Origin of the sequence: Parasedimentitalea maritima (genome assembly GCF_005771405.1) — a bacterium.
In the GTDB taxonomy this organism is placed as follows: Bacteria; Pseudomonadota; Alphaproteobacteria; order Rhodobacterales; family Rhodobacteraceae; genus Parasedimentitalea; species Parasedimentitalea maritima.
This window is the reverse complement of record NZ_VAUA01000005.1, coordinates 342,477-400,147: the sequence shown is the minus strand read 5'-3', so window position 1 is coordinate 400,147 and position 57,671 is coordinate 342,477. Positions and strand designations below refer to the sequence as shown.

Sequence of the window (57,671 nt, the reverse complement as noted above, 5' to 3'; positions counted from 1 at the left end):
TCCGCGTGATCTAAAAAATCTTCAAGACTCTGAATGGCGAACGCAGATGGCAAGGGGTATCTTAAATGGCCTTGTGGCATGGCGAGAACAGGACGCTGCGCGCCGCGCACTGGTACGACAGTAGCACGGTTGCAAATCATGGTGTAGACTTGGGGCACAGCCCCAAACCCTGGGATATTTGTGGCTAGATGAAGATCTCGGCGGATTAGCGGATCAGATGGCACGTTTTTGCCATCTGTGGTTTTGACCATTGCTGCTGGCGTCCCTATATAGACGCTATGTGCACAGGAAGGCAGAACAGTGCTTAGGTTTATTCTCTCATTCTTTGGCTCCATTTTTAGTACCATCACACTTGGTATTGCGATGGTTGCTTTAACTATTGGCGCCGTGTTCTGGATCTATGGGCAAGACCTGCCCAGCCATGAATCGCTGGCCCAGTATCAACCGCCTACTATCAGTCGGATTTATTCCGGTGAGGGGCAGTTGATTGATGAGTTTGCCAAAGAACGCCGCCTGTTTGCGCCTTCGGATGAAATTCCAGACCTTGTAAAACAGGCGTTCATATCTGCTGAGGATAAGAATTTTTATAGCCACAAGGGCTATGACATGCGCGGTATTGCGGCAGCGGCGATTGAAGCGGTACGCTCGCGCGGGTCAAATGTGCGCGGCGCATCGACCATCACCCAGCAGGTTATGAAGAACTTCCTGCTATCAGGGGATCGAAAAGCTGAACGTAAAATCAAAGAGATTATTCTGGCTGCCCGATTGGAGGAGACGCTGAACAAAGAGCAGATCCTTGAGCTCTATATGAATGAAATCTTCCTGGGGCAAAACTCTTATGGGGTGGCAGCGGCATCGCAAACTTACTTCAATAAGACGCTAGGCGAACTGGCACCACATGAGGCGGCCTTTCTGGCGTCTCTGCCTAAGGCACCCGGCAAGTTTCACCCTGTACGTGGTAAGGAACGTTTGACGGAACGGCGCGATTACGTGCTGCGGGAGATGTTCCAGAACGGTTATATTTCTGAAGCCGTTTATAAAGTTGAGGTCGAACAGCCGCTGCGGTCGGTTCAAAATGGTGACTTTGAGAGCTTCCGTACAGCATTGCCGCCACGGGACTATTTTACTGATGAAATCCGCCGACAGCTGTCGGTGGACTTTGGTGAAGGCGAGTTCTTCACTGGTGGTTTCACTGTGCGCGCCACGATTGATGAAGAAATGCAAACGGTTGCAGCTTTGTCCTTGCGAACAGCCCTTGAGAAGTATGACCGCTCGCGCGGCGTGTGGCGCGGAACTGAACTGACAATTCCAGCGGACCTGCTGAATGACGACACCGCATGGCGTGAGGCATTGGCTGAGCTGGACGTTTCACGTGATGTGACACTGGGCGGCGACTGGTTACCCGCTGTTGTTCTGGGGATTGGTGACAAGGAACTGCAAGTTGGCATTGAAGGTGTCGATGAAACTGGCGTTGTTCCGCGCTCCGACATCAAGTGGATGAAGGGGAGCTTCAATGACAATCTCACCGTTAGTGACGTTGTTCATGTGGTTGCTGTGACCAAGGATGATGCGTTTCAACACTGGTCTTTGCGTCAGGTCCCCGAAGTGCAGGGCGGCTTTGTTGCTATGGACGTGAATACAGGCCGGGTTTTGGCGATGCAGGGCGGGTTTTCGTATCAGCATTCGGTGTTTAACCGTGCGACGCAGGCACAACGCCAGCCTGGATCTAGTTTCAAGCCTTTTGTTTATGCGGCGGCGCTGGATAGCGGGTACAGCCCGGCAACCATCGTTGTTGATGCGCCGATCGAAGTGAACACACCGCAGGGATTGTGGCGGCCGCGAAACTCATCGAACAAATTCTATGGCCCGACGCCCCTGCGCACCGGGATCGAACGCTCGCGGAACCTGATGACCATTCGTCTGGCGCAAGAAGTCGGGATGCCGGTGGTTGCCGGCTATGCCGAGCGCTTTGGTGTCTATGACGAGATGGGCCCCTATCTGGCCAACTCGCTGGGGTCTGAAGAAACCACGCTGTATAAGATGGTTACCGCCTATGCGATGTTCGCCAATGGTGGCGAGCGCCTTGCGCCCACTCTGGTCGACCGTATTCAGGACCGCGAAGGCCAGACAATTTATCGTCATGATGACCGTGACTGCGTGGATTGCTCGTCAGCGCTGCTGCCTGAAGGCGCGGCGCCACGTATCGTCACAGATCGAGATCAGGTGATGGATCCGATTACGGCCTACCAGCTAACGTCAATGATGCGTGGTGTGGTTGAGCGCGGCACAGCAGCGGGCAATGTTAATCTCGGCGTGCCCACCGCCGGTAAAACCGGTACCACCAACGAGGCACGCGATGTCTGGTTTGTTGGGTTTACATCGAACATTGTGGCAGGCTGCTACATTGGTCACGATCGGCCACGACCCCTGGGGCGCGGCACCTATGGCGGGAATACCTGTGGTCCGGTGTTCCAGCAGTTTATGACAGAAGCGACAGCCAAATACGGTGGCGGTCCTTTTGACGTCCCGCCGGGAGGGCATTTCATCAAAATCGACCGCTTCACGGGGGCTCGCTTGCCGGACAATGCCGGTGGCGACTATGTAGTGGCTGAATATTTCCGAGACGGCGCCGAACCGATCTTTGGTCTGAGCTATGATGGTGGTTTTGCGATGGGGTCGAATTTGCCGCTGTTTGAAGAGGTTAATACATCCGGTCGTCAGGTCACCACCTCTAGCGGAGGCACGGCTGTTCTTGGGCCCAAGGCAACATTTGGTACGGTCAGTTCAGGCGGACTCTATTGAAGCAGGGGGGCTACTGTGGACATGCGCTGATCTGAAGTTCAGCACTCTGTAGCAAGAGCCTGTTCCACGAGTAGCGAAAGCAAATCGGCCTCATCATCTTGTATCAACAGCCCATTTGCCCTCCAGCAGATTGAGAGCGCGCATTTGGCTGCGGCCCATTGCGCCAATCGGTGACACGGCACGCCAAGCGCCTGTGCGAACAATTGGGTCGTCTGCGTGATGCGTTTGTGATCTTTGACATGAGCGGGAAGGCCTTTGGGATGACGCAGTGCATTTGCCAGCTCAAATGCTGGGTCCCCTGTATAGCCCTTTGCATCAAATGCCTTTGGCCCAGTAACAGTCAGAATGACATTGTCATGATGCAGGTCACCATGCAGCGGTACCGGGCTGGGTTGAGTGGCAAGCAAATGATTTGCCATCGCTGTGGCGCGTAACATGTTCTTGCGCAGCGGCGTGGGGCAGTTGGTGCAATAGGTCAACTGAGGCAGGAGAGAAAACGCATCGCCCAGCGAGCGCAGCGGAGCGCGCATAGAGATCGGGTGTTGTTGAAGGCTTTGTGCTGTTTCGCAGAGCAATTGATCCGCCTGTTTCGCGTCTCCGGAACGGGCGATGTCACCAAGGCTGGGCCCGTCTAGCCACTGCATCAGCATTGCCGCGCCGTCATTCTCGAGTATTTCTACAACTGCCCTGCCAGACCATGCGGTTAGTAGTTTAGCCCCGGCTGACTCGTTTCCCCGTGTGGCGTTTTTGTACAGCTTCAAAACCGCGCTTGTTCCGTCTGCCCGGCGCACCCGCCATAGCTGCGCGATGGCAGTCTGAGATAGGTGTTCTGCCTGGGTGAGCTGCCACCGGGCGAGTACAGTATTGAGATCATCTGTCATTACATTTCTGCTCATCTTGTGGTGCCCCTCAGGTCTTGGTATCACGCAGGCCTTAGACAGCAAGTTGGGACCAAACCATGCGCGCCGAAATCCAGAACTATGTGACGCAGATTGAAAAGTCTCTGGAGCTGCTAGCCCAGCGGATGGACAAGGAAACTGCGCCGCATCGGCTCGAAGAATTCGACGCGCGAGTCGAAGACCCGAACCTTTGGGACAACGCTGAAGCCGCGCAAAAATTGATGCGCGAACGGCAAATGCTGGTTGATGCGATGGAGACTTACAACGGTATCAATCAGGATATGGCTGACAACATCGAGCTTATTGAAATGGGCGAGATGGAAGATGACGCTGAGGTCGTAGCTGAAGCCGAAGAATCACTTAGCGCGCTGGCAGACAAAGCCGCCAAGAAAGAGTTAGAGGCGCTGTTAGACGGTGAAGCGGACAGCAACGACACTTTTCTTGAAATCAATTCTGGTGCAGGTGGAACTGAAAGCTGTGACTGGGCCTCGATGCTGGCACGGATGTATATCCGCTGGGCCGAGAAAAAGGGCTATAAGGTTGAGCTGCAATCAGAAAGTGCTGGCGAAGAAGCTGGTATTAAATCTGCTGCCTATAAAATCACCGGTCACAATGCATATGGCTGGCTGAAATCCGAATCGGGCGTGCACCGCCTGGTCCGGATTTCGCCGTTTGACTCGGCTGCAAAACGCCACACCTCTTTTACTTCGGTCAAGGTCTACCCAGTTGTCGATGACAACATCGAAATTGAAGTGAACCCGGCTGATATTCGCATTGATACCTACCGATCATCGGGCGCAGGCGGGCAGCACGTGAATACCACCGACTCGGCCGTGCGCATTACCCACCATCCCACCGGAATTGTTGTAACCAGTTCTGAAAAATCCCAGCACCAAAACCGTGATATTGCGATGAAAGCGCTGAAATCACGTCTCTACCAAATGGAGCTGGATAAGCGGAGCGCATTGGTCAACGAAGCGCATGAAAACGCTGGCGATGCGGGCTGGGGGAACCAGATCCGGTCTTACGTTTTACAGCCTTATCAGATGGTCAAGGATCTTCGCACGAGCCACGAAACCTCTGATACCAAGGGTGTGCTGGACGGCGACCTGGACGGATTCATGGCAGCAACACTTGCGCTGGACGTGTCTGGTAAAAGCCGCGCTGAGGCTCAGGGTAACTAAATAACGTACAATTTTTCAGCGGGCCATGTCTGAACTTGCCTCTGCAAGTTTGACCTTCTGATCGTTTGACTGTCCCTATGTCGGCTTATAATTTGAGCAAGTTAGGGCCGTAGATTTGTGGCTTCAAAATTTAAAAGATCTATGTGAGCTGTGGGTTTTATTGTGAGTTTCCAAACGCTAGGCTAAAAATTAGTTTTGGCCACAACTTTGGAACCTCATGCCCTCTTCCTTTCAAACTGCCACAGAATTGCTTGCTGAACTCCGGTCTGGATCTCTCTCTGCTATAGAGCTGATGCAAAACACCTTAGACCGGATTGCTGAAGTGAACCCGGAACTGAATGCCATTGTTTCGTTGCGTGATCGTGATGCGCTGATGGCAGAGGCCAAGGCGGCTGATCTGGCAAAGACGCGGGGCGCGCTGCATGGCTTGCCTATGGCCGTCAAGGATCTCTCTAATGTTGCTGGGATTCGAACCACACATGGGTCGCCAATGATGGCGGATTTCATTCCCCAAACGGATGACTTGATGGTGGCGCGGATGCGTCAGGCAGGGGCTATTTTCATTGGCAAAACCAATACACCCGAATTTGGGCTGGGGTCACACACGTTCAATCCGGTGCATGGGGCAACGTGTAATCCCTATGATCTGACCAAAAGCTGCGGTGGATCATCCGGTGGTGCTGCGGTTGCTTTGGCGTCAGGGATGCTGGCCCTTGCGGATGGCTCTGACATGATGGGCAGCCTGCGAAACCCGGCGGGATGGACCAATACATATGGGTTTCGGCCCAGCTGGGGCAGGGTGCCAGCTGAACCCTCCGGCGACCTGTACCTGCACCGGTTGTCGACCTGCGGGCCAATGGCGCGTTGTCCCGAAGATATCGCATTGCTGTTGGACGTGATGGCCGGGCCTGATCCACGTATACCACTGGCGCGCACTGCAGAAACTATGATGCCGTTACCGGAAGCACGCCCCAAACGGATTGGCTGGCTTGGGGACTGGGGGGGCGCAATGCCCATGGAATCAGGGATACTTCAGCAATGTGAAACAGCGCTAAAGGTCTTCGAGGAACTCGGTCACGTGGTCGAACCCGTTGCTCCGCCATTCTCGGCTGAGCGGATCTGGGAGTCCTGGGTAACCCTGCGATCATTTGCCGTCGCCGCCGGGTTAAAGGCGCACGAAGACACCAAGCACGCGCTGAAAGACACAGCCATCTGGGAGTTGGAACGTGGCCAGGCTATGAGTGGCACGCAAATTCAGCTGGCTTCGGAGGCGCGATCGGACTGGCACCGGGCAGCGGTTCAGTTGTTTGAGACCTATGACGCGCTGATACTCCCGACTGCTCAATGCTGGCCGTTTGATGTTGGTTTGGATTATCCACGACAAATTTCGGGCGTAGAAATGGACACCTATCACCGTTGGATGCAGGTTGTGCTGCCGGTCAGCCTGTTGGGGCTTCCCAGTCTTGCGGCCCCAGCTGGGTTTGGAGAGAACGGATTGCCGATAGGCATCCAGATCTTTGGAGCCCTTGGCCAGGATCGTGAAATTCTGTCCCTTGGAAACGCCTATCATGGGGCGACTGGCTGGCCAGATAGAAAGCCACCCACCCTGTAAGCAGGCTAGGAAGGCGTCTTTGGGAGGAGACATTAATGACTACAACGAAGACATTTGGCGTACCGCGGTTGCGGATGATGACCCCTGCAATCTTACGCCAGGCGTTGCGTCTTGGGTGGGCCGACTATCGGAGCAGGCCAGAACTTGGTCTAATGTTTTCAGCGCTTTATGTTTTGGCGGGTTGGGTCATGGTTTGGATTACGCAAGTTACAGGCACGACCTACTGGTTGGTGCTTGCGGCTATCGGTTTCCCGCTGATCGGCCCGTTTGCTGCTGTTGGGCTGTACGAGGTTTCGCATCGCTTAGAACAGGGTCAGTCCAAAGATATCAAAGCCGTCTTTCGCGCTGTTCTGCAGCAAGGCAGTCGCCAGTTGCCATCGGTATGTGCCATTATCGTTGTGGTCTTTTTGTTCTGGTTTTTCTTAGGGCATATGATTTTTGCTCTGTTTTTGGGCCTGTCACCAATGACCAATGTGTCGTCTTCGCTGGACGTGTTCCTGACGACCAATGGGTTGGTGATGCTGGCCGTGGGCAGCGTAGTGGGAGCGCTGTTTGCTCTGCTTTTGTTTATGATCACGGTGCTGTCTCTGCCGCTGTTGCTCGATCGTGAAGTGGATTTTGTCACCGCCATGATCACAAGTTTCCAATATGTCAGTCAGAACTTTGTTCTGATGATCGGCTGGGCGATTTTTATCGCGCTAACCACTTTTACCGCAATGCTGCCAGGTTTTGTCGGGCTGCTTCTGGTTATTCCACTTTTGGGGCACGCCAGTTGGCATGTTTATAGACTGATTGTCATTGTTGATGAGGAATAACCGGGGGCTGTTCATTCCTCCCGTCCGAGCTTGACCAGCCTATTGCGAAGATGTTCCGAGTTGCGGTGGCCGAGGTCCAGTGCATAAATGTAAGCTTGGGTCAGGTAGAACGCTGACGCATCTTGGTGTGAGGCCGCGTTGGCGGCCTCGGTGTAGAGATCGACCAGAGATGAAGTGTCATTCTTATCATGGGCGGCCAGGAGTCTTGTCTCTAGGGTGATCATTCGGAAAGCTTGGTCTGTGTCCGGTGGATTTGTACCTGTTCTGCGACCCAGCTATGGAACAGATGTGTTGGTCCATCCATGGCAGGGGAGAAACGTCCTCCGTCAAACCCTGGGGCGTTGCGCCCGCGTTGCATGCCCTCAACCACAAACACATCTTCTGCAAACACCTCTTTCCACTGCGCTGTATTGCGGGCGCGGAGAGCCGCGTCGCTTTGGTCAGCTGCATAATAGATGTGGATATTCTCGATTGTTTTGGCGGGTCCATCCGGGAGCAGGACAATTACAAAGGCGTGGTCGCGGTGTACTCCCATCAAGACATTTGGGTAAACTGCTATGTATTCGGCTGCCTTGTCCCAGGCATCATTTAAGCCAACAAAATCGGGAAACCTCGTGCCATCGCTGGCCTGAATCTGACGATAGACCAACGTACCCTGGCCCGAGAACGATCCGGGGTGCTCGATGTGGTAGTGATCCTCTAATCGGGAGTAGCTGTTGAGCCCGGGGTGAACCCAAGGCAGGTGATAACTTTCACAGTAGTTTTCGACAGCCAGTTTCCAGTTGCAATCCAGTTTCAACTGAAACCGGCTATCCTCACCTCCATGAAACAGGGGAACGTCAAATTCAGCCCAACGGGAAATCACGTCTTTCATAGCCGCATCAAAAGGTGGAGCATCACCGGAGATGTTGATCCAGACAACATCACGCCAGATATGGCTGCGCACTTCGATCAGGCCCAGCAAGGCGCGGTCAATCCCATCATGAGTGTTCTGTCCCGGCCCACCAACATGTGGGGTGCTGACCAATTTACCTTCGGTGGAATAACACCAGCTGTGATATGGGCATCGGATTGCACCCTCAATCTTGCGGGGAGCCTCGACCAAAATCATTCCCCGATGGCGGCAGGTGTTTTGAAACACCCGAACTGTGCCCTGACGATCCCGGATCAGCAACAGAGGGATGTCCATAAACGTGACGGGCACTGCATCACCTGGTTCTGCCACATCAGCAGCAACCGCAAGACCGCTCCATTGGGTCAATAGCAAGGCCTGCTTTTCTTCGGTAAAGACGGCAGCATCGTTATAGTGGGCATTCGGCAGACCCTGAGCCTGTTGGATAGGCAGGTTCACGGGCGACAGATCAGTAACGGGCATTGAGGTTCCTCGCTCTTGCTATCATTCCCTGATAGTGAGCTGGAGATCTTTGTCCGTCTGTTTCGCGACCAGACTTTTCTCAAGGCGACATGCTGTACCGATTGGCGGTGTCGTCAGCTGAACGGGTCACCGACTTGCAACAAACGACGATGGAATGGCGTCAAATTGGATTCTTCAATAAATCCTGAGCTACGGGCAGCAGTTAGGATCTCCGACCACTTGTGTCCCAGATGTTCGTAAATCATTCGGGTTGCTCTGGTCCCATTCGGCCCTTCGCGAACTGTACGTGTAACATAGCCAACCCAGAAGTTATTTTCGAGCGAAGCGACCCGGGCCAGATAGTTGAATGAGCATGTAAGAGCCCCCCGGCGCGCGATGATCAAGGCAACACCATCGTCCTGGCGGGTTGCATAGCCCCTAAACTCGCGGGTTTTGGCGTCAGTGGATAACCCCTGGTGGTGCATGGCATCCTTGGCTTCAAACCCTTTGACATATGTAACGCCGTCCTCACGAAATACATATGACAAGCCGATCAGGTATCGGCTTTCCCTAACAAAACTTCGTCGCAAAAACCGGTAAATACCTGAAGGAAAATTGTCTTCCGTCAGCGTGCTGACACCCTGGCCCAAAAATTCATTTAGGACTGAGCCGTTTAGGATCTGCCCTTTGGTATTGATAGTGTTGACTGGGTCTAACAAGATACGGGCGTCCACATCGAAAAATGAACATATCCGATCAAGTACATCTGGTCTCGGAAAGCTCTCGCCTGAAAGATATCGATTGAATTGGGTCCTGTTGATGCCCAGTCGTCTCGAGAGTTCTGATATCGATGGATAGGCTTTGGCCAAGTGGCGAAGATTAGCACCAAACATATTGCGTAACTCTGCCGGGGTACGGGTTTCCTTTGTCATGAGATGCGGACCTTGGGTTTGTTCAGTTCAATAGTCGGCTGCTATTTGAAGTCGCCATAAGGAATTTAGAATAAAATCGATATACGTGACGCGAATTGGCATCACTGCTGACGCCATGAAGTATCAAAATGCTACTGTGTCCGACACAAATTGCAAGGCCCAGACGCGGAATTAACCATGTTTGAACGCTTCGAATTGGCTCAGAATTAGAGAGTGGTCAGAAAAGAGGTATGACATGAATGGTGTGGTACTGTGGAGCGATGTTCGGCAACATAAAGCCGTCATCTGGTGTGAGGATCAAGGTGACCTTGCTTTCTACTCTCAAAAACAACCTTGGTCTTCGATGGATCTGCATGAAGGGGATTTGGTCTGTTTTGACCTAACCTTGCAGCACAAGACACGTTTAGCGGTAAACCCCCAAGTTCTGGAAGAAGCCGCCTGCGCTGGATTGGCGCAGCGTCTGACTGTGGCTGGGCCTATCAAACCAAACCGTGAACAGCCTGCGTCTGACCTACCTGTAAGTGCGCAGGTGATTCCTTTTGAAGGAAGTCGACGCAGAAACGGCGCGAATGCATGTCGCGCCGTCAGAGAGCGTAGTGGCGGTTAACTTAGTCGCCGCGCAGGAGGGCAGCAACGCCAGTCCGGGCGACCTCAACTAAGCCCAACGGGCGCATCAGATCGGCAAAGGCATCAATTTTGTCAGGTGCGCCTGTGATTTCGAAAATGAAGCTGTTCAAGGTGCTGTCTACGACGTTGGCCCGGAAGATGTCAGCCAATCGCAGTGCTTCGACCCGCTTCTCGCCCTCACCAGCCACTTTGAAGATAGCCAGTTCGCGTTCAACGGCCGGGCCTTCGACTGTTAGATCATGTACGTCGTGAACCGGAATGATCCGACCCAGCTGTGCCTTTATCTGTTCTATTACCTGGGGCGTACCTTTGGTGACAATGGTGATGCGGGACAGATGTCCAGTGTGGTCGACTTCGGCGACGGTCAGGCTTTCGATGTTGTATCCACGACCCGAGAACAACCCGATGACACGGGCTAGAACACCAGGTTCATTCTCGACGAGCACAGCCAGTGTGTGCCGCTCCTGAACGTCCGAAAATGTTGGACGTAGGTTATAGGCAGAATGGCGGGTCGAGCCTTTTTTGATATGTAGGGCAGACATTTAAAGTCCCTTTCGGTTCCGGTTGACCTGGTTAGCTAAAGCAACCAGGCCATGTTCTTGAATGAGAGCGAATTGTTCAGACCAGCACTGCGCCGCCGGCTTGAATTGCACCTTCGGTGTCGGCTTCGCCCAGCAGCATTTCATTGTGCGCCTTGCCTGATGGTATCATCGGGAAACAGTTTTCATGTTTGGTGACCAGGCAGTCGAAGACAACCGGTCCGTCATGCTCAATCATTTCCATGATCGCATCATCCAGATCAGCAGGATCGGAGCAGATGATGCCTTTTGCACCAAAGGCCTCTGCCAGTTTTACAAAGTCTGGCAATGCTTCGGACCAGGACTGCGAGTAGCGCGATCCATGCAGCAGTTCCTGCCACTGACGGACCATTCCCAGACGTTCATTGTTCAGGATGAACTGTTTCACGGGCAGTTTGTATTGTGCAGCCGTTCCCAGTTCCTGCATGTTCATCAGCCAGCTGGCTTCGCCGGCGACATTGACCACCAGAGCATCCGGATGTGCCATCTGAACCCCGATTGAGGCTGGGAAACCATAGCCCATGGTGCCAAGGCCACCGGATGTCATCCAGCGGTTCGGATCTTCAAAATTTAGGAACTGTGCCGCCCACATCTGGTGTTGGCCGACCTCAGTGGTGATGTAGCGATCGTACTTCTTGGTCAATGCTTCGAGACGGGAAAGTGCGTACTGAGGTTTGATGACCTTTTTGTCGTCAGCAAATTTCAAGCAATCTACCTTGCGCCATTCATTGATTTGCCGAGTCCAGGATACCAGAGCCTCGGCATTGGTTTTGCGGCCACGCGACTTCCAGATTTTCAACATGTCTTCAAGGACATGACCAACGTCACCTACGATAGGGATGTCTACGCGGATGACCTTGTTGATCGAAGATGGATCAATGTCGATATGCGCCTTGGTTGAATTGGGCGAGAAGGACGAAAGCACCCCGGTGATCCGGTCATCAAACCGGGCACCGACGTTGATCATCAGATCACAGCCATGCATCGCCATGTTGGCCTCGTACAAACCATGCATGCCAAGCATTCCGAGCCAATGCTTGCCCGATGCCGGATATGCGCCAAGTCCCATCAGAGTTGATGTGATTGGGATGCCGGTGGCATCGACCAATTCGCGCAGCAATTGGCTGGCCGCAGGACCAGAGTTGATGACCCCTCCGCCGGTGTAAAATACAGGGCGCTCGGCTTTCTCCAGAGCTGCAACCAGTTCGGTAATCGATTCCAAGTCACCTTTGACAGGTGGTTGGTAATGCGACGCAGATGGTTTGGGTATGGTATAGGAACCTGTTGCGAATTGAACATCTTTTGGAATGTCAACGAGAACGGGACCGGGACGGCCCGAGGTCGCAACGTGGAATGCCTCATGCAGCACTCCGGACAGTTCATCAGTGTCCTTCACCAGCCAGTTGTGTTTGGTACAGGGCCGGGTGATGCCAACGGTATCTGCTTCCTGAAAGGCATCAGAGCCAATCATGAACGTTGGCACCTGACCGGTGAGAACAATGATCGGAATTGAATCAAGCAGCGCATCGGTCAATCCGGTCACTGCGTTGGTTGCACCAGGTCCCGATGTCACCAAGACAACACCGGGCTTGCCGGTCGAACGGGCATAGCCTTCGGCCGCATGTACGGCGCCTTGCTCGTGGCGGACCAGAATGTGCTGAATATCATTTTGCTGAAAAATAGCGTCATAGATTGGTAGGACGGCACCACCAGGATATCCAAATACTGTGTCTACACCCTGATCTTTAAGGGTCTGAATAACCATATCTGCGCCGGTCATCTCACGTGTCATCTGCTTTGCTCCATTGGCGACATTCGTCTTGTGCATAAAAAAAGCCCCCGATTTTTTGTCGGAGGCGCATGGGTTCGAATATGGTTTACCGTTACCGGCCCATGCGCTTGGTTCCTAAAATGACGACTAGGGTGGTCATGCCACTTGCTCCATTATGCGTTCTAGCGGACATTATGTGGGGCGAGCGAGGTCGTCAACAGGCAATCGGGTCGTTATTAGGGTGAATTTTGACATTTTATTGCGCGCAGAGGTTTGCTTGCGAAATAAATGCCAAAACAACCAGGGCTTCAGAGGCAAAGACAACGTATTTGCGCAATTCAGAGAGTCTAAAGCTGTGAGCTATGCGTTGATCTTACATCCCAGCGCCGGTGCCCTGCAGGACACCGTGTTCAAGCGCATAGCGCGTTAGTCCAGCAGTTGAGCTAATCCCGAGCTTGCGTTTGATGTTCTTGCGATGGGTTTCGACAGTGCGGACAGATATATCGAGCACATGAGCAACTTCTTTGTTGGACTTACCCTGTGCAAGCTCCAACAGGATGGTTTGTTCACGCGTGGTTAGCGCTTCGCGGGTGCTCCCACCTTTGGGTTCCAGGGAACCTTTGGCGCCGGTGCACAGGTATTTGCTTCCCATCATAACGGAATCGATCGCCAGCTTGATTTCATCCGTAGGGACGTCTTTTAGAATGTACCCCATGGCACCATGGCTAAGCGCGCTGGAAATATACTCTGGGCTGTCATGCATCGTCAGGATCACAATGCGGGTGGCGGGTGCCCGTTCCAAAAGGATCTCTGTGGCACTGAGGCCGCCAAGGTCCGGCATGTTCAGATCCATTAGAATCACGTCGGGCGCCAGATCTGCAGCTCGTTCTACCGCTTCACGACCGTTGTTCAGTGTTCCAACGACCTCGATATCATCATAGCTTTCAAGAATGGATTGGATGCCCTCGGCGACCATAGGATGGTCATCAACAATCAGCACACGGATTAATCTGGTCATTAGCTTCCCCAAAAGCAAACGGCGCGGTTCTGGCACCCATGGCTCAGGTGCTAGTACACCTGCTTAGCCTCGGCCTTACCGTCAGGTGGCAGCAGGTGACTCAAGGGCAGGCGGGCTTCAATCACCGTTCCGCCTTGGGTGCCACGTGATGACAGAATGCGTAGGGTGCCGTCAAGTTGTTCGATCCGCTCCTGCATGTTGCGCAATCCAATTCCAGATCCCGCCCGGTCCTGGCGTGTCGGTAAACCACAGCCATTGTCGGTAACGCGGAGCGTGGCGCCCTTGGCGTGGCCGCGCAAATCGACCGAAACATGGTTGGCGCCAGAATGTCGTTCAATATTGGTCAGGGCTTCCTGAGCAATGCGATACAGCGCAATTTTGCTGTCTTGATCCAGCCGGTTCCGAAACACGACTGTGTTGAATTCGGTGTCGATGCCGGTGCGAACTGCAAAGTCATCTGTCAGTGCCTTGAGGGCAGGGCCAAGACCAAGGTCGTCGAGAACGCCGGGACGGAGATCGCGACTTATCCTGCGAACTTCTGAGATGGCGGTGCCCAGATTGCTCAATCCCTTATCCAACGGGGCCTGTGCTTTGTCATGGTCGCCGCGGGCCATGCGACGACGGGCATTGTCTAGCGCGAAGCGGACACCAACAAGTATCTGGCTAATGCCGTCATGTAGTTCACGTGCCACCCGGCCACGTTCTTCTTCCTGTGCGTCAAAAACCCGTTGGGTCAACTCTTTCAACTTGGCATCCGCCAAACGCCGTTCACGAATATTCAGCAACATACCTGAAGCAAAGACCACTAGTAGAGATGTTAACGCAATGGCACCGATATAGACAAATGTACGCTGGACCCGCGCCTCAACTTCAGCTCGGGCTGTAGCGACGGAGGCCAAAACGTCATCAATAAACACGCCAGTTCCAACCGCCCAACCCCAGTCTTGCAACCCTACAACATAGGCCACCATCTGAGCGGTCTCGCCGGTTGAAGGTTTTTGCCACATGAAGCTATGCCAGCCGGCGCCTTTGCGGGCCAAGCGAATGAATTCGTCAACAACCGGTATTCCGTTACTGTCTTTTAGTCCTGACCAGTTCTGATTGATGAATTCAGTCTGGCGCGGGCTTACCAGATTGGTGCCGTCATAATCATAGACAAAGAAAAAACCATCAGTTCCATAGATCATCGACGACAGGATTTGCGCGACTTGAGTCTTCGCGGCTTCATCATTTGGTTGGGCCCGACCGTAGATAAAGGAAAAGCCGTTGCGCGCCTGAGTAACATAATTGCGGAGTTCAGCTTTCTTGGCCTCGAGCAGTTGATGCTCAAGCGCCTGTATTTCGCGTTCGGCCAGAGCTCGCGACTGAAACGCCACCAAAACCGCAATGGCAGTCAGCGCCAGGATCAATGGCAATGTGGCCAACAGCGACAGCTTTTGTGCGTAATTCGGACGGAAAATTGGGCGTAATAGGCGCATGAGACGAATCGATAAGCAATTAGGACCGAAATTCAAAGCCCTCTGATGCTCTTGCGTGTGAAATCTACTCAGTGCGCAGGAGGGAGGACAGAAAATTGCGCGAAAACCGGTGAAATCCATCGAAAAACACTCGGGTCTACGCAGTACTAGGTATTCACATCCACTTCGCCGGGGCTAGTCTATCGCCACTTGTATCGATCCGTCCGGCCTTTGGGCCAGGACAATCCGAATTTCTGGGAGGAATAACACTATGGATCGTCGTTCATTTCTAAGAACATCCGCGCTTGGCGGAACCGCAGCTGCCGCCACTACATTGGCTGCGCCAGCCTATGCAACAGGCAAGCGCACCCTGACTATGGTTACATCTTGGGGCCGTGGTCTGGCTGGCGTTTTTGACGCCGCTCAGCACGTGGCAGACAACATCACTACCATGTCCGATGGCGAATTGACCGTCGACATCAAAGCAGCCGGCGAGCTGGTTGGTGCATTCGAAGTCTTCGACGCCGTTTCCTCGGGTCAGGCTGACATGTATCACGCTGCTGACTACTATTTCACTGGCCAGCACCCTGGTTACCAGTATTTCACAGCAGCTCCATTCGGTATGACACCGCAGGAACTGGTGAACTGGTACTATCACGGCGAAGGCATGGGCCTGCACGATGAACTGGGTCAGATCTTTGGTCTGAAATCCTTCATCGCAGGTAACACCGGCCCACAGGCTGGCGGCTGGTTCCATAAGGAAATCAACGGTCCAGAAGACTTTAACGGTCTGAAGTTCCGTATGCCTGGTCTGGGCGGCAAAGCCCTGGGTAAACTGGGCGCGTCGGTTCAGAACATTCCAGGTTCCGAAGTGTACCAGGCTCTGTCCTCGGGTGCGATCGACGGAACTGAGTGGATTGGTCCATGGGCTGATGAAAAAGCTGGTTTCCAGGAAATCACCAAGACCTATTACACGTCTGGCTTCCACGAGCCAGGTGCGGCCCTGTCACTGGCAACCAACCGTGACGTGTTCGACAGCCTGTCACCTGCGCACCAGAAGATCATCGAAGTTGCGTCCGGCGACACACACCAGTGGAACCTGGCACAGTTCATGAACAACAACGGTGCGGCGTTGCAGCGTCTGCAGTCCGGTGGTGTGAAGACACTGGAATTCCCTGACTCTGTTTGGGATGCGTTTGGTAAAGCTTCCAAGGACACTCTGGACGAGTTCATGGATGACGAATTGTTCGCCAAGATCCGCAACAGCGTCGAAACTTCTATGAAGTCTTCCTCGAGCTGGCTGACCAAGTCGGAAGGCGCATATCGTGCGCAGCGCGACCGCGTATTGGGCTAATTCGCCTGATTGAAACCACTAGGATCCTCCGCCGTCGCGGGGGATCCTTTTACTAATTGCAGTAGACAGATCGGCCTGCCGGCCTGATCATCGCTGGCAATCATCCGGGGGCAATATGCAAGAAGAGAGTAGCATCTCCTTGGCAGAGATATTTGGGGGGCTCTTCGACGGGCTCTGGTGGCTTGTGCAGAACATCGGCATGGCCTTTTACAACTTGGGCTATGCGATCAGCCATCCACAACTTTGGCTGGACTGGGTGTTCTGGACCGGGACAACCGAAGAAAAACAATCCGTCATGCGCTTTGTTTACTATGGCGGTTCGGTCGAGCTCTTCTTTGTGGCTTTTGCGGCCTTTTTGGTGCTGACCGCGATTGGGTTGTACTACCGCAACTTCATGTGGGGCATGGTGCGCGGGTTAGAAGGGTTCGCCAATACGCTGGGGCGCTTCTTCGCCTGGGCCGGTTTGCTGATGGTTCTTCAGCAGATCATCATTGTGTTCATGCAACGTGTGTTTACGCGGCCAGACATGAGCTTTGGCTTTGGCATTCCACTGCAAATGGACATCAGCTGGTTTGCTGAGGAGCTGAAGCTGTACAACGCCATGGTTGTTTGCCTTTGCGCGACTTACACCTTTGTTCAGGGCGGACATGTGCGTGTTGATCTGATCTACGCTGGTGTTAGTTTCCGGACCAAGAAGGTGATCGACATGATTGGTTCGATGATCTTCATGATGCCTACGGCCGTGCTGATCTGGATGTATGGCTGGTTCTTTATGTGGCGGCACCTGATCGTACCAAAGCCATCGGCCAGTGATGCGCTGGATCGGTTGATCATGAAATCTCGTGCACTGAGATGGAACGTTGAAACCATCGGGTTTAGCCCAAACGGGTTTAACGGGTATTTCCTGTTTAAAATCTTGTTGGTGGCTTTTGCCGGCATGCTGTTCCTGCACGCGATCGCCTTTTTCTACCGCTCTTTCCTTGAGTTCGTAGAAGGTCAAGGCAGCGAAAATAAATACCTCGACAAGGACAGCCTTGGTGAGGGTGAAGAAGCCTATGAAGGCGCTCATTAACTTAAAGGACATCGGATATGGGATTCGGTCTTGATGGCGTCGAAGTCGGCTTGCTCATCGTGTTTTTCTGCCTCTTCGGAGGCATCTTGTCTGGTTTCCCGGTGGCCTTTGCCATTGCGGGGGCTGGTATCATTTCATTCGGTATTATTGCCTCGCTCGATTCAGCTGGATTGCTGATCCATCAGGCGATTGATACCTCATCTCAAGCCTATACCGACCTGATCAATTCGGGTGTTCGGGCTGACGTGGTCTCGGTATTTCGATACCCAGACCTGCCGCGCATAGGCGAGTCCGTCTTTCCCAACGGTTGGGAATTTGCGATGGACCGCAATATTTCGTTCATCGTTAACCGTATGAATGAACGGGTGCTGGCGGGGGCTTCGATCGAGACGTTGCTGGCGGTGTTGATGTTTGTTCTGATGGGGATCACCCTGGAGCGTTCTAAGATTGCCAACGATCTGCTGACCACAATGGCACGGGTATTTGGCCCTCTGCCTGGCGGTTTGGCAGTGTCGATTGTGGTTGTGGGGGCTTTCCTTGCCGCTTCAACCGGCATCGTAGGGGCCACGGTGGTTACTATGGGCCTGCTTGCGCTTCCAACTATGCTGAAGAACAATTATTCGCCAGAACTTGCGACAGGTGTGATTGCTGCCTCGGGCACACTGGGACAGATTATCCCACCGTCGATTGTGATTGTTTTGCTGGGTACACTGGCTGGAGACCTTTATTCCACAGCGCAAGAAACGCGCGCGATGGAAGCCGGGTGTTCGGATGCGCTGACCTATCTGGGTGAACCGGCTGTTGTTTCAGTTGGTACGCTGTTCCAGGCAGCGCTGTTGCCGGGCATCATGTTGGCACTGCTCTATGCGCTTTACGCGTTTGGCTATGCGATGCTGAACCCGGACAAGGCACCAGCGGTGGCGATGTCTGACAGCAGCAATGAGCCAATTACGCGGGCTGAAGGATTGACATGGTTCTTAGCGGCACCAATCGGTCTCATCGGTGGCGCGGTCCTACTTGGTTCAGTTGGGCTGATTGGTAGCCAGGATATCACGGTTTCGTCGTTTTCAGATATTGGCAAAACAGCATCATTGCGTACCAGTGTTGGTGCGGAGTGCCAGGCATCTATGATCGAACTGCACGGGCAGGAGACTTGGAACCTTGCAGTATCCGAACAGGCGGCAATCGATGAAGCCGGTGGCGTTACTGAAAGCACCCGTTTGAGCGACGAAGATTTGGCGGCGGCCAAGGCAGCTAAGATTGCTGCGGCAGCGCCCATCGGCACTGGTCTGACCGTTCTGATGGTGCTGATGGCACTGATCTTGGTTATTGGTCGCGGTGTGTCTCCGTCGAGCGATCCCAAACCGCTGATCTTGGGTGCCATTGGTGTGTTGCTGATCGCGCTGGTGGATGCTGTGAGAATTGCGCCCACAACCTCGCCAGGTTGGACCGTTATCATGATTGCAGGTCCAGCATTGCTGGCTCTGTATGGATGCCGAGAAGCAGCAGCCCGTTGTGCTCGCAACGATCTGATCCGGGTGGTTTTCCCACCGCTGGTTCTGATCGTGGCAGTGCTGGGCTCGATCCTCGGTGGTATTACCAACCCAACGCCCGCTGCGGCACTGGGTGCAGGTGGTGCCATTATGCTGGCGGCCTATCGCAAGCTGCAGGACGAAGGTCGTTCGGGCAAGATTATCATCTGGTCAACATTCGCAGTGATGATCAGTATCCTGATCGGGGTAAATTTTGACCTGCGGATCAATCAGTCCAATGTCAGCTTTGAGACCTGGGTGGCCTTTGCTTTCGCATATGCAGCTTATCTCTATGCGTTGTTCGGGTTGTTGTTTGGCTGTTGGGTCCTGTTCAAAGGCGGGGTGCTGTCACCGATCGTACGGGAAACCGCCAAGGTGACCTCGATGGTGTTCACCATCCTGATCGGCTCGCAGCTGTTGAACCTGGTGGTGATCTCTTTTGGGGGTGAGCACTATATCCAGCAGTTCCTGAAGAGTTTCGACAATGAGCTGACGGTCTTCCTGATCGTGATGCTGGTCCTGTTCTTCCTTGGGTTTGTGCTGGATTTCCTCGAGATCATTTACATCGTGATCCCAATTGTAGGTCCAATTATCTATGGCGGATCATTTGATCCCAAATGGGTAACTATCATGATTGCGGTGAACCTGCAGACCTCGTTCCTGACACCGCCATTTGGCTTTGCGCTGTTCTATTTGCGTGGCGTGGCGCCTAAGGAAGTCACCACAGGGCACATCTACCGCGGCGTGATCCCGTTTGTATTGATCCAGGTGGCCGGGCTTGCACTGTTGTGGTTCGTCCCATCAATCGTGACCATTGTTCCGGCGTTGATCGGCAACTGAATGGTCTGAGATCAGATGTTTCCATATAGATTTGCAAGGGGCCCTTCGGGGCCCCTTTCTGTTTAAGGGCTTTAGTGTAGGGGCGCTGCCCCCGTCGCGGCGAGCCGCGACTCCCCCGGGATATTTTGTGCTAGATGAAGTGAACGGGGGGCGGCAAGCAAGCTGTCTTGCCCAGTACAGATAGGTCAGGAAATAGGTGGTTATGCCAGTTGGAGAAGATCCCAGCGGTTGCCAAATGGGTCCTGCCAGACCGCCACAGTGCCGTAGGGCTCGTGGCGGGGAGATTCTTCGAAGTGGACGCCCTTTGCCAGCATTGCAGCGTGGTCCTGAGTAAAATTTTTGGTGTGGAGGAACAGGCCAACCCGACCGCCAAACTGATTGCCTATCGCGGCTATTTGTTGTTCGTTACTTGCACGAGCTAGAATTATGCTGCCCTGACGTGCCCCTGGTGGCAGAATTCTGACCCAGCGTTTGCGGCCCTGATCTATATCTTCAGCCAATTGAAATCCAAGTGTTCCGCAATAGAACTCTATCGCAACGTCATAATCGGGTACCAGTAAAGAAAAAGCGTAGAGGTTTTGCATCAGCTGCTATGTGCGCGCCGGTCGGGAAGATTGATGTTGGACACTTGTTCGGCAATAGGGTCAGTCGACAGAGGGTGCAGGTTGGCTTCAAAAGATGCGGCATCCTGCATTGGCTGCCAACTGCCGCCGCTATAGACCTCAAGCCCGGTAAAGCTGGCTTTGTAGCTCATCTTGGGGCTGCCTGGGACCCAATACCCCAAGTAAACATAGGGCAGGCCAGCTTCGCGGGCAATTTCTATGTGATCCAGGATCATGTAGGTGCCAAGCGAATTTCTGGGCAGATCGGGGGTGTAGAAGGAATACACCATACTTAGCCCGTCTTCGAGCACATCAGTGAGGGAAACGGCTGTCAGTTCATCCTGTGTGGTGTCACTATATTCCACAACACGGCTACGGATCGGGGTTTCCTCTACCATCGCGGCAAATTCAAACACATCCATGTCGGCCATACCGCCATCAGCATGGCGACTGTCGAGATAGCGCCGAAACAAGGCATATTGATCTTCGGTTGCCCAGGGTGAAGTGGCACGCCGTTTGAGGTGAGTATTGCGCTTCAGAGTGCGCTTTTGGCTGCGGGTTAATGTGAAATCTGAAATATTGATCCGCGCAGACAAGCAGGCCGAACATTCAGCACAGGATGGCCGGTACAAAACATTTTGGGAGCGCCGGAACCCTTGTTGTGACAGGCTGTTGTTCAGCTGCTCAGCATCATCTCCCTGCAACGCAGTGAACAATTTCCGCTCCATCCTGTCCGCCAAATAGGGGCAGGGCTGCGGAGCAGTTACGTAAAACTGCGGTGCAATAGGAAGCGTGTGGCGCATAAGGGTCCGGGGATGGTTTCACTATCTGTATCGGAATGATAACAACCCTCTGCCCAGCCGCCAAGTGGGCATGTGAGATAAGGTTTCAGACTCGTTTATTCAAAGCCACGGTGCCCAGAAACGCATCAGTAAGACCTTGCCCACGTGAGGATGTCAGCATCATCACAATCGAGATCACCTGCAGAAGTGGCATCATCAGTGAAATCGAGTAGCCGGAGGTGTGGAAAACAGCCAGACGTAGATCAAAACGGTGGCCGGACAGATCGCGCAATTCAATCCCAGAAAAGCGCATGCCCCATGTCGCGGAATCATTGGCGAGCGTTACCACCCGGTATGCAAAGCCGAGAACCAGGAACAAGATAGGCCAGAAGAAGAAACCAACAAATACCGTTGCAAGAGACACGCCGAAACACAGCAAAGTGATGATAATGCTGTCTATAACCCAGGCCAACAGGCGTTTACTAGCCACCGCTTGATAGAATTGCGGTTGATAATCGGGATCGGGTAAGGCGGTCATGGTTTGAAAATCCTATGTTGGAAATTCCCCCGCCCAATTAGGGCAGGGGAGAGGTGCTGGCAATCAAGTGTCTTTTGAAGAGTTCACTGGGTCAGTTTCGGTCCCAGCAACTTTTGCGCGATCATCCATGAAGTCATCAAATTCGGCTTTGTCTTTGGCATCGCGAAGACGTTGTAGGAAAGATTCAAAGTCGCTTTGCTCTTGCTCCAAGCGCCTCAGAGTATCCTCTTTATAGGCGTCGAAGGCGCTGTTGCCTGTTGAAGACATTGCGTGACGCGACCATGATTTGCGGCGCGACATGTTACGGCAGGATGATGCAAACATCTTTTTGCTCCAGGTCATGTAAAACAGAAGGGCCAGGCCAATTGGCCAAAAGAATACAAAGCCTAAAACCATGGCAGCAATCCAGGCACCTTTGCCCTTACTGTCGAGCCAAGACTCGCTTTTTGAAAACCATCCCTGCTCGCTGATCGGCGGGGGGGCTGTGTCGGTATAAGTGGTCATGGACTGTCTCCCTTGGTATGAGTAATGTAAATTCCGTTTACATGATCTATATTGGGACCAAGGAAGATCATTGCAAGGCTTCATGTAAATCTTTTTTACATTAATGCCGAGTTGGGAATTTACCTATTTAGGCCAAATGGTTATCACCAGTGGCGCGGGTTGTAGCCGGACAGACTTTCTTGCACGGATGGACAGAGAAAGTTGCAGCAACTTGTTTTTGGGTTTTAGGGCATCCTAGCGGCAGTTTTGACGGAGGTCACGCTCAGAGCGTTGGAAGTTCTTCCATATTTCAAAACGCGATTGCCCAACCTTTCCAAACGCTGAACACCGGGCGGTGATCTGAGGCGTCGTCGGGGCTCAGATTTGAACGGCACGGCATCGGCTTTTTGGGACAGAGATAATTGCAGTAACCTGTCGGGAAGCGGTCAAACCGTTCAAAGTGTCGGTTTGAACGCGTCTTTAAACGGCCTTTAAACGGTCTTTGAACGCCGCTGTCGCGAAGCATCGAAGGCGGGATGAAGTCCTGAATGAGAGACCAAGGGGGGCAGGCGATTGAAGTCTCAGCGGGCAGCGACCTTGTTCGCGTCAGCCCTCAGCCAATTGCGTACTGCCACATCGGTCACGCAGAGTTTGCGGGCGATCTGAACCGTTAACAAACCCTGGGATTTATACGCCAGTGTCCGCCACTTTTTGGCCAAAGGGACGCGAAGTTGCAGCCGGTGAGATATTTCCGTCAACGCCTTAGCCTTGTCATACCCCACCACAGCAACGATGCTGGAGCGGGTTCCGGGGTTGGCTGCAATATAGATTTCGGTGCCACCGAAGGCCTCTAAAAACCGGAGAGTGTCGTCCAGGCCCAGGACCTCGAAATAAGGTTCAACTTGGGCCGTTGGTTTTGGATGGGGCAGGTCGGGAGGGATCATCACGTGGCCTTATCAACAAGTGTTCAAGGTCACGGTACTTGCGAGAGAAAGTGTGCAGCAGCCCAGCCGTTGCCGCCTGGTCATCGGACAAGACCAAGGCATTCAGCTAGATAAAGTTGGTCAGTGGAACAGCGACCATACCGCCATATTTTCAGCGGGGCTAAACCGCAGACACCCATAGCTATTTGCGGAAGCGGCGCCGTAAACCGGGGTACAGAGCTTACCTTCCGGGATGCACAGAATTCGCTCCAAAAGCCAGCTCTAGTTTGGCATGCCGGGTCAGGGTGGTTGCTTGCGCGGTCCAAATGGCGTGCCTTCGATCTGTTCTCATCTCGCCTGCGGACCTTGCCATCATTACTGTCGTTGATCCAACTGGAGTAACGGTCCAAAGCCGCCATCTATGCCAAACCCGTCCAATGGCCGGTTTCAGCCGCTGCTTCAACGGATCGACGCAACACAGAGTTGCAAGTTGGCCTTAGGAGTCGAGAATGGTCACTTTGACTCTAGTCACTCGACACTAGAAATGCCTCCGTCTGTTCTCCTGCGCTATGATCTAGGCGGCAGGTCCAAACCGGCCTTGCGAAGGCCCTGCTCGATTTGATGATTTAGGTCCTCGCCTAACTGCCATATTTTGATAATGTCTGACGCCCCTTTAGAGAAATCTGGCTTCAGCTCAATTAATTCTTGGATGGCCACTTGCGCCTGTTTGGTATTGCCCAATTGTCCGTGGCTGGCAGCCTGGAACAACTGAACCCAGAAGAAATCAGGCATGTTGATCTTGTCTAATGCTGTCAGGGCCAATGCGTATTCCTGCCGGTGATAGCGGTAAAAAACTTCAGGGAAGAAATACCACTGCGGGTGAACTGGGTTCAGTGCTTTGGCTCTATCCACTAGTGCCAGCCCGTCCTCCCAAGATCCGCTAAATGCCAGCCGCATACCGTAATGAGCCAAAACCGTGCTGCTGTTTGGATTTAGCGCCAGGGCGGTTTCTCCGGCCGCTTTGAATCCCACAAGGTCTCCTGATGTGAAAAGCAGATTCGAGTGCATTAAGTGCGCAGCAAAGGATTCTGGATCCAGTTCGATAGAGCGGTTTACTGCGGCCTTGGCCAAACTGAGCGATTGGGCCTTGTCGACTCCAAGATCGTACCGGATTTCTTGCATGTACAAGTTGGAGAGGACTGCCCAAGCCTCGGAGTATTCCGGATCAATTCGGGTGGCGCGTTCGACGCAGTCCTTGATGTCAGGTTGTTGATCCAAACGTATTGAGATTTGGTAGTCGTAGTAACGTAACACACAGTCATAGGCGTCAAGGTGCTTGGGGGCTTTGCTCCTGGCTGCCTTCATCGAGTCCTGTGCCAGAATGCCATATTTCCCCGCTAGGTTTCCAACCACATCCTGGATGATTTTGTCTTGGACAAAATAGATGTCAGTAGGCGTTGCATCGACCGCGTAGCTTCGCACCCAAGTGTAACGTCCGGTTTCCAAATTGATCAATCTTGCGGTCAGGCGCAGCGTCTCTCCCAATTCAAGAACGCTCCCTTCAAGCACAAACTCGGCACCGAGTTCTTCGGCCAAAGATTGGGGATCTACCGATGCTGGGTTTGATCGTTGTATGGAGCCAAGCGGCAGAACCCAGAGGTCGCGAAATCTTGCCAACTCGGTTGTAAGTTGCTGGGTAATTCCCTGGGAAAAATACTGGCGCTTTGGATCTTCGCTAAGATGTAGGAACGGCAGAACTGCAATGACTGGGCCTTTGGGAAAGTCCATTTTTGCGTCCAGTTGGCGCGGTATTAGGAATACCCACGACAGTATCAGGGTGAATAGAACCCCCCCCCCAACAATCGCTGCAACGTTGGTGAGGGACCGTTTGTCACTTGGCCTATCGGTCGGCGACTCCGGGTCGCTTTGAACTGTATTCGGCGGTAATGGCTGCAAAGCCTCCTGTGGTTCGAACCGGGGCGTATACCCTCCTTTAGGGATTGAAATGCGTATATTGTCCCAACGGCCAGCCCCAACATAATACCGGTCCAAGTCACTGCGCAGACGACGTGCTTCTAGTCGAACAACTGGGTCGTTTTGTTGATCAAAATTTGCATCACGGCCAAACACCTGTTGGGCAATGCTTACACCTTTGAGCAACGGTCCCCTACCTTCCAGCGTTTCATTCACCACAAAACTAAGGAATGCGCGGCGCTGTTCTGTCGCCGGAAAGTCTTTGTGTTGCAGGATGCGTTGCAGCTGCGCTTCAATGGCAGGTAATGTAAAAACTTCATCCATAGTGAAATCTGTTAGTTCGGCGCAAATTGCCAACCACCCCAAATAGTTTAAAAACAGGTACTTATACAGCCGTAGAATTAGTCGAGGGAAATGTAACACAGCCATGCGACGACTAGTACCAACATGTTCGTACTTCCGCTGAAATGCCCAAACTATATTTGGCCACCTAGGGCGCGACCATGAGGGTTGGCCTTGAGGTTATTCAGGAGGCATTTTTCGAATGCTGAATTTCGGTCGCGAACCAGCCAGTCGTCAATTCCAAGCAATGCTTTCAGCAACACACCATTGCGTCTGCTGTCGCGGACGATAACCGCCCACTCCCTGAGATTTCCAATACCCTTTTAACGACAGAAGAACAGGAGGCGTTCCGTTATGGTACGGCCACACACTCTGACTCCAATTTTCAAATCCACCCTGGTCGGGTCGCTGCTGGTGTTGACCGCCAGTGTAGCGTTTGCCCAGGACCACTTCGATCCCAAGGGGAATGCACCCTCACAGTTCACCATAGAGTTTCAAAACGAGATGCGCAAATCGCTGCCCTTCGATGATGAACGTGATTTCGAAGAAAGTCGCCGCGGCCTGATCGCCACTCCGGACTACAAGCAGATCCTGACCGAAGATGGTTCTGTTGCCTGGGATATGGAGAGCTACGAATTTCTGCTGAAGGGAGACCAGTTCGACACGATCCATCCTTCGCTGCAGCGCCAAGCTATTTTGAACATGAACTATGGCCTATATGAAATTCTTGAGGGTCAGATCTATCAGGTGCGCGGCTTTGATCTATCCAACATTAGTTTCATCAAGGGTGACACAGGTTGGATAATCTTCGACCCGTTGGCGTCCAAGGAAACGGCAGCCGCTGCATTGAAATTGGTCAATGACACCGTGGGCGAGCGTCCGGTCAAAGCTGTTATTTATTCGCACTCCCATGCTGACCATTATGGCGGCGTGCGCGGTGTGATCAGTGATGAAGACGTGGCCGATGGTGTACAGGTCATCGCACCTTCAGGCTTTATGGAACACGCTGTCTCTGAGAACGTTTATGCAGGTAATGTGATGAACCGGCGCCTGTTCTTTCAATATGGCGTTCTGTTGCCGCGTGGCCCCGAAGGTCACGTCGATCAGTCCATCGGCAAAAATATCTCATCCGGCACCACTGGGTTAATCGAGCCGACTAGATATATTTCGGATGATTTCGAAGAGATGACCATCGATGGCGTCAAGGTGGTGTTTCAAAATACGCCCGGCACCGAAGCTCCGGCTGAGATGAATACTTATTTCCCTGACCTCAAGGCATTCTGGGCTGCGGAAAACATCACCGGCACTATCCACAACATTTATACCCTGCGTGGTGCCTTGGTTCGCGATGCTCTGAGTTGGTCCAAGCATATCAACAAGGCCCTGTATTCCTTTGGTCAAGACGCCGAAGTGATGTTTGCCTCGCATTCTTGGCCGCGTTGGGGCAATGAGCGCATCCAGGAAGTCATGCGCTCGCAGCGTGACACCTACGCCAACTTGAACAATGGCGTTTTGAATCTGGCCAACAAAGGCGTCACAGTCAACGAAGTGCACAACGTCTACGAAGTGCCTGAAAGTCTGCAAAACCAATGGTCAGCACGCAGCTATCACGGTTCGGTCGAGCATAACTCACGCGCCGTCATCAACCGGTATCTGGGGTATTGGGACGCCAACCCTACGACGTTGATCCCTCTGTCTCCTAAAGATTCTGCACCTCTTTACGTCGAAATGATGGGTGGGGCCGCTCCAATTCTGGCAAAGGGGCAAGAGCTGTATAACGATGGCATGTATCTGCAAGCGACCGAAATCCTGAACAAACTGGTTTACGCCGAACCCCAGAACCAGGATGCAAAAGATATGCTGGCTGATGCGTTCGAACAGATTGGCTATCAGAAGGAGAGCCCTTCTGTCCGTAACTCGTTCCTTGCTGCTGCCTACGAATTGCGCAATGGGCTCCCCCAAGGGGCCTCGATTGAAACCACTGGACCCGACACAATCAAAGCAATGCCTACGTCTATGTGGTTGGATTTCCTTGCCATCCGCCTGAACAGCGAAAAAGCGGCCGATATGGATTTCTCCATCAACCTGCACATGCCGGACCGGGATGAACAGATCGTGGTCGAGATGAGCAACGCGACCTTGACCCATATCGTTGGATACAATGATGACGACGCCACGCTGAGTGTTGAAATCAATCGCTCAGACTTGGAAAAAGTGATGACCGGCGAAGAACGACTGCTTGATCTGATCAAAGACGGCACCGCAAAATCCACCGGCGATACTTCGGTTCTGGATCAACTGGCCTCAGTTCTGGATCAGTTCGACCTAGGATTTGAGCTTATGCCCGGCACCGGTGCACAAGACTTAACCGAAGAAGCTAATGCGTTTGCACAGCCCGCGCTAGCCAACACAAACGGCGGTTAAATAGGCCAATAGTGCTTGGCGGTGCTCGACGAAGGGACCGCCAATTACGCTTTTGTCTCGCCCCCGGTTCCCTCGTCCGGGGGACGACAATCATCTCCTGCAGGAGATGCGCCGTCTTCTTTCCCTCTATTGGGAAGGGGGCGGTGTCGGCTATTTAAAAGAGCAAAGCAATTTTCTCCAAGATTCGACACAGCATTTTCAGAAGCAATTGTTGCGCTTGAAGGGCCCGTTCCCGCTAGAAAACACCTTTCGGTGGCGATTGATTAAAAGGTATACTTAGAAGCTCGAGTATTTTTCGAAGTTCAATTCTGCGCAACGCAACAACGACGGCTTTGGGAAAGCTGCAGTGCAGCACAGAGGTCTCCTGAAGCGGCAGCAATGGTCCGGTATCACCAGTTGTAGCAATGACCTTGAACTACCGGAGAGTTCATTCAGCATTTGTACGGGCGGAAACGCAGCGAAGGTTGTCTGTCTGCCCTTCCTGCCTATCCCACCTCGTGCATCGGACAAGAAAATAGAGGTCTAGAAAGGGCTGGAACCGGCCATTAGATGCGATCACCACCAACGGCGGCTATGCGCAAGACAGTGAACTTTGCAAAGTTGGCCCCCAGGACGCGCCGACATGTCGTGAACGACCCTTACCTGACCTTGATCGGGATATCGCATGCCGCACTGCAGCTTTCCCGAAACAGAAATTGACTGGTCTGCGTAGCATTTGGCTTGATGACGGCCATGCGAACATGGTGTGAATTCGCTGCGGCCTTGCCAAAGCCCGATTCCCCTCCATCCGCAGACGGCTCACTACGCGCAGTTGCACAACTCGCATACACCATGTTAGCTGGTGCATAGCCATTCTTGAGTATGCTGCTCAGGTGTCGGTTAGGGCTGACACGGTGATTGCACACCTTGTCAGCCTGAACTTAATAACTTGCCATTTCCGCACCAGATGACCAACCAAGTGTCTCGGTTTCGGACGTTCGGTTCTCAGCTTTGGTGAACTTCGATCAGGCCGATTAACTCGACAGGGACGGCCCAAACCAGCAGTTGTGGCAATAGCCTGATTCTGTAGGACAGCTTCCCGAAGGCAGACCTTGCAGCGGCGTTTCCAAACATTCTTCCACCATGCGATCAAGCCCATATTTCTATGCGCGTGATTCAGCGACATTTTAAGGGCTTATACTACCGCGGCGAATGCCCGCTTCCCGCCCTTGGTGCCAATATGCCGTGTTATGCTGCGCCCAACACGAATGTCGTAGAAGGGTTGAAAGCGGGAGTGCGTTGCGCCGAGGTCCAACGGCAGCTATGCACAGTTTTCGCACTTTGCAAAGTAAGAGCGCCAAGTGTGTTGGTTCGACAGGACCGGCACACTGAACGTCGTTCGTCCCAAACATGTCTAACGGCAGGTTCCAGCCATAAAGCGGGCTCGTTGCCTAGCGTATGGGTAACCGACGCGCTCATGCAGAAAGTACGGGCAAAAGGGCACTCTTCGGCTTTTGCTAGAACAACGGTTATGTGCTGTATACAGATTTTAGAGTAGACAAACCTAACCCAAAGCGGATGCCCAAATGGACAAACATTGCTTTGGATCAATTCGTTTTCTATCACCAGATATCGTCAATCACGGGCGGTGTAAGCGCCATATCTGAAGCGATCGGGGTAGCCTCATCCACGCCACCTACAACAATTGTAACAGTCGCCTGATCAGTGGCGCCATGTCCGTCCGAAATGGTGTAGACAAAAGTATCTTCCAACGCTTGGCCGCTGTTCAAAGCCTGAATATCAGCGGCTTGCGTCGCATCATATGTTAGCAAGCCAGTTTCCGCATCATAGGTCACTGTGGCCCCGTGTTCACTGGTGCCGCTTTCCAGCGAGAAGATGAACTCATCGCCTTCTGCATCGATGTCGTTCCCAAGTAGCTCTGCAATGTCGATAATCGCTGAACTGTCCTCGTCGGTGTAATCCAAGCTGGAGATTTCGCCAGAAACGTCAATAACGCGAGATACGATATCAACAGTAACCGTGTTCGGGTCCGTCTCGTTAAGACGTTCTTGACCCCAAGTGATGACAATCCGGTTGTCGTTTAAGGTCGTAATTGACGAGCTATGGATTCCACCAGTGCCGGCTTCTCTAACTATGAAGGCGCTACTGTTTTCGCTTCCATCCGGATTGAAAACCTGGGCGCGAAGTGAGTTATCTGCGCCTGGAGCTCCGCTCCATGTCACAACAAAACGACCATCTTCGAGCCATGTTGCGGCGCGTGTTACAAAAACTCTATTTGACATTTCATCTAGCCGGAATTCACCAACCGCTTCGGAACCATCGGGGTTGAGTATCGTAGCGAAATAACCCGAATTTTCGTGATCGTCGAATTCATGGCGGGCCCATAAGACTAAGATTTGTCCGTTTGGTCCAACCTCAACTGTAGGATCTAAATTTGATGTGGTCTCAGAAGCATTGCTCGTAACTGCGTAACTAAATGTTACAGCACCAGTGCTATCAAGGAAATCTACGTTGATATCATACCCTTCGCGCGGAACGAACTCGCGGGACATCCTAGCGATAACGAACCCACCATCAGCGAGTGCGGTAATGCTGGGGCTTGCTTCAAGGGTTTCTGGATTGGTGCCGAGTGCAACTTGCGCGCCTACACCGTGTCCCTCATCATCAAATACCGAAACCATTAAATCGTAAGTCCAGTCGGTAGAGTCATAAAAACTCTGCTGCCAGGTAATTGCGAATCCGCCATCTTCGAGCCCAACGACCTCAGGGTTATACCGAGAGCTGCCAGTTGCATCGTTTACAAGAAATTCATCTGTAACCGGTGTCCCGTCGGCTTCAAATACCCTTGCCCTGATGCTCCATGGGATTGAGCCTCTGCCTTCGTAGGATGGACTAAGCCAGGTGACAACATAGTTGCCATTTGCCAAAACCGCGATGTCAGGTTCAATCTGCTCTCTTTCTGTCACGTCGTTTACTCGAAACTCATGACTTGTCGGGACACCGTTTTCACTAAAAGAACGCGCACGAATTCCTCCCGCCGGATCATCCTCAGAAATGGCGCGAGTGTGCCAGACAACTACGTAACTACCATCCTCCAAGGTAGCGACAGATGAATTGGTTTGTCGCCCAGGAACATTTTGGTTCACTACGACTACTTCGCCTGCGTCAAAGGTGACCACAGGCACGGTGTCGTCGATGAGCAAATCATCATTCGCGGTCGGGCCATCGTTTTCCCCCGTCAGCGAGACATTCACCACCGCTTCAAAAACTTCGCCATATGGGTCGATCACTGAATAGGTAAAGCTGTCTTCAAACAGCTCGCCTTCAGTCAGGTATTGCAGCACGTCATCGGCGTTGTAGGTGATATCCTCGCCATCATAGGTCACCCGGATACCGGATGTGCTGTACTCGCTTACCGTAAATACAGGCAGGCGATCGCCCAGGCCCTCATCATTTTCCAGCAAGGTCGATAGAGAGATAACCAAAGGATCATCGCCTTGCGCAGACACCCGGTCATCAACCAGCGTCGGGTCGCCTTCCCAGGTAAGATCCAGCAAGGTGCCATCCCCCTGGAAAAAGATCGCCTCAACGCCAGTCAGCCGATCTGACCCAGCATCCGATATGCCAGTGTTGACCGAGGTGATTGTTTTGCGCGAGGACGACAGGTCGAGAATGTAATCGCTGTAAGACCCGGCGTAATAGACGGTGTCGTAACCATCTCCGGCTGAGATCTGATCATCTCCCTGACCACCCCAAATCTTGTCATCGCCATCACCAGTTTGGATAATGTCGTTGCCTTCATCGCCCCAAACTTCGACATTTCCGTCGCCAGTGCGGATTTTGTCGTTGCCAGCACCTGCATAGATTTCGCCATCACCATTGCCGACGCGGATGTCATCGTTACCGTCACCGGTGAAGATCTCGTTATAGCCACCGCCAGCTGAAATTTTGTTGTTGCCGTTGCCCGTCGAGATTTGGTTATTGCTATCGCCGGTGCGGATGCTGTTGTTGCCGTCGCCAACAAAAATGAAGCTGGACCCATCACCCACTGTGATCCGGTTGTTGCCGTCACCGGAATGCACCTCGTTGTCGCCATCCCCCAGTGTGATGGTGTTCCTGCCATCTTCGGCAAAAACGCTCATGGTGCCATCGCCGCCAGTTATCTTTTTGTCACCACTTCCGGTGGAAATGGAGGCGTGCCCATCCCCGACGCGAATGTCATCCTTGCCGTCACCCGTCTCGATTACGACCGATCCGTCTCCGACGGTGATCCTGTTGTCACCCCCTTCGTCTTCGATCTGAATGAGACCATCGCCCAATTTGATAGTGTCGTTGCCGTCTCCGGTTGTGACCTGGGTGTCCCCGTCACCTGCAGTAATGGCGTTCTTGCCGCCCCCAGCTTCGATGGTATTTTCCCGCCCTTTGACGCGAATTGTATCGTTGCCATCACCGGTTGTGATGTGGTTCTCACCTTTCCCAGCATCAATCCGGTTTTGGCCTTCGCCAGCATCAATTTCATTAAAGCCATTACCGACCTTGATGCTGTCTTTGCCATCATGTGTGACAATGACGTTATTGCCGTCTCCACTGCTGATTTTGTTATCACCACCCTCGGACCAGACGTCATTTGCCCCGTCACCCAGACGGATATCATCGCTACCCGAACCAGAATGGATTTGATTGTCCCCGTCGCCCGCCTGAATGCGGTTGCGGCCTTCACCAGCAGTAATGGAGTTTTCACCATCGCCAGCCGTAATCCCGTCATCTCCACTGCCAGCTTCGATCTGATTGTAGCCATCTCCAGCGGAAATAGTATTCTTACCGTCCCCCGCGTTGATCTGATTGTCACTCTGGCCCACGCGAATACTGTCGGCACCTGATCCGGTTTCGATCTGGTTGAAGCCATTTCCGACCTGGATCTTGTTGTTGCCGTCACCTGCGGAGATCGTGTTGTTGCCGTGGCCAGTCCGAATGTCGTCCTTGCCGGAACCGGAGGTGATAGTGTTGTCCCCAGCGCCGACAGTCACTTTGTTGTCGCCATCTCCAACAGAAATGTCGTTGGCTCCGCGCCCAACCAGAACCGTGTCCCGACCGGTTCCAGATTCAATGAGATTATCCCCATCACCCACTGTGATTTTGTTGTCGCCGTCGCCTGCCGAAATCTGATTGTTGCCATCGCCGATCCGCAGGTCATCTTTGCCACTGCCAGACCGGATGGTATTGTTGCCGTCTCCGGCTACGACGCGATTGGTGCCATCGCCGACGTCGATGGTGTTGTGTCCATCCCCAACCAGAATACTGTCGCTGTCTTTACCGGTTGAGATCCGATTGTCGCCAGCACCTGCCTTAATGGTGTTTCTGCCGTTGCCGACGTCAATTTCATTGGCGGCATTGCCGACGGTGATCTTGTCGTCACCATCGCCTGAAGAAATTTCATTCTGACCGTCACCTGCAAGGATCTGGTTCTTGCCTGCTCCGGCGGCAATCTGGTTGTCCCCATCTCCCAGGGTTATGCGATCGGCACCGCTGCCGGTCTCAACATGGTTGGCACCATCACCAGCAGTCACCCTGTTGGCCCCGTCGCCCGCTGCAACCCTGTTGCCGCCATGACCAAGGCGGATGTCATCCTTGCCGCTGCCGGTGGTGATCTGGGTGTTGCCATCCGAGCCGATAATGCGGTTATTACCACCAGTAGAGGAGACAACATTTGATCCGCGACCCAGGGTAATCTGATCATTGCCTTTGCCAGATTGGATCGTGTTATCCCCATCGCCAACCACAACACGGTTGGTGCCATCGCCGACCTGGATCGCGTTGTTTCCATCCCCGACCGTCACTTTATCATTGCCGAGACCGGCATCGATCGTGTTGTCGCCATTCCCAGCGATCACCACATTGTTTCCATCACCCGCATCGATGGTATGGTTTTCGTCACCAACGTTAATTTTGTCGGCGATCTGCGTCCCAGTAATCACTTGCCCGCTCATTCACACACCTATCAATTGAGTAAATCTATGAGTGAGACCTAGCGGTCGCTACCTATGCGTGTCATTCAATTAGTGATCACAATTTTAAAGTATGGAATTTGAACTATTAGTACTTTCCCAACACTTTGTTGCGTCCCAGTCACCTGTTTCGTATTCACCTTTATGTCGGACTATTGTCCACTGTGAAGGACTGACTGGCTAGGCTATGGCAAAACGGGACCGTTTCCCGCCATTCTCTGAAGCGGTTGTGAACGGCAGTTTTGAACCGATCCGGTCGGTCCGCTACATTGGCCTTTGTTGACTTTGCAAAGCTAGCTTCCTGCGCATTGCCGCCATTGGTGGTGATCGTGTCTAATGACCGGTTTCAGCTGTGGTTTCAACAGATCGACGCAACACTTTAGTCTTTTTGGAAAGATGGAGTGTTAGGCATGAAGTATCGGACGCGGACATTTTACACAGACAAACAGAAGTCGGAGATGTGGGATCTCTGGCAGCGCGGAGAGTCGATGAGTTCCATTGGGCGTTGTTTTAATCGCGCTTCATCATCGATTTTCCCCCACCTTGCGGTGACAGGAGGCATCCGACCACCAGCTCGCACCAGATCCCGTCTTGCTCTGACCTTGATGGAACGGGAGGAGATCTCTCGTGGCCTTGCTGCCAAGCGTTCGTTTCGCGCCATTGCGCGGATCTTAAAGCGATCATCGCCACGCTGGTGGAGCGCCGTTCCCGCTTTGTGATGCTGGCGAAGATCGAGAACAAGGACACCCAAAGCGTCATCACCGCCCTCGTTAAACAGGCGCGCAAGCTTCCCAAGGGGCTCTACATATCGCTGACTTGGGATCGTGGGTCAGAGATGGAGGCACACCGCACTTTCACCATGGCCACCAAGATCGACGTCTATTTTTGCGACCCGCAATCACCTTGGCAGAGAGGCAGCAATGAAAATACTAACAGGCTTCTCAGGCAATACTTCCCCAAAGGCACTGATATATCAGGCTTCAGTCAAGCCGAACTCAGCGCAATCGCCCGCCAACTCAACGAGCGGCCAAGAAAGACCTTGCAATACATGACACCAGCAGAGAAATTTGGAGCCTGTGCTGCAGCGACCCGTTGAAACCACAGCCCTAACGCGACATTCATTTCTATATCCGGTTCATGCAGCAGATCATCCAGGTTGAGTGGGAAGTCATCACTTTCGTCCTCGCGCCTGAAAAATAAGTTTTGGGAAAAGCGGACCTTCGTGGGTGGCACTCAGCCTCTAGCCATAGCAATCCCATATAGGAGATACGGGACTGCTTGAACGACTTAAATAAGGGCACCTATGTCCTCAATATTCGCTGGGCCTGACATTCTGGGATTGTTCGCCGAGGCCAGAAATACCCAGCGTCATGCGATCACCCGCTTTCAGGTAAGTTTCAGGCTTTTGCCCCATACCCACCCCCGGAGGAGTACCTGTTGAAATGACGTCGCCCGGTTGAAGGCTCATGAATTGGGACAGGTGTGATATGACCGTCGCCACATCGAAATGCATAGTCGAAGTAGAGCCGTCCTGATAGCGACGTCCGTTAACTTCAAGATGCATGTCTAGGTTCTGCGGATCTTCGACCTCGTCTCGTGTCACCAGCCAAGGGCCGATTGGCCCAAAGGTATCGCAGGACTTGCCCTTTACCCACTGGCCAGAGCGGTGCAATTGAAAGTCACGTTCAGACAGATCATTTACAACGCAGTAGCCCGCGACATGGCTCAACGCATCCTCGCGACTGACGTATTTAGCTGCCTTACCGATAACCACGCCCAATTCAACTTCCCAGTCGGTTTTAACCGACCCACGTGGAATCTCGACATCGTCATATGGCCCGGAGATGGCCGAGGTTGCTTTAAAAAACACCACGGGTTCATCAGGAAGCGCCATCCCAGCTTCAGCGGCGTGGTCAGAATAGTTCAGGCCGATGCAGATGAATTTTCCGACTTGCCCTACGCAGGCACCTATCCGCGTTGCCGCAGCAACTATGGGCAGCGTCGATGGGTCAATCGCGCGCAATTTTGCAATCTGTTCGTCGCCCAGCGCATCGCCAGCGACATCTTCAAGCACTGACGACAGATCACGTATAATACCATCCGCATCCACCATGCCGGGGCGTTCGGCGCCGCGGTCTCCAAAACGAAGTAGTTTCATCTCTTCCCAATTTCCTTTCGTTAAACCGACCAACCGCCATCGATGGCATGTGTCTGACCTGTCGTGAATGCGCTTTCATCACTTGCCAGATACAAGGCCAACGACGCGATTTCTTCGGCTTTGCCAATGCGGCCCATAGGCTGCCGGTCGATAAATGCCGCAAGGGCGCTTTCGTAGTCTCCAGTTGCGCGCAACCGTCCATGCATCGAGGGGCTATCAACCGTTCCAGGACAGATCGCATTGCACCGAATTCCCTGTTTGATGTAGTCGGCAGCCACAGATTTGGTCAGTCCAATTACCGCTGCCTTAGAGGCGCAGTAAGCAAATCTGTTTGGCACGCCTTTGATCGACGACGCGACGGAGGACATATTGATGATCGACCCGCCACCATTCTCCAACATTGCAGGCAGTGCGGTCTGGATCATTTGGAACATGGCCGTCACGTTCAGGTTAAAACTGAAATCCCAGTCCTCTTTGGAGCACTCCAGGATTGTGCCATTGGCCACAACACCTGCGCAGTTGAACAGGACATCCAGCGGGCCAGCTTGGCCGAGCACGTCCTTGACAGCCTGAGCGTCAGTGACATCTAGTTTCACCGCAGACACGCCATCCACGACCTCCAATTCCTTCAGAGACGCATCGTTCACATCCGTAGCGATTACCGTTGCCCCTTGCAGGGCATACAATTCAGCGGTGGCGCGGCCTATGCCTTGCCCGGCAGCCGTGATCAGTGCCGTCTTTCCTGCAAGTCGTCCTTCAAGTTGAGCCATCATAAATCCATTTCTATACTGAGAGTTCTACCAGCCGCGCAGACAGAGCGGCAGCACGCTAGTCCAGATGGAAGACCTCTTCCATCTCTGCCCACCACTCGCCATCGGCGCGTGTCTCGAACGGCTCTTGCATTGGGCCACAGACCGCCCACCAGTCTTTGGTGATTGGATCGGCGGCGATGGCAGCGTTATCAGCCGCAAAGTCACTGCCCGTGTATTCAAAATACCCGAACATCAGACATTCTGGATGTTTCAGATAAATCGAATAGTTGCTGAAGTTAGACGAACGCAGCCGCTGTAAAACACCCGGCCAGACATCCGCATGAAGGCGTTTGTATTCATCAAGGTGCTCGGGTTTGAGCTGGATCACACTGCCCATGCGTTGCGGCGTCACAGACTGGGTCTTTGGCAAGATCGCGCCCTGCTGACCGACTACGCGGCAGGCCAGATCATGTGCTGATGCCAGGGCCGTATTGTGCGTCTTTTTGCAAACAATCGAAGCCAGATACGCGCCATTGAAACTGTCACCTGCACCTGTTGTATCAACAACAGTTTCGGCTGCTGCAAAAACCTGGGTCTTCACCGAGAGAGGCAAAGAAACAGGTCCATCTGCTCCACATTTTAAGGCACCCTTTTTTGCCCCAGAAGTCATGATACGATCAACAATTGCCGCATTGTCCCTGTCTCCGAATAAATCGGATTCATCTTCTTCTGACGGAAGAGCGATATCTGAAATTTCCCAGAACCGGGCTATTTCACGACGGGCGATCTCAGGTGTTTCCCACAGTTTGGGCCGATAGTTGGAGTCAAACGCCACCTGGAGTCCTGACTTGCGGCGCTCTGCCAGAGCGATCCAGAGCCGGTCCCGCGCGTCTTGCGTCAGGATCGCCAGTGTGATGCCCGATAGATAGGCAAGATCTGCCGCCTTAATGGCTTCCAGATGCAGCGATGTCTCGGACTTGAACATCTCACGTGCGGCAGATGCATCGCGCCAATAGTGAAAACTGCGCTCGCCCCGTTCGTCATTTTGGATGGCATAGATTCCGATCTGACGGTGTGGGTCGCGGGAGACATAGTCTGTGCCAATGCCCTCGCTTTGCATCAATTCGACCACGCTGTTGGAAAGCACATCTTGGCCAACCGCAGTGACATAATGAACTGCTACATCTTGCCCCTGAACTTCGCGCGCGCAGTAGATTGCGGTATTGAGAGTATCACCACCAAACCCGACACTTAGTTTGGGTTTCTGGCGCGAGATTTCGGCCAATGGTTCGCCTATACAGACAACGCGATAAGTCATTAGTCAAATTCCAATCCATAAAACTTAACAGCAGTGCCACCATAGATTGCTGCACGATCTTGGTCGGGACACCCTTGTAACAACTGTGCAGAAACTGCGCGCCATCGATCGTAATCACCGACAAGGTTCAAGACCGGCCAGTCGCTGCCCCACATAATCCTGTCAGCGCCGAACTGACGCAGGACATGATCAACAACGGGCTGCAATTGCTCTACGCCCCACCCAGACCCGGCTTCATTGGCGAGGCCCGAGATTTTGCACATAAGGTTAGGCAGTTCGGCCAAACAGGCCATGCCATCGCGCCAAGCTTCCCCAGCGTCTGCCTCATCCGCAATCTCAGGTTTGGCGCAATGGTCGATGACGATTGCAAGTTCCGGCAGCTCCTTAGCCACCTGAGCCAAGACTTTTAAGTGGCGTGGCACAACAAGAGCATCCAACCGCAGTCCTCGTTCCGCCAGCGCTACGAGATTGGCTTTAACCTTAGGCCGGGAAATCCAATTGGTATCTTCGATGTCTTGCAGCATTGGCCGCACGCCTTTGAAGGCAGTGGATTGCATTAAACGATCCAAGGTCTGCGGCGCATCGATGTCATCAAGATCAACCCACCCCACAACACCTTTGATGAAATTGGTTTGTTCCGCCAATCCAAGCAAAAACTCTGTTTCGGCCACGGTCGCTGCAGCCTGAACCACAACTGTTCCTGTAATACCGTGATGATCAATCAGTGACGACAGGTCTGGCGGCAGGATGTCATGACGGATGTCCGCGACCTCGTCTGTCATCCAATCATAGTCACCACGCGAAATTTGCCAGAAATGCTGGTGTGCATCGATTTTTACAGGCTCGACCATCTCAAGTTCCCATCATGCCTACTTGACTCGAATTGTTTTGTATAATTAAAAACATTTCAGGTAAAGTGCTGATCTCGGTCAACGCCTGTGAAAGGAAAATTCGTGCGAACCACCCCTATCCTCCAGTTTGGTACCAGCCGGTTTTTGCAAGCCCATGCCGATTTATTCCTGTCTCAGGCGATGGAGGCCGGTCAGGATGTTGGGCCGATTACCGTGGTGCAAAGCTCTGGCAATCCAGCGCGAGCTAAGCGTCTGGGTGCCTTGATAGGGTCTTACCCAGTGCGGATCGAAGGTCTGAAAGGTGGGCAGCGGCAGCAAGAAACAATCGAAGTCAAAAGCGTCATCCGAGCACTATCGACTGAGTGCGATTGGGTGCAGATCGCGCGCATTTTTGTGAACGAAGCGCAGATTGTTCTGTCAAACACAGGGGACGCTGGGTTTGCGCCCAATGCTAGAGACTCGGCTTTGCAATTTGATCAGGTCATGTCCTATCCAGCCAAGCTGACCCACTTATTGCGCCTGCGTTTTGCGGCGGGGGCTGCACCTATACAGATCATGCCAATGGAGCTGATAGCAGACAATGGAACGGTTCTGAAACGCCGGGTGATGCAGTTGGCCGAACAAGATCCTGTTGAGTTCCGCAACTATCTTGACCGTGACGTTGTCTGGGTGAACTCACTGGTGGATCGGATTGTGTCGCAACCAATCGAACCTGCAGGTGCTGTGGCTGAACCCTATGCGCTTTGGGCGATAGAGGATCAGCCGGGAATAACGTTACCCTGTGATCATCCCTCGGTACAAGTTGTTCCGTCATTGGGCGAAATCGAATCTCTAAAGCTATTCATCCTCAACCTTGGTCACACGCTTCTGGCTGATCGATGGTTGAGAGCACGCGGTTCACAGGACATTTTCGTTCGAAATTTGGTTCAGGATACGACCGAACTGACTAGCCTGAAAGACGTGCTGAACAACGAGGTTAGGCCCGCCTTTGTTGCGGCAGGGCTTGAGGATCAATTCGATCCTTACGTTGACACAACAATAGAGCGGTTTTCAAATCCATTTCTGGATCACCGGATTGCGGATATTTCGCAAAACCACAGCCAGAAGGTAACGCGCCGGATCGCTGCGATGTTGGACTGGGCCAAGGCCCAAGGTGACCACTCTATCAAGCCAATTCTGACCGAGATTGTGGCCTATAATAAGGAAACAGCGTGATGCCCCTTAAGACAAACTGCGTCGGCAAAACCGATATCTCAGTAACGTCTCTATCGTTGGGCGGTGCCAGCCTTGGCAATCTTGGCCATGTCGTTCGTGACAGCGACGTGACCGATGTCCTGCAACACGCCTGGTCCGCCGGAATCCGCTATTTTGACACGGCCCCCCACTATGGGCGCGGTTTGTCCGAACAACGGATGGGCGACTTTTTCAAGGATATACCACGCGACGACTATGTGTTGTCCACCAAGGTGGGACGGGTCTTGTCACCTGGCCCTCAATTGGCCGAAGCCGACGGATTTGTTCAACCTTTGCCAAATGCGGTTCGCTATGACTATTCAGCAGACGGCATTCTAGAAAGCTTTGAGAGCAGTTGCGAACGGCTGGGAACCTCCCGCGTTGAGATTGTGTTTGTGCATGACATCGGCGACTACACCCACGGCGCAGCCAGCGGCGCTCGCCATATGGAAGACCTGATGGGATCAGGCATGTCTGCACTGCAAGACCTAAAGCAAGCCGGACGTATAGGAGCGATCGGACTTGGCGTGAACGAAAGTCAAATCTGCATCGACGTGGTGAAACAGACACCATTAGACGTCATTCTGCTTGCGGGACGACTGACCCTGTTAGACCGCGAGGCCGAAGCCGAGTTGCTGGACTTATGTGCCCAGCAAGGCACCAGTTTGGTGCTCGGTGGGATCTTCAATTCAGGCATTCTGGCAACCGGGCCAAAACCGGGGGCTTGGTTTGACTATGCGCCAGCCTCACAAGAAATATTAGACGAAGTGACAGCCTTGCAGGACAGCGCAAAAGCAGTTGGCCTATCCTTGGCAGAGGCATCATTGCAATTTGCACTGCATCATCCCGCGGCCTGCTCTGTCTTGCTGGGAACCGGCAAAGTCAGTTCGCTGCAACGCAATCTTGATGCCGCCAACAAACAATTGTCAGACGCAGCAATGACTTTTGTCACCACTTAGGTCGCGTGGCTATTGGTCTCTAACGAGGACAATAGTGTTTGCTTAGAGGTGGCAAGATGGCGACGCGCGGCCGCCTCAGCCTTATCTGCATCTCGACTGCGCAGCGCCTCGATCAGCGCAAGATGCTCACGAATGGCATCTTCGTTTCGTTCGCGCTCGTGGGTTTTGTTCCACTGAAAGTGGTAGTGGAACACGAGAGAAATGATTTTTTGAAACTCTTTGACGAACCGGTTTACGACCACACTGTTGATGACAGCGTGAAATTTTTCATCGAGGGGTGAAAAATCATGGAAATCTTTGTCAATGCGCTGCAACAGATCCAAATGCTCCTGTTCCAGACTATCTAGACGGGCCCAAATTTCGTGATCCAGTGGAAGGGCAGCAAGATGACGTACGGAATTCAATTCCAAAACGGTTCGAAAATCTGACAATTCCACCGCGTAGTTCTTGGTGAATCCTAGCAGCACCCAACCTCCGCGCGGCCTGCGCACGACAATACCAAAACGGCTGAGTGACGAGAAGAACTCCTGCAAGGTATGGGTCGCCACAGAAAAGTCCTTAGAGAGTTGCGCGACATTCAGCACGGTACCGGGCGGAACATCCATACGCAAAACCCAGTCTAGGAATCGGCTCTCCAGTTCCTCGATTCCCAACAAAACGGGCGGCCCCTCCAACCGATCTTCCGCATTCGAATGACGCCTTAGGATTTTTTCACGGCCATCGAGCGCAATAATGGAGCAGTCATCCAGCCGTGTCAGAGCACTTCGGATCACGGTTCTGCTAACGCCCAACTGGGCGGACAAGGCATTTTCAGACGGCAAATACGCCCCAACTTCCAATTGATCACAAAGGTTTAAGAGTTCATTGTATGCCTCAACGAAGCGGGTATTGGTCCTTGCCATAGGTCGTATCATTCCTCTCTCGGTTGGCCCGTTATACCTGTTTTTTTTGAAATGTTCAAAAAAATTAAAAACATTTGACGGGTCAACTTCTCGCCAATATGTTTATTATTATTAAAGACAGCTTATGTCTTTTCGGGGAGCAAGAACAACCATGTCCAACACTAATGGCAACACTAAATTGCGGTTCTTGCCGACCGGATCAAGCCTGCACAAACTGTCAGCTCTACTGACACTGCTGCTGCTGATACTGGCGTTCTCCTTTACCAGTCCAGCCTTTCTCTCAGTGAATAACGGTTTGACTGTTCTTCTGCAAACCTCCGTTATCGGGCTACTGGCCATTGGTATGACATTGGTGATTATCACCGGCGGCATTGATCTGAGCGTCGGCTCAGTCCTTGCCTTGTCCGGTGTGGTTGCCGGGCTGGCGATCAAGGCTGGCGTCCCAGTCATGCCAGCTATGGCTTTCGGAATTCTAGCCGGTGCGTTTTGCGGATTCATCAATGGTCTTGTAATAACGAAACTGCGGATTACTCCGTTTGTGGCAACACTGGGCATGATGATGATTGCGCGTGGAGTAGCACTGCAATTGACGGGTGCAGCCCCTATCAGCCGCCTTGGCGAAGCCTTTGGACAACTGGGCAATGGCTCGTTTTTCCGCATTGTCGAAATGCAGGCCAATGGTTTTCCCAAGGTGATATTCCCAGGCATTCCTTATCCAGCAGTCCTGTTGGTCGTAATGGCACTGATTGGCGGGTTCTTGTTGCAGCGCCGTCAGATTGGTCGCCACATCTTCTCAGTCGGATCAAATGAAGAAGCAGCGCGCCTTTCCGGTGTAAAAGTCGACCGAACCAAAATCTGGGCCTACACCGCTTCAGGTGCACTGGCGGGACTTGCCGGAATGGTACTGATGTCACGCCTTGTCACAGTGCAGCCCAACGAAGGTGTGATGTACGAACTTGATGCCATTGCGGCCTCGGTCATTGGTGGCGCTTCGCTGATGGGTGGTGTTGGCAGCATCTCAGGCAGCATGATCGGCGCCTTTATCATCGGTGTGCTGCGAAATGGCCTGAACATGGCAGGCACCTCTGCCTTTATTCAACAAATCATCATCGGGATCGTCGTGATCGGCGCGGTCTACATCGACCAAATCCGGAACCGGAACTAACCAAACTCAATCACCAAGAACTAGTTTTAACGGGAGGAAACCATGAAGAAACTACTGACAACAGCGTTAGCTACAGGCATCCTAGCAACTGCAGCTACAGTCGCATCGGCCGGCGAGATCGCCGTGATCGTGAAAACGACGAACTCCAGCTTCTGGCAGAACGTCAACAAAGGCGCGACAGCGGCTATTGAAGGTCACAGCGATCACACGATGACATTCAACGGCCCAGCCGCTGAATCTGCGATTGCAGATCAGGTCGCCCTGGTCGAGAACGCAATCAACCGCGGCGTTTCCGGCATAGTTTTGGCGCCATCTGATCCAGAGGCACTCGCCCCTGTGGTAAAGCGCGCATATGAAAGCGGCATCCCTGTTGCTATCATTGATAGTGGCCTAGCCGAAGGCAACGAGAAGTACTACCAAACCTTCCTGTCCACAGACAACTGCGCAGCGGGTGAACAGGCTGCTCAGATGATGATCGACTCTGTCGGCACCTCAGGCAAAGTGGCCGTGATGTCATATGTCGCTGGCGTTGGTTCAGAAATCGGCCGTGTTGGCTGCTTTGTAAAACATATCGGTGAAAGCTCGGATATCGAGATCGTTGGCCCGTTCTACTCGCAGTCGCAAATGGCAACCGCACTGAACCAAACCACTGATATTCTAGCTGCAAACAAGCTGGTTGGTATCTTTGGTGCAAACGAACCAACAGCAATCGGCATGGGCCGCGCAATTGAGCAAGCAGGCAAAGCTGGCCAATTGACTGCCATCGGTTTTGACGGCAACGCGGACCTGCAAGACATGGTCAAAAGCGGCACCCTTTTGTCGACTGCCGTTCAGGGCTCGTTCCAGATGGGTGAGCTGGGTGTGAATGCCATCGCTGATCTGCTGGCTGGCAACGAGATCACCAACTTCATCGACACCGGTGTTGTGATGGTCACAAAAGACAACATCGATACCCCAGTCGCACAGAACGTTTTGTACTGATTGTGCCTGGGTCAGCGAACTGACGTTCGCTGACCCAACTCTAGATTCCGATAGGACGAAAAATGTTGGACGCAAACGCTCAAGAGACCCCTCTGGTGCAAATGTCAGAGATCTACAAACATTTTGGCGGTGTTCATGCCGTTGAAGGTGTCTCAGTTGATCTTTATCCGGGTGAGGTCGTCGGTGTATTGGGCCACAACGGGGCTGGAAAATCCTGTCTCATGCAGATCCTGTCCGGAGCAATGATACCCAATGGCGGCGAGATCTATGTGAACGGCCAAGAGGCTGATCTTAAATCTCCGCATGATGCCAAGAAATTCGGTATCGAAACAATCTATCAGACCTTGGCTTTAGCCAACCATCTGGATGCGGCGCAGAACCTGTTTCTCGGACGCGAGCTTAAGACCCGTTTCGGAAACCTCGACGAAGCACGCATGCATACCGAGGCGCAAGACGCACTGCGCCAGCTGAACCCGAATTTCAAGAACCTCAAGGACCCCGTGGCCAAGCTGTCTGGTGGACAGCGACAGGTTATCGCCATTGCCCGCGCGATCTACTTTCAAGCCAAAGTTCTAATTATGGACGAGCCGACGGCGGCGCTTGGGCCATCGGAAACGTCGATGGTGGCAGATCTGACGCTGCGCCTGAAAGACGAAGGCATCGGCATCTTCCTGATCAGCCACGACATGCATGATGTGTTTGACCTGTGTGACCGCGTGATGGTGATGAACAAGGGCCGCAACGTCGGAACTTTCCACATCGAGGATGTCAACAAGGACGATATCCTGAGCCTCATCATCAAGGGCACCTTGCCAGATGGCTGGGCACCGCGAGGTGAGTCCAAATGAGCACCAATACAATGCGAGCAGGTACAGTCGTCAAACCAGGAACCTTTGCAATAGAACCTCGCCCCGTCGTGAGCGAGGTTCCAGATGGCTGGGTGTTGGTTGATATCTGCGCCGTGGGTCTGTGCGGGACTGACTATCACATTCTCGAAGGAAAACACCCGTTTCTCAACTATCCACGGGTCATCGGTCACGAACTAAGCGGCCATGTTGCGCGCGATGGAGAAGGCTGGTCGGCAGGTGATCTGGTCCTGGTAAACCCCTATTTGACATGTGGTGAGTGCCGGGCCTGCAAGCGTGACAAGCCCAACTGCTGCTACAAAATCGAAGTCTTGGGCGTGCACCGCGATGGCGGGTTAATCCCCCAGCTGGCGGTACCAGCGGGCAACCTCTATGCCGCAGACGGTTTGTCAGCGATCCAAGCAGCCATGGTCGAGTTTCTGGCCATCGGTGCGCACGCGGTGCAACGTTCTGGCGTGTCCGAGGGTGATAATGTTCTGGTAACCGGCGTGGGGCCCATCGGTATCGGCACAGCTTTGTTTGCGCGCCTAAAAGGTGCAACCGTCACGTTGCTGGATCTCAGCCCTGAACGCTTGGCCATGGCCTCGGATAAGTTTGGTTTCGACATGGGACACACAGGCATCGAAGCCGCAATCAAAGCGACGGGTGGTGAAGGTTACGATGTCTTGTTTGATGCCACCGGACATGCCGGCGCAATCGAAGCAGGTTTTCCGGCCGTGGCTCACGGCGGATCATATGTTCTGGTCAGCGTAGTTAAGGACAACATCACCTTCAGCGACCCAGAATTTCACAAGCGCGAGATGCGCCTGATCGGTAGTCGCAACGCATTAAAGTCCGACTTTGATTGGGTCATGTCAGCCTTTCGTGACAACTTGATTGATGCAGATGCCCTGTGTTCCACGGTGCTCACACTGGATGAATTGGCCGTCCAGTTTAACGGCCTAGCTGAGGAACGTGCGGATCTGATCAAAGTCATAGTTCAGCTGCAGGAATAACTAATGTCATCCAAAACACTCCTTTTAAATGATGTGGATAACGTTGCCATCACTCTGCAAACCCTTGCGGCAGGCGATGACGTTGCAATCGAGCCGATCCCAAGGTCACACAAAGTTGCCATGACAGATATTGCCAAAGGGGATCACGTGGTCCGCTACGGCCAAATCATCGGTAAAGCAGATTGCAACATAGTGGCAGGTTCTCACGTACACAGTCACAATATGAGCATGAGCGATCATGTGGCGGATTACGCCTTTGGTTCCGCTGCCCACCCCCTGCCAGATCCCAAACAACTGCGCACGTTTGAGGGCTATCACCGCGAGGACGGGCGTGTTGGAACACGCAATTACATTGGCGTCCTGACATCAGTGAACTGTTCCGGATCTGTCGCCCGCTTCATTGCTGAAGCGGCGGAAAAGTCCGGCCTTCTGGATGAATTCCCCAATGTAGATGGCGTTGTGCCCATCGTGCATAGCAGTGGCTGCGGCATGTCCAATCAAGGTGAAGGTTATGACCTCCTGCTGCGGACACTTGCTGGGTATGCGCGCCATCCGAATTTCGGCGGAATCCTATTGGTAGGACTAGGCTGCGAAGTGCTGCAACTGGCCGAATTGGTAGGTGATCGCAAGATTACCCAGGACGGTGCACTACGTTACATGACGATCCAGCAAATGGGTGGAACTCGGCGCACCATAGAGGCGGGCCTCGAACACCTCACCTCGCTTGCGAGTTATGCTAACCAAGCCAAACGAGCCCCTGCACCGGTATCTGAACTAGTACTGGGGATGCAATGTGGTGGGTCAGATGGCTATTCCGGTTTCACCGCCAATCCGGCACTCGGCGTCGCGTCTGATCTTCTGGTTCAGCAAGGTGGCACCTCAATCCTGTCTGAAACATCCGAGATCTACGGAGCTGAACACCTATTGACCCGCCGCGCTGTATCAGCAGAAGTGGGGCAAGACCTGGTGGACAAACTCGCCTGGTGGGAAGCTTACTGCGCGCGCCATGGGTCAAAAATGGATAACAACCCAAGCCCTGGTAATAAACGTGGCGGTCTGACCACGATCCTCGAAAAATCGTTAGGCGCAGTGGCCAAGAGCGGGCAAGCGCCGCTGTCTGGGGTGTTCGAATATGGCGCGCTACTGACCAGCAAAGGCTTCGTGTTTATGGATAGTCCAGGCTACGATCCCTGTTCCGTCACTGGGCAGGTTGCGTCCGGGGCCACTTTGATTGCCTTTACCACTGGGCGTGGCTCGGTTTCGGGGTACAAGCCAGCACCCGGCATCAAAATTGCAACCAATTCTGATATGTTCATGCGTATGAGCGAGGACATGGACATCAACTGCGGCGACATCGCCGAAGGCGCATCTCTTGTCGAAAAGGGAGAACAAATCTTCGAGGCGCTTATAGCCATCGCCAGCGGTCAGCACTCAAAAAGTGAAGATCTTGGGTTTGGCGGAGTTGAATTTGTTCCTTGGCAAATTGGCGCCGTTCTTTAGGCGCTATCGTTTCATTTTTCCGCGGATCCGATAGAGGAAACTTGGCATGCAACGATATCTGTTTTGGAAACTCGTTACGGCTAACAGCGATCCACGACGGTCAAAAAACTCTAATTCAAGAACGTCCGCTTTTGCGGGAGATTTGTTCCAGAGCCAGGTACTCCATCAATATCCGCAACGGGTCATTGTCATCGGGGCAGGGACCCTGATCGACCCGACTTTGCAAAGTCCGCTTCCTGCCTATTCTGTTCTCTAATCTGTCAACGCATTTATCCGGGCGCTGCCGATGTCTGAGGTTGCCTTCGTTCTCTTCGAGCTCCGTGGCTCATGATGGGGTTGGCTGGAAGTAGGTCGGCAATGTTGAAACCGCAATCTGGCCGAAGCCGTTGCTACAGAATCCACGCCGTGTCCTACGCCCTCCCTCGGGCATCGTTCCCTGCGGGAACTGGTGTTTGGAATCCTCGGTTCGCGCTCTTGTTCTCAGGTTGCTTTGAAGTTGGTTTGGTCACGCATAATGGCGTGAAGGATGATTGCCAATCGACGTGCCAAGGCCACACGCGCTTTTCGCATCGTTGACCGGGCGGCGATTGCCAGCGCCCATGATTTCAGCTTGAGCGGTGCAGTACATCTGGTGAGCATGACATTGGCAGCCTCGTACAGGAGGGTGCGAACTTTCACATCGCCTCGTTTCGAGATACCGCCGGAGTAGTCGATCTCGCCTGATTGATGCCGTTTTGGTACCAGCCCGAGATAGGCTCCTACATCACGTGACTTCCCGAACCGTCGCGGATCATCAATTGCTGCAGCAAAGGCTAAAGCCGTGATTGGGCCGACACCTGGAACAGTCATCAGGCGCTGGCAGGTTTTGGATTTGCGGGTCATCTTTTTGATGTCTACATCAATCGCCGCAACGGCCGTCAGTATGGCTTCGCGTGCTGCGAACAGCCCACACAACGCGGCATGGAGGCCGGGCACACCGTCACTCACTGCCAAGGCTGCGTCTTTGAATGCTGGCGACAATGTGCGTGGCAGCCGCACCCCAAATACGACGACCAGCCCCCGGATCTGATTGTCGATTGTGACACGCTGTCCAACCAGCTTTTTCCTTGCAGCAATCAGCAAACGGACAGCATGTGCGGACAGCGATTTAACATGTGTTGGTTTATAGAACCCAGTCCGCGCTAAATGTGTCAGTCCACGGGCATCATTGCGATCTGTTTTGTGCCCTGCCAACGACTTCAAAGCCTGATAGGCCTGCCTGCTTTCAATGCATCGAACAGAAATGCCAAGTTCAACGAGACCGTGAAAGAGCATCGGGGCCATTCGTCCGGTCTCAAACACCACACCTTTGCATTTCGGCCCACCGGCAAGAAAAACGCTGATCGCCTTTGTGAATGTGACAGTCTTGCCTTCCCGGATCAAAGCCCCTTCGCGATCCAAAACGCATATGTGTGTCTCTTCCATCGAGACATCCAATCCCGCAAAATACACCATCTCTTAGCTCCTCAAAATGATGTATGATCCCAACCTTACCGTGGCTTCAAACGGTGAGATGATGATTGCGCCATGTTGAAAAACTCACGGTTTTGGCCAATTGGGTGCATTTTATCGGAAAACTGTCCCGCTGGCGCACCATTCTGAGAATGTTGTTTGCCAGAGGCGCGCTCACAAAACACTTGTTCTAATTAGTTGCAGCGTTTTTCCGACCGGGGAGTTTTTCAACTCTGCCCAAACATTCATCATGCACAAATATTATACTATAAAGACAGCAATTTTCGGCCTGCCCTGTACTTCCCAGTGTTTCCCCATTGCGCACCCGCTGCAGTGCAGCATTGTTAGAGTACGAACAGATCGAACGTAGTAACCTCCTCCCACTGCGTTTTGTCCAAAAAGCGGATTTCGCGCAATTCCTCCTCCCTTTGCGTCGAGCCCAATATAACGAAGTCCTTCAGGGGAAGGCCGGACGGGAGACCGCTCGGCCGTACTTTGTTTGGGGAATGGTACTTAAATGGCTTCATAAGCGGGCGACGGGAAGAATGACAAACGACCAGTTCTGCCCTGACCTGCCATCCGTGCCAAATCCGTGTAGTGGCCGGTTCCAGCTCTTCTACGACATTGGTGCGCAGTGCAGCATGAGGACGGTCGCAAACTAGAAGAATCCCATGCCAACCTAAGAAACGTGTTGGATCAGGCTGGTGATTCACTTTTTGTGGTCGACCCCAAAACAGGTGGTTACGTCGATGTGAATGAACGCGCTTGTTCATCGCTTCAATATACGCGCGTTGAACTGCTGGCGCTTGACACGACGACGGTAGGTGTAACGGCTACTGCTAGTGATTATGCAGATTTTGCCAAAGAGCTTGCCCCAGGACAAACGATTACGCGCATTGGAGCGCAAATACGTAAAGATGGTTCACATCTACCGGTTGAAGTCCGAATTTCGGTCGCCGAAATCCTAGGTGAGACCCGAATTTTGGTCGTAGCACGCGACATCACGGATCGCCTCAAATCTGAGAAAATTCTACTACAAAGCGAAGAACGCTACCGCGAACTTTTTGAACAGTCCCCGATACCAACAATCGAAGTGGATTGGTCAGAGGTCAAGTGCGCACTGGACGAAATGCAATCTGCGAAAGGTGATGTCAAAATTGTAGAATGGCTTACAGATCACGATGTGCTCAGGCAGCTTCACATGAAAATAGTGCGCCGCGGAATGAGTGACTCGCTTCTGATCCTTTACGGCGTACAGACAAAGAAAGCGTTTAAAAAGGTTTTAGAAGCATGACCGGAGCGCAGTGATGTAATAGAGTTATTTCGCGAGGCGATAATAGCTTTCTATAACGGAGCCTCAGTATATGAGAGCGAGTTTGAAGAGATTGACGGCACCGGAAGACCAATGATTCTACAGAACCGGTTTTTCATGCCGCCGGAGAATAGGCATAACTGGAGTCGCCTTCTTATAACACTTGAGGATGTAACCGCACGCAAGGCCACAGAACAGGCGCTGCGGAACGCACAGAAAATGGAGGCGATTGGCCAGCTTACTGGCGGCGTAGCTCATGACTTCAATAATCTGTTGGCTGTAATTCAGGGCTGTGCCGAGTTGCTTGAGGATATGCCCGGACAGGATCAGGAGCTAACCGGACAAATTTTGCGAACTACTGACCGTGGTGGGGCCCTGACCCGGCGCTTGCTGGCCTATGCTCGCAACCAACCGCTGGAGCCAAAGGCAATCGACTTGCGTGCACTGGTCATCGGTATGCAGGACCTGATGACGCGTACCCTCGGGGGAATGGTAGAAGTGGAGGTGATTGCACCGATGACACTCTGGACTGCGCGCGCTGACCCCGGTCAGGTCGAGGACACACTGTTGAATCTAGCGATCAATGCCAGCCACGCGATGCCCGGCGGCGGTAAGCTGACCATCGAATGCGAAAACATTAGACTTGACGCAGATCACATGAGCGAGACGCCAGAGATGCCCGTCGGCGAATATGTGAGGATTGCAGTAGCCGACACCGGGGTCGGAATGAGCCCTGATGTAATTGAACGGGCATTTGAACCCTTTTACACCACTAAAGGCGTCGGTGAAGGCTCTGGTCTGGGCCTGTCTATGGTTTACGGCTTTGCTAAACAATCCGGCGGACATGCCAGCATCTTCAGTGAAGAGGGCAAAGGCACGACGGTCAAGGTGCTGCTGCCAAGAGACAGCCAGGGAGCTGAACGCAGCTCGGTGGCGTCGAAATCTGACCGCCCAACGGGGAACGGCGAAACGGTGCTTGTCATCGAGGATGATCCTTCCTTGCGTCTGCTGACAGAGCACACAATTAAACGTCTTGGGTATGTACCCTATACGGTTGAACATGCCGAAGCGGCCCGTGCTTTACTGGCAACTGGGCAGAGTTTTGATGTCATTTTGACCGATGTCATGCTTCCCGGCGGCACGAGCGGAACGGCTTTTGCTCATGAGGTGCTCGCGCAGCACCCACAGGCGCGAATCTTGTTCATGTCCGGCTATCCTGCCGAGGCAGCCTCTCAAAGCGGGTTTGTTGTGACGAACAACGTCTTGCTCAACAAACCGTTCACAAGGGATGAACTAGCAAGAGCTTTAGAAGGCGCGCTCCGAAAAGCGTAGAGTCGAAAACTTCTCGAGACGCGCACCAAAAGGCCGCTCTACCTTCTGATTGACAGTGCCAGCATCGGAGCCGCGTCGAGACCAAGATGCATTGCAATAAACTGATGGGCCGCCCAGTAAAAATGACCAACGAACAGGGGGAGGAGTATGCGATGCGTGACTTAGTTCGTGCTGCGCTGGCGGGTGTATCATGACCCGGTTGCCATGGAGGTGCCACAGTTAAATTGTCAGACCATGCTTGGGTCGGACGTTTTACAGCCTGCAATAGAAATTTTGAAGTTGGGGCGGTTCCGAAACGTAGCAACTGGATGTTGATCTCCATTCCACGCGCGTCAAAATTCATCTAACGTCTGCGGTGACCAAGGCTGGTCTGCCAACTGGGGCCAGTAACGATTTGTGTAAAGCACGCCGAAATTTAAAAAAACAGGGATACAAATGGCTGAATCTGAAGAAGAAAAAGTAGCCGGGCGCCTTCATGGTGAACAGTTCGAGCCTGAGCAGGAAGAAAATATTTTGGCCCGGCTGGTCTACATGCTGCTGATTGCAGTCATGATATCTCTTGCCCAAACTGTTCTGGGCGCGGCAACCGTGTTGCAGTTTGTTGTCATGTTGATCAGTAACAAACAACCGAATGAACGGCTTGCCGATTTTGGCACCGACCTGGGGATATGGATCGCCAAAGCGGCGCGTTTCCAAACAGCTGCGAGCAACGTTAAGCCATGGCCCTGGACGGAGCTGGACTAAACCCGGGATACCAAAGCTATTTGCTTTGGACCGCTGGAAAGTCGTGAGCAGAATTGAAGGACAAACAGAGTGAAAGTTTTTATTAGCGCCGATATTGAAGGCACCGCTGGAATAGCCAGTTGGGACGAGGCACGTAAAAGCGGCCCAGACTATGGTGAGTTTCGCGAGTACATGAGCGCCGAAGTTGCGGCGGCTTGCGAAGGGGCTTATGCAGCGGGCGCCCGTGAAGTCGTGGTGAAAGATGGCCATGAAACCGCGCGCAACATCATTTCAGCACGGCTGCCTGATTATGTTACGATTATCCACGGTTGGCCTGGTAACCCACATTCGATGATGTGCGGTCTTGACGAGAGTTTCGACGCAGCACTTTTCACTGGCTACCACGCCAAAGCGGGCAGCTCAGCCAACCCTCTTGCACATAGTTTCAACGGGAGGATCTCTCGGTTTTACTTCAATGGAGAGCTGTCATCTGAATTCACGCATAATGCCCACATTGCAGCATATCACCAAGTGCCATCAGTCTTCATATCTGGAGATCATGGTATTTGCGATGACGCTGCCGCATTGGTTCCTAAAATCCGAACTGTGCCTGTCTCCAAGGGTATTGGGCCTGCCTCTGCCTCAATGACACCGCAGCGTGCTTGCTCTGAAATTCGCGCCGGTGTTGAAGCCGCGTTAAAAGGCGATCTCTCGTCCTGTATGCTGACCATGCCAGATGAGGTGGACATGCAGATCGAATATTCAAACCCAACTGAGGCCTACCGCTGCAGCTGGTATCCGGGTGCCGAGCTGATGTCTGACTGCCGACTGCGGTTCCGTCACAAAGATTTTTTTGAAGTTATGCGGGCATTTCGGTTTATCGGATAGAGATCGACAACACCACTTTCGCACCTTTTATGACTTGGCATCTGCATCGTTGGAGTTGTTCTGCTAGATATCCAACAACGCAAGATGCGTGCGCCTGTAATACCCGGGTGTCAGGCCTGTAAGTCTTTTGAAGGTACGTGACAGGTGAGCCTGGTCAGCGAAACCGGTTGAATAGGTCACCTCTGCGATTGGATGGCCGCGAGACAACATGTCTTGAGCCGTGCGCAAGCGATATTGCAGATGCCAGGCGTGTGGGGGCAGCCCCACAAGACGGGTGAAACTTCGAACTAGGCGAAACCGATCTATGCCTGCAACCTCTTCCAGGTTGGCAAGGCTGACATTCTGACCGGTCTGAGACGTCAGAAACGCCTTGCAGACCCGAACGGCTCGGGCTTCGGTTCCGGTCTTGTTTTGCGGGGGGGGCTCATTGGTATGAGCAGCCATGAACCGGCCGAGAACTGTCATGATTGCCTCTTCCTGTTCAAGTAGGCTCGCGTCTCCGAACAGATTGAACAGCATCGCCATCGCGTCGATCAGATCATCATCTTCGATAACCGTGGCACATAAAAAATGCGTGTTTCTTACGCCCGAAAAGCTCTGAACAAACGCGGTTGGGATTGTAATTGTCCGATAGCACCAGCCATTGTCATCCAGTGGCTCACCCGCGTGCACCTCGTTGGGTGGCATCGCGATCAACACGCCACGCCCACCCAGATGGGTCTCGCCGCGATATCGGATACCTTGGGTACCATCATCAACCAGCGATAGCATCAACCCATCATGGCTGTGCCGGGGAAAGCGGTGATTGCGGAACCGTCCGCACACGATTTCCGTACCACCCAGATCGTTCAGGCGCAGGCCTTTTGGTATGTCATTGCTCATGTCCATCGGTCTTATTGTTGGCTCAGTCAGGAACAAATCAAGCGTTTTCTGGCGGGTCAGAAGGTATATTTGGCCTGCGCTCAGAAATGCCAAGAACGTTCAAGAAATGAACTTGCAACCTCGCCATCCTTCGCCTTGACACGAAAATCAGGAGCAGGACGATGAACAAGGTTTCCCCCCTAAACACAACTGAATACGAAACCCTTTGGCCTGGTGGGCAGATCGCTGTCCCCATCTTTGAGCCCGCACGCCGCCCTGCCAAACTGGATGGGCTGACAGTGGCTTTTGTCTGGGATTACGTGTTTCGCGGCGATGACATTTTTCCAATCCTGCAAGAGGCGTTGACCAAGGCATATCCGACCATGACGTTTGTGAGTTACGATAGATTTGGCAACATCTTTGGTGGCGACGAGCATGGCGTTCGTGCGCGTCTGCCTGAGTTGTTGTTGGCCAGTGGTGTTGATGTGGCCATAACCGGTGTCGGCTGCTGTGGAGCCTGTACACCTGCAGTGATGCGGGCAAGCGCAGCGATTGAACGGGCCGGGGTGCCAACCGCTTCTCTGGTTTGTCAGGGCTTTGTAGCTCAGGCGCATGCAATCTCGCCGGGGCAGGGCTGTGCTGCTTTACCAGTCGCTACATTGCGTGGCCACGTCGACAGTCAATCCGTCGAAGAACTACGCGCCGCCGTGCTGGAGCACACCTTACCGATGGTGATCCAGTGTCTGACAGAGGAGCCAGTGGCCCAAGGTGCCGGGGCAGACAATTTTGAACCAGAAGAGATCACTGCAAGCGGGTCGTTTGAAGAGATTAACCGTATATACGACGAAAAAAGTTGGTCTGATGGGCTGCCAGTTGTGCCGCCGACGCGCCGTACAGTCGAGGCCTTTCTGAAACATACACCAGATACGCCAAACCGACAGATCGGCGTCATCCAGCCCTCAGGCGCGGCTGTGACCACTTGGAATGTCGCTGTGAACGGCGTTATGGCCGGGTGCCGACCGCAAGACATGCCTATTCTGGTGGCCATTGCCGAAGTGTTGTCCGCCCCCGAATATGGGGTCGAGCATAGCGGAGACACGACAGGCGGCGATGCGCTGATTATTCTGGATGGCCCAATCTTTAAGGAACTGGGTTTTAACTGCGAAAACGGCGCCATGCGCGACGGCATCCGTGCCAACAATACGGTGGGACGTTTTCTTCGGCTGTTTTTGCGTAACGTTGGCGGGTTGCGTCCCGGGGCAGGCGATAAATGCACCTTTGGACATCCTGCGCGTATAGCCCTTGTCGAACATGAAGCTGAGGTTGGCAAACTGGGCTGGCCGAGTTTTTCAGAGCAGCGTGGTTTTGAACCGGGCAGTAATCTGGTCACAATTGGCCGCTTTACCGGTGATACAGTTGTTGGCTCAGTCTATGGTAGCGATGCGGAGGGTATCGCGCAGTACCTTGCAGATGGTCTGATCCGTCAGTCGGGGTGGGAGCTGATCTTCACCGTTGGCTTAGCCCCCGGAACTCACCGGCCATTGGTGGTGATCAGCCCGATGATTGCCAAAACTCTTTCAAAAGCAGGTTTCGATCGTGCCGGGCTGCAAGAACTGTTGTTCAAACATGCCCGCATGCCTGCCTGGAAAATGGTAACCTATGTCGGAGCATTCACAAATCTCGTGGCTGGTGGACGAACGCTGAACCAACTTTATGCCGAAGGTCTAGCATCTGAACAATTTGCAATATCGGACGACCCCGAACGATTGGTGCCAATAGTGGAACGGCCCGAAGATATCCTGCTGGTGGTGTCCGGTGATCCTTACCGGTCGAATGGGATTGTCTTTGGCAGCAACGGCATCCACGGCTTCCCGACCAGCCGCGAGGTGCGTCAGGCATGATTGATCACACCGGATAAATCCCCGCCCATGCTGCGCAAACATTTGGCGACAAGACGTCCCTGGTTTTTGAGAACCGATCGTTTAGTTCCAACGCCCTCAATGCTCTGAACGAAGCGGTTGTGCGTGGGTTACACGGCCTTGGCATCCGAGAGGTGGATATCGCCTTGAGAGCCTGTGCCGACGTTGCAAAGGCCACGTTTGTAGCATTCAGGGTCGTTCGTATGGCGGCTCTCTGGACAGCCATGTCTGTGACTAGAGTGGTGCTCGGGTCACAGACGGCAGCGGTATCCGCCAGCGACTCCAAAGTACGCGTTCCGCTGATAGGGAAACGTGGTCTGGTATGTCCCTCCCAGTTTGGTTCATCCGGACCTGTTAACAAAACTGTTGTTGCAGGGCATCTGAGCACTAACCTTATCAATAGATCTGCAACGTAGGAAAATTTGATCTATAAAAACGAGGCCGGTTTAGTGATTTATAAACTCCGTATCCTGGCATTTTTGCTGGTTTTGACAGCTGGCGTCGTTCCACGAGCAATTTTGGCTGAGAGCCGCATCGCGCTGGTTGTAGGCAATGGCAGCTACAGCTCGGTAATGCCCTTAGATAACCCCGAAAACGATGCAACGCTAATTGCAGAAACCCTTGTGGACCTGGGGTTTGAAGTCACCCTTCTCATTGATGCAAGCCAAGCCGAATTGCGACAGGGGATTTCCCAATTTGGCAGTGATTTACGCGAGGCCGGGCAGGCTGGGACCGGGCTGTTCTACTACGCGGGTCACGCTCTACAGTCCTTTGGCAACAATTATTTATTGCCTGTTGATGCCAGCCTGACCGACGCGGCTGATTTGGGCCTAGTGGCGATAGAGGCTGAGTCAGTTTTGAGGCAAATGTTTTCTGCCAAAAATCACACAAATATTGTCATACTGGATGCTTGTCGCAGCAACCCGTTTGAGACCATTCCGGAGTTCAGTGACAATGGTTTGGCTGAAATGAAGGCACCTGCGGGCACCTTTCTGGCCTATGCAACCGAACCCGGTGGCGTTGCGCTTGACGGTTTTGGCGACAACAGCCCGTTTACCCAAGTTTTGGCCCGCGAAATGATGAAACCCGACGCCCCGGTTGAACAGGTTTTTAAGAATGTTCGTGTGGCTGTACGTGCCCTTACCAATCAACAACAGACCCCTTGGGACACGTCTTCCCTGATCAGTGATTTCACGTTTGCTGCTGGGGAAGATCTCAACTCTGAAGACAGGGCCGAATTGCAATTGTGGAACGCTGTTCGGTCAGCCCAGGATTTGGCGCAGGTGAAGTTGTTTCTGGAAGCATATCCCCAAAGTCGTTATGCGCCGGATGGTCAAAACTTACTTGCTGCACTGACGGAAGGGACGCCGTCGGAATTCGCAGACACAGAGCAATCGACGGTGGGACGAGCTGCTGACGCCCTCGTAGATGAGCGTTTGTCGAACGTACAAAGTTGGATGTTCCAGCTTCAAGAACTGGATGAAGACGGTGCTGTCGAAGCTTTGGCTGCAACGGCTTATGACATGTTCATTATTGAAGCGGGGC

46 protein-coding genes and 1 pseudogene (2 of these 47 cut by a window edge) are annotated in these 57,671 nt (G+C 53.1%); 25 read left to right on the top strand and 22 right to left on the bottom strand.

The window, feature by feature from the left end; translation table 11 throughout:
- Both FEE96_RS12445 and FEE96_RS12440 read left to right on the top strand, forming a co-directional pair.
- On the top strand, positions 1-124 hold the 3' end of the coding sequence (locus FEE96_RS12445; RefSeq protein WP_138163387.1) for an N-acetylmuramoyl-L-alanine amidase. It extends 1,109 nt beyond the left edge of the window; 124 of the gene's 1,233 nt are visible here — the last part of the coding sequence; its start codon lies beyond the left edge, outside the window; it ends in the stop codon at positions 122-124.
- Positions 125-300: 176 nt separating this feature from the next.
- On the top strand, positions 301-2,802 hold the full coding sequence (locus FEE96_RS12440; protein ID WP_138163386.1) for a penicillin-binding protein 1A: 2,502 nt from the start codon (positions 301-303) through the stop codon (positions 2,800-2,802).
- 38 nt (positions 2,803-2,840) lie between these two features.
- Here FEE96_RS12440 and FEE96_RS12435 read toward each other — a convergent pair whose 3' ends face one another.
- On the bottom strand, positions 2,841-3,698 hold the full coding sequence (locus tag FEE96_RS12435; protein ID WP_138163385.1) for an aminoglycoside phosphotransferase family protein: 858 nt from the start codon (positions 3,696-3,698) through the stop codon (positions 2,841-2,843).
- A gap of 62 nt (positions 3,699-3,760) precedes the next feature.
- On the opposite strand from FEE96_RS12435, the gene prfB reads away from it, so the two are divergent.
- The 3 genes from prfB (at position 3,761) to FEE96_RS12420 (ending at position 7,312) form a co-directional block, all read left to right on the top strand.
- The gene (prfB, locus tag FEE96_RS12430; RefSeq protein ID WP_138163384.1) at positions 3,761-4,885 is read left to right on the top strand and encodes a peptide chain release factor 2; all 1,125 of its coding nucleotides are present in this window, start codon (positions 3,761-3,763) and stop codon (positions 4,883-4,885) included.
- 217 nt (positions 4,886-5,102) lie between these two features.
- On the top strand, positions 5,103-6,497 hold the full coding sequence (locus FEE96_RS12425; RefSeq protein WP_138163383.1) for an amidase: 1,395 nt from the start codon (positions 5,103-5,105) through the stop codon (positions 6,495-6,497).
- A gap of 35 nt (positions 6,498-6,532) precedes the next feature.
- Complete coding sequence (locus FEE96_RS12420) at positions 6,533-7,312, top strand: DUF2189 domain-containing protein (protein WP_138163382.1); 780 nt, start codon at positions 6,533-6,535, stop codon at positions 7,310-7,312.
- An 11-nt stretch (positions 7,313-7,323) separates the two neighbouring features.
- Here the strand turns inward: FEE96_RS12420 and FEE96_RS12415 are convergent, their stop codons facing one another.
- The 3 genes from FEE96_RS12415 to FEE96_RS12405 form a co-directional block, all read right to left on the bottom strand.
- Positions 7,324-7,536: a hypothetical protein gene (locus FEE96_RS12415; protein WP_171021694.1), complete on the bottom strand. Its 213-nt coding sequence runs from the start codon at positions 7,534-7,536 to the stop codon at positions 7,324-7,326.
- The gene (locus FEE96_RS12410; RefSeq protein ID WP_138163381.1) at positions 7,533-8,687 is read right to left on the bottom strand and encodes an aromatic ring-hydroxylating oxygenase subunit alpha; all 1,155 of its coding nucleotides are present in this window, start codon (positions 8,685-8,687) and stop codon (positions 7,533-7,535) included. The genes FEE96_RS12415 and FEE96_RS12410 overlap by 4 nt, the downstream gene beginning before the upstream one ends.
- Positions 8,688-8,800: 113 nt before the next feature.
- Entirely contained in the window at positions 8,801-9,598 is a 798-nt protein-coding gene (locus FEE96_RS12405) for a helix-turn-helix domain-containing protein (protein ID WP_138163379.1), read from the bottom strand.
- Positions 9,599-9,833: 235 nt separating this feature from the next.
- Here FEE96_RS12405 and FEE96_RS12400 point away from each other — a divergent pair, with 235 nt between their 5' ends.
- Entirely contained in the window at positions 9,834-10,205 is a 372-nt protein-coding gene (locus FEE96_RS12400) for a hypothetical protein (protein ID WP_138163377.1), read from the top strand.
- 1 nt (position 10,206) lies between these two features.
- Here the strand turns inward: FEE96_RS12400 and ilvN are convergent, their stop codons facing one another.
- The 4 genes from ilvN to FEE96_RS12380 all read right to left on the bottom strand — a co-directional run bounded on the left by ilvN (position 10,207) and on the right by FEE96_RS12380 (position 15,070).
- Positions 10,207-10,767, bottom strand: a complete 561-nt coding sequence (ilvN, locus tag FEE96_RS12395) for an acetolactate synthase small subunit (protein ID WP_138163375.1) — start codon at positions 10,765-10,767, stop codon at positions 10,207-10,209.
- Between the two features lie 76 nt (positions 10,768-10,843).
- A complete protein-coding gene (locus tag FEE96_RS12390; protein ID WP_138163431.1) occupies positions 10,844-12,595 on the bottom strand; it encodes an acetolactate synthase 3 large subunit in 1,752 nt (583 codons plus the stop codon).
- Positions 12,596-12,947: 352 nt separating this feature from the next.
- The gene (locus tag FEE96_RS12385) at positions 12,948-13,592 is read right to left on the bottom strand and encodes a response regulator transcription factor (RefSeq protein WP_138163374.1); all 645 of its coding nucleotides are present in this window, start codon (positions 13,590-13,592) and stop codon (positions 12,948-12,950) included.
- Positions 13,593-13,642: 50 nt separating this feature from the next.
- Complete coding sequence (locus FEE96_RS12380; protein ID WP_138163372.1) at positions 13,643-15,070, bottom strand: cache domain-containing protein; 1,428 nt, start codon at positions 15,068-15,070, stop codon at positions 13,643-13,645.
- Between the two features lie 250 nt (positions 15,071-15,320).
- On the opposite strand from FEE96_RS12380, the gene FEE96_RS12375 reads away from it, so the two are divergent.
- The 3 genes from FEE96_RS12375 to FEE96_RS12365 all read left to right on the top strand — a co-directional run bounded on the left by FEE96_RS12375 (position 15,321) and on the right by FEE96_RS12365 (position 19,847).
- The gene (locus tag FEE96_RS12375) at positions 15,321-16,403 is read left to right on the top strand and encodes a TRAP transporter substrate-binding protein (protein WP_138163370.1); all 1,083 of its coding nucleotides are present in this window, start codon (positions 15,321-15,323) and stop codon (positions 16,401-16,403) included.
- Between the two features lie 115 nt (positions 16,404-16,518).
- Complete coding sequence (locus FEE96_RS12370; protein WP_138163368.1) at positions 16,519-17,475, top strand: TRAP transporter small permease subunit; 957 nt, start codon at positions 16,519-16,521, stop codon at positions 17,473-17,475.
- A 17-nt stretch (positions 17,476-17,492) separates the two neighbouring features.
- Positions 17,493-19,847, top strand: a complete 2,355-nt coding sequence (locus FEE96_RS12365) for a TRAP transporter large permease (protein WP_138163367.1) — start codon at positions 17,493-17,495, stop codon at positions 19,845-19,847.
- A 200-nt stretch (positions 19,848-20,047) separates the two neighbouring features.
- On the opposite strand, the gene FEE96_RS12360 is transcribed toward FEE96_RS12365, so the two are convergent.
- The 6 genes from FEE96_RS12360 to FEE96_RS12335 all read right to left on the bottom strand — a co-directional run bounded on the left by FEE96_RS12360 (position 20,048) and on the right by FEE96_RS12335 (position 25,473).
- Positions 20,048-20,431 (bottom strand): VOC family protein, encoded by a 384-nt coding sequence (locus FEE96_RS12360; RefSeq protein WP_138163365.1) that lies wholly within the window; start codon positions 20,429-20,431, stop codon positions 20,048-20,050.
- On the bottom strand, positions 20,431-21,252 hold the full coding sequence (locus tag FEE96_RS12355) for an arginyltransferase (RefSeq protein ID WP_138163363.1): 822 nt from the start codon (positions 21,250-21,252) through the stop codon (positions 20,431-20,433). Before FEE96_RS12355 ends, FEE96_RS12360 begins: the two co-directional genes overlap by 1 nt.
- Before the next feature lie 85 nt (positions 21,253-21,337).
- Positions 21,338-21,769 (bottom strand): RDD family protein, encoded by a 432-nt coding sequence (locus tag FEE96_RS12350; protein WP_138163361.1) that lies wholly within the window; start codon positions 21,767-21,769, stop codon positions 21,338-21,340.
- A 63-nt stretch (positions 21,770-21,832) separates the two neighbouring features.
- A complete protein-coding gene (locus FEE96_RS12345; protein ID WP_138163360.1) occupies positions 21,833-22,273 on the bottom strand; it encodes a DUF2852 domain-containing protein in 441 nt (146 codons plus the stop codon).
- 560 nt (positions 22,274-22,833) lie between these two features.
- Positions 22,834-23,196, bottom strand: a complete 363-nt coding sequence (locus FEE96_RS12340) for a helix-turn-helix domain-containing protein (RefSeq protein WP_138163358.1) — start codon at positions 23,194-23,196, stop codon at positions 22,834-22,836.
- 546 nt (positions 23,197-23,742) lie between these two features.
- On the bottom strand, positions 23,743-25,473 hold the full coding sequence (locus FEE96_RS12335) for a hypothetical protein (RefSeq protein WP_138163356.1): 1,731 nt from the start codon (positions 25,471-25,473) through the stop codon (positions 23,743-23,745).
- Between the two features lie 372 nt (positions 25,474-25,845).
- Between FEE96_RS12335 and FEE96_RS12330 the strand changes: the two genes are divergently transcribed.
- On the top strand, positions 25,846-27,915 hold the full coding sequence (locus FEE96_RS12330; RefSeq protein ID WP_138163354.1) for an alkyl/aryl-sulfatase: 2,070 nt from the start codon (positions 25,846-25,848) through the stop codon (positions 27,913-27,915).
- Positions 27,916-29,516: 1,601 nt separating this feature from the next.
- On the opposite strand, the gene FEE96_RS12325 is transcribed toward FEE96_RS12330, so the two are convergent.
- Positions 29,517-33,902: an Ig-like domain-containing protein gene (locus tag FEE96_RS12325; RefSeq protein ID WP_138163352.1), complete on the bottom strand. Its 4,386-nt coding sequence runs from the start codon at positions 33,900-33,902 to the stop codon at positions 29,517-29,519.
- Between the two features lie 428 nt (positions 33,903-34,330).
- Between FEE96_RS12325 and FEE96_RS24110 the strand changes: the two genes are divergently transcribed.
- Together FEE96_RS24110 and FEE96_RS24105 are read left to right on the top strand one after the other, a co-directional pair.
- Positions 34,331-34,639 carry a helix-turn-helix domain-containing protein gene (locus FEE96_RS24110; protein ID WP_425467311.1) on the top strand — a complete coding sequence of 103 codons (309 nt, stop codon included), beginning with the start codon at positions 34,331-34,333 and terminating at the stop codon, positions 34,637-34,639.
- Positions 34,603-35,016: pseudogene (locus FEE96_RS24105) on the top strand (IS30 family transposase); the annotation flags it as partial. The gene FEE96_RS24110 and the pseudogene FEE96_RS24105, both read left to right, overlap by 37 nt.
- Positions 35,017-35,229: 213 nt before the next feature.
- Here the strand turns inward: FEE96_RS24105 and FEE96_RS12315 are convergent.
- From FEE96_RS12315 to FEE96_RS12300, 4 genes are read right to left on the bottom strand one after another with little or no spacing between them, the layout of a single operon-like run.
- A complete protein-coding gene (locus FEE96_RS12315) occupies positions 35,230-36,078 on the bottom strand; it encodes a fumarylacetoacetate hydrolase family protein (RefSeq protein ID WP_138163351.1) in 849 nt (282 codons plus the stop codon).
- 20 nt (positions 36,079-36,098) lie between these two features.
- Positions 36,099-36,851, bottom strand: coding sequence for an SDR family oxidoreductase (locus FEE96_RS12310; protein ID WP_138163349.1), 753 nt, complete (start codon positions 36,849-36,851; stop codon positions 36,099-36,101).
- A 55-nt stretch (positions 36,852-36,906) separates the two neighbouring features.
- Positions 36,907-38,148, bottom strand: a complete 1,242-nt coding sequence (locus tag FEE96_RS12305) for a PfkB family carbohydrate kinase (protein ID WP_138163347.1) — start codon at positions 38,146-38,148, stop codon at positions 36,907-36,909.
- Positions 38,148-38,999 (bottom strand): amidohydrolase family protein, encoded by an 852-nt coding sequence (locus FEE96_RS12300; RefSeq protein WP_138163346.1) that lies wholly within the window; start codon positions 38,997-38,999, stop codon positions 38,148-38,150. Before FEE96_RS12300 ends, FEE96_RS12305 begins: the two co-directional genes overlap by 1 nt.
- Before the next feature lie 102 nt (positions 39,000-39,101).
- On the opposite strand from FEE96_RS12300, the gene FEE96_RS12295 reads away from it, so the two are divergent.
- On the top strand, positions 39,102-40,214 hold the full coding sequence (locus FEE96_RS12295; protein ID WP_138163344.1) for a mannitol dehydrogenase family protein: 1,113 nt from the start codon (positions 39,102-39,104) through the stop codon (positions 40,212-40,214).
- Entirely contained in the window at positions 40,214-41,191 is a 978-nt protein-coding gene (locus FEE96_RS12290; RefSeq protein ID WP_138163343.1) for an aldo/keto reductase, read from the top strand. The genes FEE96_RS12295 and FEE96_RS12290 overlap by 1 nt, the downstream gene beginning before the upstream one ends.
- Here the strand turns inward: FEE96_RS12290 and FEE96_RS12285 are convergent.
- Positions 41,188-42,093 (bottom strand): GntR family transcriptional regulator, encoded by a 906-nt coding sequence (locus FEE96_RS12285; RefSeq protein WP_138163341.1) that lies wholly within the window; start codon positions 42,091-42,093, stop codon positions 41,188-41,190. The two genes, FEE96_RS12290 and FEE96_RS12285, sit on opposite strands and share 4 nt — an antisense overlap.
- Before the next feature lie 151 nt (positions 42,094-42,244).
- Between FEE96_RS12285 and FEE96_RS12280 the strand changes: the two genes are divergently transcribed.
- The 5 genes from FEE96_RS12280 (at position 42,245) to FEE96_RS12260 (ending at position 47,600) form a co-directional block, all read left to right on the top strand.
- On the top strand, positions 42,245-43,258 hold the full coding sequence (locus tag FEE96_RS12280; RefSeq protein WP_138163339.1) for an ABC transporter permease: 1,014 nt from the start codon (positions 42,245-42,247) through the stop codon (positions 43,256-43,258).
- 42 nt (positions 43,259-43,300) lie between these two features.
- The gene (locus tag FEE96_RS12275; protein ID WP_138163337.1) at positions 43,301-44,239 is read left to right on the top strand and encodes an ABC transporter substrate-binding protein; all 939 of its coding nucleotides are present in this window, start codon (positions 43,301-43,303) and stop codon (positions 44,237-44,239) included.
- Between the two features lie 62 nt (positions 44,240-44,301).
- Positions 44,302-45,087: an ATP-binding cassette domain-containing protein gene (locus FEE96_RS12270; RefSeq protein WP_171021693.1), complete on the top strand. Its 786-nt coding sequence runs from the start codon at positions 44,302-44,304 to the stop codon at positions 45,085-45,087.
- Positions 45,084-46,100, top strand: coding sequence for a zinc-binding alcohol dehydrogenase family protein (locus FEE96_RS12265; protein WP_138163336.1), 1,017 nt, complete (start codon positions 45,084-45,086; stop codon positions 46,098-46,100). The genes FEE96_RS12270 and FEE96_RS12265 overlap by 4 nt, the downstream gene beginning before the upstream one ends.
- 3 nt (positions 46,101-46,103) lie before the next feature.
- A complete protein-coding gene (locus FEE96_RS12260) occupies positions 46,104-47,600 on the top strand; it encodes a UxaA family hydrolase (RefSeq protein ID WP_138163334.1) in 1,497 nt (498 codons plus the stop codon).
- 480 nt (positions 47,601-48,080) lie between these two features.
- Here FEE96_RS12260 and FEE96_RS12255 read toward each other — a convergent pair whose 3' ends face one another.
- Entirely contained in the window at positions 48,081-49,094 is a 1,014-nt protein-coding gene (locus FEE96_RS12255) for an IS110 family RNA-guided transposase (RefSeq protein ID WP_138163333.1), read from the bottom strand.
- A 631-nt stretch (positions 49,095-49,725) separates the two neighbouring features.
- Here FEE96_RS12255 and FEE96_RS12250 point away from each other — a divergent pair.
- The 4 genes from FEE96_RS12250 (at position 49,726) to FEE96_RS12235 (ending at position 53,346) form a co-directional block, all read left to right on the top strand.
- Entirely contained in the window at positions 49,726-50,385 is a 660-nt protein-coding gene (locus FEE96_RS12250; protein ID WP_138163331.1) for a PAS domain-containing protein, read from the top strand.
- Between the two features lie 111 nt (positions 50,386-50,496).
- Positions 50,497-51,735, top strand: a complete 1,239-nt coding sequence (locus FEE96_RS12245) for an ATP-binding protein (protein ID WP_138163329.1) — start codon at positions 50,497-50,499, stop codon at positions 51,733-51,735.
- Between the two features lie 435 nt (positions 51,736-52,170).
- Positions 52,171-52,479, top strand: coding sequence for a DUF4389 domain-containing protein (locus FEE96_RS12240; RefSeq protein WP_138163328.1), 309 nt, complete (start codon positions 52,171-52,173; stop codon positions 52,477-52,479).
- 69 nt (positions 52,480-52,548) lie between these two features.
- A complete protein-coding gene (locus FEE96_RS12235; protein ID WP_138163326.1) occupies positions 52,549-53,346 on the top strand; it encodes a M55 family metallopeptidase in 798 nt (265 codons plus the stop codon).
- 63 nt (positions 53,347-53,409) lie between these two features.
- Here the strand turns inward: FEE96_RS12235 and FEE96_RS12230 are convergent, their stop codons facing one another.
- Entirely contained in the window at positions 53,410-54,228 is an 819-nt protein-coding gene (locus FEE96_RS12230) for an AraC family transcriptional regulator (RefSeq protein WP_171021690.1), read from the bottom strand.
- Positions 54,229-54,389: 161 nt separating this feature from the next.
- On the opposite strand from FEE96_RS12230, the gene FEE96_RS12225 reads away from it, so the two are divergent.
- Entirely contained in the window at positions 54,390-56,108 is a 1,719-nt protein-coding gene (locus FEE96_RS12225) for a UGSC family (seleno)protein (protein ID WP_138163322.1), read from the top strand.
- 467 nt (positions 56,109-56,575) lie between these two features.
- On the top strand, positions 56,576-57,671 hold the 5' portion of the coding sequence (locus FEE96_RS12220) for a caspase family protein (protein ID WP_138163320.1). It continues 821 nt past the right edge of the window; the window shows 1,096 of its 1,917 coding nt (coding positions 1-1,096); the start codon lies at positions 56,576-56,578; its stop codon lies off the right edge, out of view.

Coding starts and splice junctions, on each gene's coding strand:
- FEE96_RS12435 (WP_138163385.1), bottom strand. CDS start 3,698: ATGAGCAGAAATGTAATGACAGATGATCTCAATACTGTACTCGCCCGG.
- prfB (WP_138163384.1), top strand. CDS start 3,761: ATGCGCGCCGAAATCCAGAACTATGTGACGCAGATTGAAAAGTCTCTG.
- FEE96_RS12425 (WP_138163383.1), top strand. CDS start 5,103: ATGCCCTCTTCCTTTCAAACTGCCACAGAATTGCTTGCTGAACTCCGG.
- FEE96_RS12420 (WP_138163382.1), top strand. CDS start 6,533: ATGACTACAACGAAGACATTTGGCGTACCGCGGTTGCGGATGATGACC.
- FEE96_RS12415 (WP_171021694.1), bottom strand. CDS start 7,536: ATGATCACCCTAGAGACAAGACTCCTGGCCGCCCATGATAAGAATGAC.
- FEE96_RS12410 (WP_138163381.1), bottom strand. CDS start 8,687: ATGCCCGTTACTGATCTGTCGCCCGTGAACCTGCCTATCCAACAGGCT.
- FEE96_RS12405 (WP_138163379.1), bottom strand. CDS start 9,598: ATGACAAAGGAAACCCGTACCCCGGCAGAGTTACGCAATATGTTTGGT.
- FEE96_RS12400 (WP_138163377.1), top strand. CDS start 9,834: ATGAATGGTGTGGTACTGTGGAGCGATGTTCGGCAACATAAAGCCGTC.
- ilvN (WP_138163375.1), bottom strand. CDS start 10,767: ATGTCTGCCCTACATATCAAAAAAGGCTCGACCCGCCATTCTGCCTAT.
- FEE96_RS12390 (WP_138163431.1), bottom strand. CDS start 12,595: ATGACACGTGAGATGACCGGCGCAGATATGGTTATTCAGACCCTTAAA.
- FEE96_RS12385 (WP_138163374.1), bottom strand. CDS start 13,592: ATGACCAGATTAATCCGTGTGCTGATTGTTGATGACCATCCTATGGTC.
- FEE96_RS12380 (WP_138163372.1), bottom strand. CDS start 15,070: ATGCGCCTATTACGCCCAATTTTCCGTCCGAATTACGCACAAAAGCTG.
- FEE96_RS12375 (WP_138163370.1), top strand. CDS start 15,321: ATGGATCGTCGTTCATTTCTAAGAACATCCGCGCTTGGCGGAACCGCA.
- FEE96_RS12370 (WP_138163368.1), top strand. CDS start 16,519: ATGCAAGAAGAGAGTAGCATCTCCTTGGCAGAGATATTTGGGGGGCTC.
- FEE96_RS12365 (WP_138163367.1), top strand. CDS start 17,493: ATGGGATTCGGTCTTGATGGCGTCGAAGTCGGCTTGCTCATCGTGTTT.
- FEE96_RS12360 (WP_138163365.1), bottom strand. CDS start 20,431: ATGCAAAACCTCTACGCTTTTTCTTTACTGGTACCCGATTATGACGTT.
- FEE96_RS12355 (WP_138163363.1), bottom strand. CDS start 21,252: ATGCGCCACACGCTTCCTATTGCACCGCAGTTTTACGTAACTGCTCCG.
- FEE96_RS12350 (WP_138163361.1), bottom strand. CDS start 21,769: ATGACCGCCTTACCCGATCCCGATTATCAACCGCAATTCTATCAAGCG.
- FEE96_RS12345 (WP_138163360.1), bottom strand. CDS start 22,273: ATGACCACTTATACCGACACAGCCCCCCCGCCGATCAGCGAGCAGGGA.
- FEE96_RS12340 (WP_138163358.1), bottom strand. CDS start 23,196: ATGATCCCTCCCGACCTGCCCCATCCAAAACCAACGGCCCAAGTTGAA.
- FEE96_RS12335 (WP_138163356.1), bottom strand. CDS start 25,473: ATGGATGAAGTTTTTACATTACCTGCCATTGAAGCGCAGCTGCAACGC.
- FEE96_RS12330 (WP_138163354.1), top strand. CDS start 25,846: ATGGTACGGCCACACACTCTGACTCCAATTTTCAAATCCACCCTGGTC.
- FEE96_RS12325 (WP_138163352.1), bottom strand. CDS start 33,902: ATGAGCGGGCAAGTGATTACTGGGACGCAGATCGCCGACAAAATTAAC.
- FEE96_RS24110 (WP_425467311.1), top strand. CDS start 34,331: ATGAAGTATCGGACGCGGACATTTTACACAGACAAACAGAAGTCGGAG.
- FEE96_RS12315 (WP_138163351.1), bottom strand. CDS start 36,078: ATGAAACTACTTCGTTTTGGAGACCGCGGCGCCGAACGCCCCGGCATG.
- FEE96_RS12310 (WP_138163349.1), bottom strand. CDS start 36,851: ATGATGGCTCAACTTGAAGGACGACTTGCAGGAAAGACGGCACTGATC.
- FEE96_RS12305 (WP_138163347.1), bottom strand. CDS start 38,148: ATGACTTATCGCGTTGTCTGTATAGGCGAACCATTGGCCGAAATCTCG.
- FEE96_RS12300 (WP_138163346.1), bottom strand. CDS start 38,999: ATGGTCGAGCCTGTAAAAATCGATGCACACCAGCATTTCTGGCAAATT.
- FEE96_RS12290 (WP_138163343.1), top strand. CDS start 40,214: ATGCCCCTTAAGACAAACTGCGTCGGCAAAACCGATATCTCAGTAACG.
- FEE96_RS12285 (WP_138163341.1), bottom strand. CDS start 42,093: ATGGCAAGGACCAATACCCGCTTCGTTGAGGCATACAATGAACTCTTA.
- FEE96_RS12280 (WP_138163339.1), top strand. CDS start 42,245: ATGTCCAACACTAATGGCAACACTAAATTGCGGTTCTTGCCGACCGGA.
- FEE96_RS12275 (WP_138163337.1), top strand. CDS start 43,301: ATGAAGAAACTACTGACAACAGCGTTAGCTACAGGCATCCTAGCAACT.
- FEE96_RS12270 (WP_171021693.1), top strand. CDS start 44,302: ATGTTGGACGCAAACGCTCAAGAGACCCCTCTGGTGCAAATGTCAGAG.
- FEE96_RS12265 (WP_138163336.1), top strand. CDS start 45,084: ATGAGCACCAATACAATGCGAGCAGGTACAGTCGTCAAACCAGGAACC.
- FEE96_RS12260 (WP_138163334.1), top strand. CDS start 46,104: ATGTCATCCAAAACACTCCTTTTAAATGATGTGGATAACGTTGCCATC.
- FEE96_RS12255 (WP_138163333.1), bottom strand. CDS start 49,094: ATGGTGTATTTTGCGGGATTGGATGTCTCGATGGAAGAGACACACATA.
- FEE96_RS12245 (WP_138163329.1), top strand. CDS start 50,497: ATGATTCTACAGAACCGGTTTTTCATGCCGCCGGAGAATAGGCATAAC.
- FEE96_RS12240 (WP_138163328.1), top strand. CDS start 52,171: ATGGCTGAATCTGAAGAAGAAAAAGTAGCCGGGCGCCTTCATGGTGAA.
- FEE96_RS12230 (WP_171021690.1), bottom strand. CDS start 54,228: ATGAGCAATGACATACCAAAAGGCCTGCGCCTGAACGATCTGGGTGGT.
- FEE96_RS12225 (WP_138163322.1), top strand. CDS start 54,390: ATGAACAAGGTTTCCCCCCTAAACACAACTGAATACGAAACCCTTTGG.